Here is a 48522-nt window from a genome sequence, read left to right on the forward strand (position 1 = left end):
TCGAACTCGGCGAGGTCCAGTCCGTGGTCGCCGCGCACCCCGAGGTCGCGCAGGCAGTCGTCATAGCCCGCGAGGACGTGCCCGGCGACAAGCGCTTGGTCGCATACGTCGTCCCCGACGACGACGCGTCGCAGACTGAACTGCCCATTCGGGTCACCGAGTTCGCCGCTGACCGCCTGCCCTCCTACATGGTCCCCTCGGCCGTCGTCCCCGTGGACGCGCTGCCGCTGAACGTGAACGGCAAGCTGGACCGCAAGGCTCTGCCCGCCCCGGAGTACGCCACCGGCACCGGAAGCCGACGCCCGGCCACCCTTCGGGAAGAACTCCTGTGCAGCGTCTTCGCCCAGGTTCTGGGTGTTCCTGAGGTCGGCGTGGACGACGACTTCTTCGCTCTTGGCGGTCACTCCCTGCTCGCCGTCCGTCTCATCAGCCGGGTTCGCACGGTTCTGGGGGTCGAGGTCCCGCTGCGGGCGCTGTTCGACACCCCGACGGTGGCAGGGCTCGCGGCCGGCCTGGAGGGTGCCGGTCAAGCGCGGCCTGCCCTGACGGCAGGGCAGCGACCCGAGCGGACCCCGCTCTCCTTCGCCCAGCAGCGCCTGTGGTTCATCAGCCAGTTGGAAGGCCCCAGCGCCACCTACAACAGCCCGATCGCCCTGCGCCTGTCCGGCGAAGTCGACCGCCGGGCCCTGAACGCGGCCCTGCGCGATGTGATCGGCCGGCACGAGGTGCTGCGCACCGTCTTCGGTGTCGCGGACGGACAGCCGTACCAGCGCGTCATCGAGCTCAATTCGCTCGAATGGGAGTTGGACGTCGTCGAGATCGGTCGGGCCGAGCTTGAAGACGCGGTCACCGGGGCCGCGCGGTACGTCTTCGACCTCTCCGCCGAGGTGCCGATCCGTGCCACCCTCTTCGAGGCCGGTCCCGACGAGCGTGTGCTCGTCGTCCTCGTGCACCACATCGCGAGCGACGGCTGGTCACGGGCGCCCCTGGCCCGGGACTTCTCCACGGCCTACGCGGCCCGTGTCGAGGGCAGGGCGCCGGCGTGGGAGCCGCTGCCGGTGCAGTACGCGGACTACGCGCTGTGGCAACGTGAGCTGCTCGGCGACGAGAACGACCCCCACAGCGTCATCGCCCGCCAACTCGCCTACTGGCGCGAGACACTGACCGGTGCGCCGGAAGAGCTGGAACTGCCCTTCGACCGGCCGCGCCCGCCGGTGGCGTCCCACCTGGGGCACAGCGTCCCGCTCGACGTCCCCGCCGAAGTGCACGCACGCCTCGCGGAACTGGCCCGCTCCGAAGGCGTGACCGTGTTCATGGTCCTGCAGGCCGCCCTGGCCACCCTGCTCTCCAAGCTGGGCGCCGGCACCGACATCCCCATCGGCTCGGCGCACGCGGGCCGCGGCGACGAAGCTCTGGACGACCTGATCGGCTGCTTCGTCAACACCCAGGTGCTGCGCGCGGACCTGTCCGGCGACCTTGCCTTCACCGAACTGCTCGCCCGGGTGCGGGAAGCAGGCCTGTCCGGCTTCGCCCACCAGGACGTTCCGTTCGAGAAGCTGGTGGAGGAGCTGGCCCCGGCCCGCTCCATGGCACGTCACCCGATCTTCCAAGTCGTCCTGACGAAGCAGAACACCGTCAGCGCCGGCCTCGACTCCCTGGCCACGCCCGTCGTGTGGACCGGCGGCATGTCCACCGGCACCCGCGCGGCGAAGTTCGACCTCGATGTGATGGTGGGGGAGACCTACGACGCCGAAGGCGCCCCGGCGGGCCTGCGCGGCTCGGTGACGGTCGCGACCGACCTGTTCGACCCGGAGTGGGCCGAACGGATCGCCCGAGCCTGGGTGCGCGTGCTCGACCTGCTCGGCGACAGCCCGTGGACCCGCCTCAGCGACGTCCCCGCGCTCGACGAGGTGGAGCGGCACCGGGTGCTGGTCGGTTGGAACGACACGGTCGCCGAGGACCGGCCGGTCTTGGTGCATGAGCTGTTCGAGCGGCAGGTGGTGCGGACGCCGGATGCGGCGGCGATCGTCGCGGAGGGCGTCGAGGTCTCGTACGCGGTGCTCGACGCGCGGGCGAATCGGATCGCGCATTATCTGATCGGTCAGGGCATCGGCGTCGAGTCGGTGGTGGGTCTGTGTCTGCCGCGTGGCGTCGACATGATCGCGGCGATCCTGGGCGTGTGGAAGGCGGGGGCGGGTTATCTGCCGGTGGACCCGGCGCAGCCGACGGAGCGGATCGCGTTCATGCTGCGTGACAGTCGGGCGGCGCTGGCGCTGACGACCGAGGAGATCCTGGACGAGCTGCCGGCGGGGCGTTCGCGTCTGGTCGCTCTCGACGACGCGTTCGTGGAGATGCAGCTCGCGGCGGCCTCGACGGAACGCCCTGAACACCTCGTCCTCCCGCAGTCGCTGGCGTATGTGATCTACACGTCGGGTTCGACGGGCCGTCCCAAGGGTGTGGCGGTCACGCACGGCGGGCTCGCCAACTACTTCGCCTCGGTGCCGGAGCGTCTGGGCTTCGGTGGTGAGGGTGCGCGCTATGCGCTGTTGCAGGCGCAGGCCACGGACCTGGGCAACACGGTGGTGTTCGCCAGCCTGGCCAGCGGCGGTGAACTGCACATCCTCGACGAGGGCGCGGTCACCGACCCTCAGGCGGTCGCGGCGTACCTCTCCACGCACCGCATCGACCACTTCAAGGCGGTGCCCTCTCACCTGGCCGCTCTGTCGGCGGCCGGTGGGATCGAAGGCGTCCTTCCGAACCACTCCCTCGTCCTGGGCGGTGAGGCCGCTTCGCCGGCATGGCTGCGGGAGCTGGTCGCTGCCGCCGGGGAGCGTGAGGTGCACAATCACTACGGCCCCACGGAGACGACGATCGGTGTCGCCACCACCCGGCTCACCGCCGAGCGAGTCGCAGGCGAGACGGTCCCGGTCGGCACCCCGATCGCCAACACCCGCTTCTACCTGCTCGACTCCTGCCTTCAGCCGGTCCCGGTCGGCGTGGTCGCGGACCTGTACGTCTCCGGTGCCGGGCTCGCGCGCGGCTATGTGGGCCGCGAGGCCCTGACGGCCGAACGCTTCGTGGGGAACCCCTTCGAGTCGGGGCAGCGGATGTACCGCACCGGCGACCGGGCCAAGTGGACCGCCGACGGACAGGTGGTCTTCCTCGGAAGGGCGGACGACCAGGTGAAGATCCGCGGCTTCCGTGTCGAGCCCGGCGAGGTGCAGGGCGTCCTGACCGGGCATCCGCTGGTCGACCGGGCCGCCGTCATCGCCCGCGAGGACGCCCCCGGCGACCGCAGACTCGTCGCCTACGTCGTCCCGACGGACATCGGCGAACCCCACGACGAACTGCCCGCTCTCATCCGCGAGTTCGCCGGTCAGCGACTGCCGGAGCACATGGTCCCGTCCGCGGTCGTGGTCCTGGACGCGCTGCCGCTGACCGGCAACGGCAAGCTCGACCGCAAGGCCCTGCCCGCACCCGACTACTCCTCCTCGCTGTCCGCCGGCGGACGCCGGGCGGCCACGCTCCAGGAAGAGATCCTCTGCATGGCCTTCGCCGAAGTCCTCGGACTTCCCGAAGTCGGTGTCGACGACGACTTCTTCGAGCTCGGCGGCCACTCGCTCCTCGCGGTGCGCCTCGTCAGCCGGATCCGCTCCGTCCTCGGCGTCGAGGTCGAGATCCGGGCGCTCTTCGAGGCCCCGACGGTCGCGGGACTGGCCGAGCGGCTCGCAGGCGCCCGTACGGCAAGGGCCGCGCTGCAGGCCATGGAACGCCCCGAGCGGCTTCCGCTCTCGTACGGCCAGCGTCGGCTGTGGATCATCGACCAGATGGACGGGCCGAGCCCCACCTACAACATCCCGGTGACGGCCCGGCTTGCCGGAGCGGTGGACGCCGACGCCATGAGCGCGGCCTTCCGCGACCTGCTCGCGCGCCACGAGGTGCTGCGCACCGTCTTCGAGGTCGCCGACGGCGAGCCGTACCAGCGGATCGTCGACATCGACGCGCTCGACTGGCAGCTGACCGTCGCCGACGTCGCCCCGGAGGCCCTGGCCGACGCGGTCGCCGAGGCGAAGGCGCACACGTTCGATCTCGCTGCCGAAGTGCCCATCCACGCATGGCTGTTCAGGGCCGGGCCGGAGGAGCACGTCCTCGTCGTCGTGGTCCACCACATCGCCGGCGACGGATGGTCGTGGGCGCCACTCGCCCGCGACGTGTCCACGGCCTACGAGGCCCGCGGCGCCGGGCGCGCACCGCAGTGGGAACCGCTGCCGGTCCAGTACGCCGACTTCGCGCTGTGGCAGCGCGAGGTGCTCGGCGACAGCCAGGATCCGCAGAGCCTGATCTCCCAGCAGGTCGCCTACTGGCGCGAGACCCTGGAAGGTCTGCCGGAGGAACTGGAGCTGCCCTTCGACCGGACGCGCCCGCCGGTCGCCTCGCACCGAGGCCACCGGGTCCCGCTGGACATCCCCGCGGACGTCCACGCCAGGCTGGCCGAACTGGCCCGCGCCGAGGGCGTGACGATGTTCATGGTGCTGCACGGCGCCCTGTCCGTCCTGCTCTCCCGGATCGGCGCGGGCACCGACGTCCCGATCGGCTCGGCGATCGCCGGCCGCACGGACGAGGCCCTCGACGACCTGATCGGCTACTTCGTCAACACGTTCGTCCTGCGCACCGACCTGAGCGGCGATCCCACCTTCCGGGAGATCCTTGAGCGGGTGCGCGAAGCCGGGCTCGGAGCGTTCGCGCACCCGGACGTGCCCTTCGAGCGGTTGGTGGAGGAACTCGCCCCCGCCCGCTCGATGGCCCGCCACCCGCTCTTCCAGGTCATGCTGCTCCTGCAGAACAACGAGCAGGCGGTGCTCGACCTGGAGGGCGTGGACGCCCGACGCGGGGCCCCGGCGGCTCGGCCCGCGAGCGGCGCCCCCGCCGACGCGGTCGTCAAGTTCGACCTGGACGTCAGCGTCGCGGAGCTCCACGACGCCGACGGCGCCCCCGCCGGGATGCGCGGCTCCCTCGTCGCCGCGGCCGACCTGTTCGACCCCGAATCGGTCCAGCGGATCGCCGAGCGGTTGAGCCGGGTGCTCGCGGCGCTCGCCGCCGACCCGGGCGTCCGCCTCGGCGAGGTGGACGTCCTCGGCGAGGACGAGCGGGTGCGGATGCTCACCGAGTGGAACGCCACCGAGGCCGAGGTGCCGCACGCGACCGTCGTCGAGCTGTTCGAGGCGCAGGCCGCCCGTACGCCCGACGCCGTCGCCCTGGTCCACGGCGACGCGGAGCTGACGTACGCCGAACTGGACGCCCGCGCCAACCGGCTCGCGCGCCACTTGGCCGGCCGTGGCATCGGCCCGGAGACGGTCGTCGCGGCCGTCTTCGAACGCACCGTGGACCTGGTGGTGGCCCTGCTCGGCGTCATCAAGTCGGGTGCGGCGTACCTGCCGATCGACCCGGCCTACCCGGCCGACCGGATCGCGTACGTCATCGCCGACTCCCGCGCCGTGTGCGTGCTCACCAGCGAGGACCTCGACGCCCGCCCGGCGGCGGCCGAGCACCGGCCGCAGGTCCCCGTGATCCTGCTGGATGCGACGGAGGTCCGAGAGCGGCTCGCGGACCTCGCGGACGGGCCGCTGACCGACGGCGAACGCACGGCGGCGCTGCGGCCCGAGCACCCGATGTGGGTCATCTACACCTCGGGATCGACCGGCCGCCCCAAGGGAGTCCTCGTCGAGCACCGCGCGATCGTGAACTTCCTGAGCGCGATGCAGGACCGGTTCGCACTCGGCGCCGACGACCGGCTGCTCGCGGTCAGCACCCATGGCTGCGACATGGCGGGCTTCGAGTTCTACCTTCCACTCCTCAACGGCGCGCGCATGGTGCTCGCCGCGCAGGAACAGGTCCTCGACCCGTGGGCGCTGCGCTCACTGATCCGCACCACCGGCGCCAACCTCGTCCACGCGACGCCGAGTCTGTGGCGCGGTCTGATCGCCGACGCCGACGACCCGGTCGACTGGACCGGCGTACGCGCCATGATCGGCGCGGAGGCGCTCCCGGCCGACCTGGCACAGACGCTCCTGGCCCGGACCCCCACTCTGACCAATCTCTACGGCCCGACGGAGACCACCGTCTGGTCGACCGCCAAGGAACTGTCCGGGCGGGACGCCGACACCTCGTCGATCGGTGGCCCCGTCGGCAACACCCAGGTGTACGTGCTCGATCAGACCCTCTCCCCGGTGCCCCCCGGCGTGGCGGGTGAGCTGTACATCGGCGGCCACAGCGTGGCCCGCGGCTATCTGGGCCGCCCCGGCCTGACCGCCGTCCGCTTCGTCGCCAGCCCGTTCGGCCGCGCCGGTGAGCGGCTGTACCGCACCGGCGACGTGGTGCGCTGGACGCAGGACGGCGACCTGCGGTACGTGGGCCGCTCCGACGACCAGGTCAAGATCCGGGGATTCCGCGTCGAACTGGGGGAGATCGAGGCGCTCCTCGCCTCGCTCCCCGCGGTCGGCCAGGCCGTCGTCCTGGTCCGCGAGGACATCCCCGGTGACCAGCGTCTGGTGGCGTACGTGGTACCGAGCAGCGCCACCTCAGGGGACGCGGAGGAGGGCGGCGAAGCGGCGGAGCGGCTGGGCCGGGAGATCCGGGCCGTCGCCCAGGACCGGTTGCCCGGCTACATGGTGCCTTCCGCGGTGGTCGCCATCGAGCGGCTGCCGCTGATGCCGAACGGCAAGCTCGACCGCAAGGCCCTGCCGGTACCGGAGGCGACCGCGGGTGAGGAGACCGCGAACTGGGCGGTCACCTCCTTCGAGGACAGCATGTGCGAGGCGTTCGCCGAGGTCCTCGGGCTGCCCGAAGTCGGCGTGGACGACGACTTCTTCGCCCTGGGCGGCCACTCGCTGCTCGCGGTGAGACTCGTCGAGGCGCTGCGCGAACGAGGCGTGTCCATCGCGGTGCGCGACCTGTTCGCCGCGCCGAGCGTGACCGAGCTGATGAAGGGGATGAGCCTGTCCTCGATCCGGGACGCCCTCGGCGTGCTGCTGCCGATTCGCGAGCAGGGAGAGCAGCCCCCGTTCTTCTTCGTCCATCCCGCCGGCGGTCTGAGCTGGTGCTACATGCCGATGGCACGCCATGTCGAGGCCGACATCCCGCTGTACGGGCTGCAGTCACGCGGCCTGGACGGCACGGCGGAACTCGCGCGTTCCATCCCCGAGATGGCGGCGGACTACATCGAGCAGATCCGCTCGGTCCAGGCGAGCGGCCCCTACCGCCTGCTCGGCTGGTCCTACGGCGGCGCGGTCGCCCACGAGATGGCCGTCCAACTGCAGGCGGCGGGCGAGGAGATCTCGGCACTCGTGATCCTCGACCAGTACCCGTGGAGCCGCCGGGAGGACGGCGACGTCGAGGACCGGGCGCAGGAGACCGACGTCGACCTGGACGCCAAGGTCGACCGGCTCATCGAGGTCGTACGCCGAGAGGCGGGCGGCGCCCTCGGTGCGGCCACGGAAGAGGAGTACCGGACCTTCGCCCGGGTCCTGCAGAACCACCGCACGATCCGGACCGAGCACGAGCACGGCCGGTTCGACGGGGACGCCCTGCTGATCGTGGCCGAGGAGAGCATGCCCGAGGGCGAGACGCCCGGCGAACGCTGGAAGCCCTACATCACCGGCGGCATCACGCAGAGCGGCGTTCCCTGCACGCACTACGAGATGGCCGGACCGGAAAACCTGGCCGACGTCTGGAACGCCGTGTCGGCCTGGCTGGCCTCCCGCACCTGAACCCACAGACGCACCCACACCTGAGCCACACCCGAATCCGTATCCCGCACATCCGCAATTTCTGCGAAAAAACCCACAAAAAGAGCAGAAGAGAAGAATTCATATGTCTACTGTGAACCCTGCCTCGGCTCTGTCGGCTCCCGAGCCGGAGGGCGACTCCCAGACCCTGGCGCTGCACGACGGCGTCGGAACCTCCGAGCCCGCGCTCCCGCAGGCCGCCGCGCCGGCTGCCCGCCCGACGCCCCGCACCCTGCCGGTCGACAACCCGGGGGTCGACGTCATCGCCGTCGCCGAACTGCGGCGCAAGGCGATGCTCGACGCGCTCGACCCGGGCCCGCGCCCCGAGAGGGCCGCCCGTCTCAGTCGGCGCGGCCTCCTCGCGCGGATCAAGAGCTTCTACGCCCAGGAGCTCATCCACGACACCCCCACCACGACCGGTGCCGCCGACGCCGCATCCGCGACCGCTGTGCGCAAGAGCACGCGGAATTCGACGAGCAACGGCTGATGGCCGTACCCGGCGCCGCCCGAACCCGGGCGGCACACCTCGACAAGGGGAAACCCTTGGCAGCAGAAAGTGCAGATTCGACATGTCACTCGTGACGGCCACAGGAATTCTCCTGGCTTTCGAGCCGGACTACGAACAGATGCTCTCCGACATCAGGGGCGGCCCGGAACGGGGCACCCCCGAGCGGGTTCAAGCCTCCCGGCCCCCGGCCGCCCCACGCCGGACCACTGCGGGACGCCTCGCGATCGAGGCTCGACTCTCCGCTGCGACAAGGGATTTGCACCCCAGGCAGCCTCGCCGCGCGGTGCTGAGGGAGCGCGCGGTCCGCGGCGCGGAGGGACCCCACCCGCTGCTCGGTCGTCCACGGTCGTCCCGGTGGCCCGTCGTGGGCCGGCACAGATGGAAAACCTCGCGCCACCGCCTCGCGCGGCCCGCCACGGCCATCTCGTCCGCACTCAGCGGAGGAAATCCCCCCGACCGAACGACCACCGGACTGAAAGGTCTATTTCACCCCCAGGCAAGGAGTGTCCTCTATGGCTCTCATAGGTGGCCCGAATCTAAATTCCAGAAACGCTTTCGACGAAAAAGAAAAGATCCGCCAGAAGATAGATCCGGGAACACTGCGGCGCATCCTGCCGTACTTGGTCCGCTATCGAGGACAGCTCGCGATCCTGGTTCTCGCCAGCGTGACCTGCGGCGCGATCACCGCGGCGAGCCCGCTCATGCTCAAGCTCATGATCGACGACGGGATCCTCCCCCGGAAGTTCGAAGTCGTCCTGATGCTGGCCTTCGGCATCGTGCTGCTGGCCCTGCTCGAATCGTTCGTCCTCTACGTCGAGGCGCGCTGCTCGGGCAAGATCGGCGAGGGGCTCGTCTACGACCTGCGGACCGAGGTCTTCGAGCACGTGCAGCGCCAGCCGCTCGCCTTCTTCTCCAGGGTGCAGACGGGCGCGCTGGTGAGCCGGCTCAACACCGACATCGTCGGCACCCGGCAGGCGATCACCTCGCTGCTCACCCAGGCGGTCTCAGGACTGCTGACCCTGGTGATCGTCATCAGCACGATGATCTATCTGTCCTGGGAGATCACCCTCGTCGCCCTGGCGATGGTGCCGGCCTTCCTCTTCCCGGCCCGGATCATCGGGCGCAAGCTGCAGCGCATCACCCGGGAGCGGATGACGCTCGACGGCGAGATGGGCTCGATGATGAACGAGCGCTTCAACGTCTCGGGTGCGGAACTCGCCAAGCTCTACGGACGCCCGGAGTCGGAGGCCGCGCTCTTCGAGGAGAAGGCCGGCCGGGTACGGGACATCACCGCCCTCAACGTGGTCCACGGCCGCATGTTCTTCATCGTGGTCACGATGCTGACCTCGCTGACGACGGCTATCGTCTACGGATTCGGCGGCAACCTCGTGATCAGCGGCGCGCTGCAGATCGGCACGCTCGTCGCCATGGTGACGCTGCTGTTCCGGATGTACGGGCCCATCAACCAGCTGTCCAACCTCCAGATCCAGGTCCTGACGGTCCTCGTCAGCTTCGACCGCATCTTCGAGGTCCTCGACCTCAAGCCGCTGGTCGACCAGAAGCCCGGGGCGCATGACCTGCCCGGCAGCCGGCGGTCGGCGGTCGGCGCACAGCAGGTCGGCGCGGAGATCGAGTTCGACCATGTGTCGTTCCGCTATCCGAGCGCGCAGGAGGTCTCCCTCGCCTCTCTGGAGCCGCTCGCGCTCAAGGACAAGGACCGTGGGGACAGCGCCTGGATCCTCAAGGAGCTGAGCTTCACCGCTCCCGCGGGAAAGCTCACGGCCCTGGTCGGTCCGTCCGGCGCGGGCAAGACCACCATCACCCAGCTCGTCCCCAGGCTGTACGAGGCCACCACCGGCTCCGTCCGGGTGGGCGGCCACGACGTCCGGGACGTCACGCTGCAGTCGCTGAGCGAGACGGTGGGGGTGGTCAGCCAGGAGACCCACATGTTCCACGACACGATCCGCGCCAACCTGCTGTACGCACGCCCGGAAGCCACGGAGGAGGAACTGATCGAGGCGTGCGAGGCCGCCCTGATCTGGGATTCCGTCTCACGGCTGCCCAACGGCCTGGACACGGTGGTGGGCGACCGCGGCTACCGCCTCTCCGGCGGTGAGAGGCAGCGGATCGCCCTGGCGCGGCTGCTGCTGAAGTCGCCCCCGATCGTGGTTCTCGACGAGGCGACCGCGCATCTGGACTCGGAGTCGGAGGCCGCGATCCAGCGGGCGCTGAAGACCGCCCTCGCCGGCCGCACCTCCCTCGTGATCGCACACCGGCTCTCCACCATCCGCGAGGCCGACCAGATCCTGGTCGTCGATGCGGGCCGGATCCGTGAACGCGGCACGCACGAGGAGCTGTTGGCCAAGGGCGGAGCGTACGCGGCGCTGTATCAGACACAGTTCGCCGAGGGGGTGACGGACATGGACAGCAAGCGTTCCGCCTGACCGGACGGCCCGGATGACGACCACGCCGTCCGGCCCACGGTACGCCGGCCGGCACACCGGTCACGGGAAACGCTCCCGAGGAAACTCTCACCGTTGCACCGGGAGCGCAGCAGAGCCGGCACCCAGGGAGTGTCCAACTGCCGTGAGACCGCGGTTGGACACCCTTCGGGCCCCCGGCGGGACGCCGGTCGCGAGACGTCGGCGCGCACAACTCGGCGGCTATTGTTGCCGCGCCTCCTGCCGGGCCATAGTGGATCTCCGCGGACCCGCAGTGCTCTGCGAAATGGGAATGCTCGATCACGCAGGCCCAGGAAATCTCTGCTTGCTTTTCCCCAGCGGTTTCCGACGTGATCAGAACTGCTCGCCCGAGAGAGGAAAATGTGGTGACGAATCCGTTCGAAGATCCCGACGCCCAGTATCAGGTTCTGGTGAACGAGGAGGGGCAGCACTCTCTTTGGCCCGTCTTCGTCGACGTACCCGACGGATGGACTTCCGTCTACGGTGTGACCAGCCGAGAGGACTGCCTCGCCTACATCGAGAAGTCGTGGACCGACATGCGTCCCAAGAGCCTGATCGAGGCCATGGCGGGGAAGTAGCGCCTGGAGCAGAACACACACCTCGGCCCGGAGCGCGGTGAACACCGCGCTCCGGGCCGAGGTGTGCGGCGGGTGCGAAGAAGGCGGCCCGCAGGCCCCTCGTGAGCCGGGGCCTGCGGGCCGCCGGAAGACTACGCTCCTCACCGCCGATTGCGCCGGACCGCTTCCCGGTCGCCGGCGCCGACTTCGATCGGGTCAGCGCCTGCGAGCCGGACGCCCCGGGCTGCGCCGGCGATCGGCGAGAGCGCCCGGGATGCCTCGTCGGGCTCCGTCGGCCGGGCCCGCCGGGGCGCGGCCGGCGTCCACACGGAACCGCTGCCTGCGAGCGGGACGAGCGGCCGGGCAGCCCTCAGCCGGCCGGGGCACCCGGCCCGCCGGCCTGCGCCAACAGGCGTGCCACCAGGCTCGGTTCCACGTTCCCGCCGGACAGCAGCACTCCGATGTCGGTGCCCCGGCCGGCCTCACGGGCATACTCGAGCGCCCCTGCCAGGGCCGTCGCGGCCGCCGGCTCGATGAGCACACGGGCCTGCCACAGCGCGGACCGCAGCGCTTCGGCGATGGCCTCCTCCTCCACGGTCAGGACCCGGGCCGTGTCCAACTGCGCCAAGGAGAAAGGCAGATCCCCGATGCGGTCCGGACGCAGCCCGTCGGCGATCGTGTGCCGTGCCGGCACCGTCACGGGCTCACCCGCCTGCAGCGCGGCGGTGAACGCGGGCACACTCGCCGGCTCCGCGCCCACCACCTCCACGCCGTGCCGGGCGGCCGCCAGGCAGGCGCCCGCCAGCGCGCTTCCCCCACCGATCGGTACGACCACGGTGTCCAGGCGCACACCCTGCGCGGCGGCCTGGGAGAGGAGCTCGGCGGTGGCTGTGCCCTGACCGGCGACCACCTGCGGGTCGTCGTACGGATCGACGACGTCGTACCCGTGCAGTTCCCGCAGCTCCGCGACGGCGGCGATCCGGTCGGCCAGCGTCGTCCCGGCGAAGGTCACCTGCGCCCCGGCCTCCCGAATGCGACGCACCTTGGCCTGTGGGGCGTCACAAGGCAGGACGATCACGGTGGGCAGAGCGTGTGCCCGGGCGGCCAGCGCCACGGCGATGGCGTGGTTGCCCGTGCTCTGCGCGATCACACCACGGGCGGCGGCCGCGGCCAGACGCTCGACGGCAAGGAGCGCGCCGCGCACCTTGAACGAGCCGCCGCGCTGCAGATTCTCGGCCTTGAGCCACAGCCGCGCGCCGCACGCCGCGTCGAGTTGTTCGGAACGGATGACCGGAGTGCGCAGGACCCTTCCGGACAGCCGGAGCAGAGCATCGTCCACATCGGCGCCGGCGAGCCCCGCCACGGTGGCACCGGCGGACGTACCTCTCCCGTAGTCAGGCATGGGTGTCCCTCCAAGAAAAGCCATGGGAAATCATGGAATTCGCACAGGGCAGCCCGAAAAGGTGGCCGACGATCCGGTGATGTGATGCCGCGAAGAAACGTCCGACGCCAAGGAGCGCTCGTGTGCGGTGCGTCAGGACGTCAACGTACTGTGCTCATGGAGAAACGCGCACGTGTTCATGCCGCGAGGAATCCGGCGCGGTGGGCCCAGCGGGCATGGTCCGCACACCGGGGTGTGAGACTGCGGGAAGGACGCTGTTGAACGGCTGCGTCCGACCGCGGAACGGCTACTCCGGCTTGGCCGGCAGGTAGCCCTCCTGCACGGCGTGGACGCCGGCCTGGAAGCGGCTGCGGGCGTTGAGATGGGTGAGCAGGCTGGTGGCGACGCGTCTCGCGGTACGCGGGGAGACCCCGAGCTTCTTTGCGATCGACTCGTCCGTGGCTCCCTGAGTCAACAGCTGCAACGCCGTGAGCTGCTGCGGAGTCAGCTCGCCCGGCTGGTGCTTGGTGGGTTCGCCCAGGGGCTGGGCGTTGCGCCACTCACTCTCGAACAGCGCGCACAGGGAGGAGATCAGCCCCGGCAGGGTGATGGCGATGGCGCCCACACTGGTGTCGTCGCTGTCGTTGGCGATGATGGCGACGCGTCGGTCACAAATGATCATCCGGTTCGGCAGCGAAGGCACGGTGCGCACATGCGCGCCGTGCTGGGTCAGCCATTCTGCGTGTTCAACACTCGCCTGGTCGCGGCGAATGCTGTCCAGGTATACGGTGCGCATATTGATTCCGCGATCCAGCAGCCGCTTGTTGAGCGGTCTCGAAGCCTGCATATTGGCTTCGGTCTGTGCGCCGCCGGGAGCGAAAGTAAGGAATTCTTCCTCGACTTGGTTGTTCAGGGCCGCGAGATAGTCGCGAATGGAATCAACGCCGCGGAGGTACTGAACCGATTCGTTCGGATGGGAGGACTGCCCGTGAGTGAACTCGGCAATGAGACGCGCGGCGGCGGAGCGGGACGCCTCGACTCGCTGTTGCAGGGCAGCCAACTCGGCCTGCTGGCGGGCCAGAAGAATTTCCATGCCGAGGTGAGGACTCACCGCGTGTACCTGGCCGGGGTCCTGGGAAGAAGGGCGGACCAGGGCGAGTTCGCTGAGCCTGTCCAGGGCGCGCCGAATCTCCTCACCCGGCATCCCCAGCCGTTTTCCCAGGTCGGTCAGGGAGGCGTCCGGGTGCGTGAGCATGCCCCGGTAGACCACCTCAGCGGCAGCGTCGAGCCCGAGATCTGTCAGCATCAAGCCAGCTTTCCCATCTCCGTTGAGGTTCCGAGCGATGCGGTCCGCAACCGAGCACTTCCCGGTCCGGACATGTGTTCGGGGCGGTTGCTCGCAAGACTAACGGAGGGGTGAGTTCGAAGCGGATGAACACCCGGATCCACGCGCTCCGTAAGTCCGTTCAGAAGCAAGGGCGTTGGCCACACGGATCGTGCCCTCCGCATATGACCGGAGCCCGCTTCGTCCCCCTGAGGGCTGTATTGTGTTTCTTGTACATGTTCACCTCCTTCCTCACCCGCTGGGTGAACCTCTGCCCGAGAGCGTGGCCGCCCTCATGATCGACGAGGGTGCCGCTGATGTGAACCGTGTCGAGCACATCAGCCTTCACCCGCAGGCCCGGCCGGGCCCGGTCATCGGTGTCTATGTGCACGCACGGGACCTGGCGACGGCGGAATCGGTCGCCGAGCAGGCCTGGCAGCGCGCGACAGCACTTGATCCCACCCTCCTGGAATGGAGGCTGGTGTCGGCGGAGGTGCCTTTGATGCGCCCCGACCTCGACCTCTGAACAGCCCGATTTCCACACGGAAAAGGGAACTGAGCATTCCAGTCGGCGGACTTTGGACTGAATGCGCCAAGGCCGCTTTGCCCACCCTGCATCCCCTTCTGCTCCCCCTGACGGCGGACAAGACTCATCTTCGTCGCCACAACTCCTGAGCAGAAAAAAAAGGGGAACCCAATGATCCGTCAGCTTCTTCTCACCGCCGCCGCCGGTGCCGTCGTCGTCCTGGGCGCCCAGTCCGCTTGCGCCGCCGACACCACCACGCCCGCCGCCGGCGCGGTCGCCCGCAGCGTTCAGCTGACCACCGTCAACGACGACTCCGGCTGGCAGGCCCCGAACCCGGCCACGTCGGGTGAGGAAGACTCGGGCTGGCAGGGCCCGACCCCGAATCCGATCATCACGACCAACGGCGACTCCGGCTGGCAGTAGGGGTCAGGAGCAACACCCCTGATGACCCCCACACCCATTCACCAGGAGTTGTCGCTGTGACCGCCGAACCGATCGAAAGACCGCAGACGCGCAGCAGTTCCGACTACTTGCTCGCGCTGCGGGACAAGGGCCTCAACGAGGCGCCCGTAGAACTCGTCCACATCGAGGACCTGCACGTCTCCTCCTCCCCTCGCGCTGACGGCGTCGACCAGGAGTACGCCCGCACCCTCGCCGACACCGAATCCGAGCTCCCCCCGATCCTCGTCCACCGGCCCACCATGCGGGTCGTCGACGGACTGCACCGTCTGGCAGCCGCCCAGGCCAGGGGCGAGAGCCTGATCAATGTCCGCTACTTCGACGGTGACACCACCGACGCGGACCTCCTCGCGGTCGCCCTCAACGTCTCCCACGGCCGTCCGCTCTCCATGGAGGACCGCGTCGGCGCAGCGGAGAGGATCTTCGCCTCGCACCCCGAGTGGTCCGACCGCGCCGTGGCAGCAGTGGCCGGTCTGTCCGCCCGCAAGGTCGCGGAGATACGCCGCAACTCCTCCGGGACGTTCCTGAACTGCGCGCGCCGCATCGGACTCGACGGCCGGGCAAGGCCCGTGGACTCCACCTACGGCAGAGAGCTGGCCAGTCGTCTGATCAAGGAGAACCCCACCGCCTCACTGCGTACCATCGCCCGCCAGGCCGGCATCTCACCCGCCACCGTCGCGGACGTCCGCAGCAGGGTGATGCGAGGCGAGGATCCCGTACCGGCCCGCCAGCGAGGACATGCCTCCGCCGCAGCCCCGACCAACCTCGCAGGCCACCGCCCGTCCCCGCCCGTCCCCGCCAAAGCCCGGTCGGCAGCCGAACTCGGCTCCCTCTTCGACGCCCTGCGCCGGGACCCCTCACTGCGGTTCACCGAAGCGGGTCGCCACATGCTGCGCATGCTCGAAGCCGCCGCCCTCCTCGCTCGCGACCGGCAGCGCATCGTCGAGAACGTGCCCGCCCACTGCAAGATCCAGATGTCGGAGCTGGTCCACGGCTACGCCGAGATCTGGGAACTCTTCGCGCACGACCTGAAGAACCACTTCGAGGCCGAGAGCGCCTGACGACGGGTCCGGCTCGCGGCATCGTGCGTGCCCCCCGCAGGCGACGACGGTTTCGCACCCCACCGCGGTACACGCACCTTTCCTCTGCCCGGACGGTCAAGTCCGGCCCCCCGCTGAGCAGATGAGGCACCTCCATGCTGCGCACCGCCGTTGTCATCGGCGCCGGCCTGATCGGAACGTCGATCGCCCTGTCCCTGTCCGCAAAAGGCGTCACCGTCTATCTGGCCGACCGGGAACCCATGGCGGTCCTGACCGCGGCCGCGCTGGGCGCGGGACAGGCAGGGGAACCCCCCGGCCCCGTCGACCTGGCCATCCTCTCGGTGCCGCCCGGCGAGATCGCGCCGACCCTCAAGGACGCCCAACACCGTAACGTGGCCAGGGCGTACACCGACGTCGCCAGTGTCAAGTCCCAGGCGTTCGAGGCGATCGAAGACGCCGGCTGCGACACCCGCACGTATCTCGGCGGCCACCCCATGGCGGGCGGTGAGCGCTCAGGGCCCCTCGCCGCGCGCGCGGACCTGTTCGAAGGCAGAGTCTGGGCGCTGGTGCCCACCGCGTCCACCTCCGACGACACCTGGCACACGGTGCGCACCCTGGTCGAGCTGTGCGGCGCGGTCCCTCTGGTCATGGACCCGCACGGGCACGACAGAGCCGTCGCCCTCGTCTCGCACACCCCGCACCTGGTCGCCAGCCTGATGGCGGCCCGGCTGGAGCACGCCGCCGAAAACGAGGTGAGCATGGCCGGACAGGGCGTGCGCGACGTCACCCGCATCGCCGCCGGCGACCCCGACCTGTGGCTCGACATCCTGTCGGCCAACGCCGGCACGGTCGCGGACATCCTGAGCGAACTGGCGCACGACCTCGACGAGGCGATCTCGGCCCTGCGGGGACTGACGGACGAGGATGGGACGAGACGCGGCAAGGATGCTCAGGCGCTCACCGGGCTGCTGACCAGAGGCTGCGCCGGCCACGGCCGGATCCCGCACAAGCGCGACGCTCTGCAGGGCAGCTACGTCACCGTCTCGGTCCTCATCGGAGACCAGCCGGGCGAACTGGCCCGGCTGTTCACGGACGTGGGCGCGGCGGGCGTCAACATCGAGGACGTGTTCATCGACCACGCCCCCGGACAGGTCACCGGGCTGGTGGAGATGCTGGTGACCGCCGAGGCGGCGGAACGGCTCACCCGGACGCTGCGGATGCCGAGCACGATCATGGCGCGGTGACCCGGCTGAGACGACGACCCCGCCCCCGTAACCGCTGTCAACTGCGGTCCTACGCAGTCGAACAGGACGACGGACCCGTTCGACTGGCCACGGTCGACGCACCCGGCGAGAAACTCCAAGCTTGGGCAAGCCTGTCCGGCCTCAGCTGCGGAGGACCTCATGACCCAGCCACCCCCACGACGACCACAGGCACGGTCCGCCCACGTGGTACACGTGCGACAACTCACCCCGCGCAGAAGACGCGTCGTGCTCGGTGTGGACGATCCGGCAGACCTCCGGATCGGACCGTACACCGACCAGTACATCAGACTGCTCATCGCACCGAGAGGCATGACCTATACCCAGCCCTTCGACCTGGAGCACATCAAGGCCACCCAGCCGGGAGAGCTTTGGCCCCGATTACGCTCCTACACCATCCGGGCCTGGGACCCGGACAGCGGCGAGATCACCGTCGACTTCACCATGCACGGCCACAACGGCTTGGCCACCGAATGGGCCCGACGGGTCGAGCCGGGCGAGATCGTCCACTTCATGGAACCCCGTGGCGCCTACTACCCTCAGCCGAGCGCCGACTGGCACCTCCTGGTGGGAGACGAGAGCGCGCTCTCCGCTGTCGCCGCCGGTGTCGAAGCGCTGCCGAAGGGCGCGCGGGCCACAGTCCTGCTCGAAGTGGACGACCCCCTCGAAGAACAGCGCATCGACGCGCCCGCGGGAGCCGACATCGCCTGGCTCCACCGAGGCGCCGACCGCGTGGGCGCCCGCCTCCTCGACGCCGTGCACAACCTGCGCCTCCCCTCCGACGGCCTCCAGGCCTTCGTCCACGGCGAAGCGAGCTTCGTCCGTGAGATACGCCGCCACCTGCTGCTCGACCGCGACGTCCCGCGCGAGGACGTGTCAGCCTCCGGCTACTGGCGTCTGGACCACACCGACGAGCACTGGCGGGCCTCCAAACCCGCGTGGAACGCACAGATCGCGGCCGAGGAGGAGCGACTGGTGGAGACCGCGCTCAGCCCCCAGCGGTAACCCGCCACCCCTCTCAGTCACGCACCGCGCAGGCGGCCGCGGCGGCCCTTGGCCACCCCGACGTCGGTGAGCGACCAGGCGGGCACGGGCAGCGGACAGCGCATGACCGATCCACACACCATGAGGAAGGAAGCACATGCGTCTGGGAACGCATCAGGAGAGCCGATCAGCGGTCATGACCGCACCGGTCACGAAGCCACGCACAGCGGACGTGGTGGTCAAGGCAGGCGGGGCGCTCCTGGCGGACCCCGTGGCCTCGGCCGCTCTGGCGGCGGACGTGGTCGCCCTCCACCGCAGAGGACTGCGCCCGATCGTCGTGCACGGCGGGGGTCTTCAGATCACCGAGGTCATGCAGCGCCTGGGCGTCGAAGCACAGTTCGTGCACGGCCAACGGGTGACTTCGCCGGACGTCCTGGACGTCGTGCGCATGGTGCTCACAGGCCGGTTGCAACGCGAGCTGATCGGCACGCTCAACCGCTACGGGCCGTACGCGGTGGGACTCTCCGGAGAGGACGCCCACCTCATGTCCGCACGCCGGCGAGACGCGGCGAACCTCGGCCAGGTGGGCGATGTCACCGGTGTGGACGTCAGCCTCCTGACCACGCTCCTGGACGACAACCGTATCCCGGTCATCTCCTCCCTGGCCGTGGCCGACGACGGAGCCGCTCTCAACGTCAACGCGGACGCCGCGGCGGCGGCGGTGGCCGTGGCGGTGGGAGCCCGAAGTCTGGTCATGCTCATCGCCGCGCCCGGCTTCTGCGTCGACTGGCCCGAACAGAGCACCCCCGTGCCGGAACTGACGGATCGCCAACTGGAGTCGATGAACGATCGGTTCACAGGCGGGATGCTCCCCAAGGCCGAGGCGTGCTTGAGCGCGCTGCGCGGCGGGGTGACCCGCGTACACATCACCGACGGACGTCGACCGCAGGCCACCCTGGACGCCGTGACATCACGGCGACCCGCCGGGACCACGGTGGTCGCCGCGCAGCTCGGTGACCCGCCGTCCGCAGTGACCCACACGACGCGCACGGGGTGAGTCGCGTCTCACCGCGGCAGCGTTGCTATGCAACTAGGTGCATAGCAGGATGGGGTGCATGGCACTCGAGCACGCGATCCTCGTTTCCCTGCTGGAGAAGGCGGGCTCCGGCTATGAGCTGGCCCGGCGGTTCGAGCGGTCCATCGGCTACTTCTGGACCGCCACGCACCAGCAGATCTACCGCGTGCTCAAGCGCATGGAGAACGACGGCTGGATCGACGTCCGGGAGGTCCCCCAGTACGGGCGTCCGGACAAGAAGGAGTACTCCGTCGCCGAGCCCGGTCGCGCCGTGCTCTCCGCGTGGCTCCACGAACCCACCGAACCCGAGAGCGTCCGGCACGACCTGGCCGTGAAGGTGCGCGGGGCGGCCTTCGACGATCCTGCCACCCTGATCGGCGAAGTCGAGCGGCATCGGCAGGCGCACACGGACCGCCTCGCCCACTACCTCGCGGGCGAGGCCCGCGACTTCGGTGAGCCCCCCGCTCACGGCCCCTTGGAAGCCGAACGGGAGCTCCAGCACGTCGTGCTGCGCGGCGGCATCGCGTACGAGCGGATGATGATCGCCTGGCTCGACGACGTCCTCGCCACACTGGCCGGACTCGACGCCGGCCGCTGACCGGCCGAGCAGCCCCGAGGCCCGACCCGCACCCACCCACACCCCTCCCAGACGAAAGGCGGCACCATGGCCGACGCCCTGCTCTTCAACCCGCGGACGTACGACCCCGCGCACTTCGACCCGGAGACCCGCAGGCTGCTGCGCGCCACCGTCGACTGGTTCGAGGAGCGTGGCAAGCGACAGCTGATCGAGGACTACCGGACCCGCGCCTGGCTCGGCGACTTCCTCGCCTTCGCCGCCGAGGAGGGGCTCTTCGCGACCTTCCTCACCCCGGCCTCCGCCGCCGGAGAAGCAGAGGGCGACAAGCGCTGGGACACCGCCCGCATCGCGGCCCTCAACGAGATACTCGGCTTCTACGGCCTCGACTACTGGTACGCCTGGCAGGTCACCATCCTCGGCCTCGGCCCCGTCTGGCAGAGCGACAACGCCGACGCGCGAGCCCGCGCCGCGCAACTCCTCACCCAGGGCGAGGTGTTCGCCTTCGGACTGTCCGAGAAGTCCCACGGCGCCGACATCTACTCCACCGACATGCTCCTGGAGCCCGACGGCGCGGGCGGCTTCCGGGCCACCGGCTCCAAGTACTACATCGGCAACGGCAACGCGGCCGGGCTCGTCTCCGTCTTCGGCCGCCGCACCGACGTCGAGGGCCCCGACGGCTACGTCTTCTTCGCCGCCGACAGCCGCCACCCGGCGTACCGCCTCGTCAAGAACGTCGTCGACTCCTCGAAGTACGTCAGCGAGTTCCGCCTCGAGGACTACCCCGTCGCGCCCCAGGACGTCCTGCACACCGGCCGCGCCGCCTTCGACGCCGCCCTCAACACCGTCAACGTCGGCAAGTTCAACCTGTGCACCGCCTCGATCGGCATCTGCGAGCACGCGATGTACGAGGCCGTCACCCACGCGCAGAACCGCATCCTCTACGGCCGCCCCGTCACCGCCTTCCCGCACGTGCGACGGGAGTTGACCGACGCCTACGTCCGCCTCGTCGGCATGAAGCTGTTCAGCGACCGAGCCGTCGACTACTTCCGCACCGCGGGCCCCGACGACCGCCGCTACCTCCTCTTCAACCCGATGACGAAGATGAAGGTGACCACCGAGGGCGAGAAGGTCATCGACCTGATGTGGGACGTCATCGCCGCCAAGGGCTTCGAGAAGGACAACTACTTCGCCCAGGCCGCCGTCGAGATCCGCGGCCTGCCGAAGCTCGAGGGCACCGTCCACGTCAACCTGGCGCTGATCCTCAAGTTCATGCGCAACCACCTCCTCGACCCCGCCGCCTACGAACCCGTCCCGACCCGTCTCGACGCGGCCGACGACGACTTCCTCTTCCGGCAGGGCCCGGCCCGCGGCCTCGGCTCGGTGCGCTTCCACGACTGGCGGCCGGCGTTCGACGCGTACGCCCACCTGTCCAACGTAGCCCGTTTCCGTGAACAGGCCGACGCGCTGTGCGAGTTCGTCCGCACGGCCGCTCCTGACGAGGAGCAGAGCCGGGACCTCGACCTGCTCCTCGCCGTCGGGCAGCTCTTCGCGCTCGTCGTCCACGGGCAGCTGGTCCTGGAACAGGCGGCCCTGACGGGCCTGGACGAGGACGTGCTCGACGAACTGTTCGCCGTCCTCGTGCGGGACTTCTCCGCGCACGCCGTCGAGCTGCACGGCAAGGACTCCGCGACCGAGGTCCAGCAGCACTGGGCGCTCGGCGCGGTCCGGCGCCCGGTCGTCGACGCGGCGCGCTCGCAGCGCGTCTGGCAGCGCGTCGAAGCCCTGTCCGGGGCGTACGAGATGAAGGACTGAGGCCTCGGCACGGCAGGGCGGGAGACAAGGCGGGGTGGGGCGCATGCGCCCCGCCCCGCCTGCGTCGCCCCCCATGGAAGCCTCAGTCGGCGAGTAGCCCGGGCCGGCAGCGCCAGGACTGCAGAACCGTTCCATCGGACATCCGACCGACGGTCAGTCGACGGAGGCCATGAAGTCCAGCATTCTGCGGTTGGTCTCCTCCGCATGGTCGATCTGCGGCCCGTGGCCCGTGCTGGAGACGATCTCGGCTCGTGCACCGGGGATCAGCCGCGGCACACGCTCCACCTGCCGCTGCGGGTGCAGGAGGAGGCTTCGCTTGCCGAGCACCAGATAGAGCGGAGTCCGGATGGTGGACAGCTCCTCCTCGGACAGGGGAAGCGGCGACGGGCGGCGTATGCGGTAGGCGCGCATCGACGCTCTGATCATCGCGCGCAGTTCGGGTACGACGAGGACCGGTTGTTCGAGCCAGGCCGCCAGTCGCGGGCGGAGCGCCTTGGGCGCGAAGGTCGCGAAGAGGCTCGCGAAGATCCAGACGAAGAAGCGCAACCCCACCTTCTCCAGGCCGCCGGGGTCGAGCAAGGTGACCGAGGCGAGGCGGCCGGGCCTGCGGTGCACCTGGTTCAGGGCGAGCCAGCCACCGTAGGAGGAGCCGACGAGGTGCACGCGGTCGAGTCCTAGCCCGGCGAGCGTCTCGTCCAGCCACTGCGCCGCACGTTCTGGCTGGTGAATGGGTTCGCGCTGCACGCTGCGACCGGGATCGCCCGGGGTGTCGATCGCGTAGACCGGCCGGTCCGAGCTGAGGGCCGCGGTGTTCGGATACCACATGGCGGAGCAGGAGCCCGCCCCGTGCACCAGGACGACGGGAGTGCGGGACGGGACAGCCTCGTTCGCGGAGCCGTAGCGGTAGACGTGCGTCGTACCGAAGGACGTCTCCACATCCTCTTCCGCGACCGCGGGCGCCCCCAGCGCGTAGACCGCGTCACAGGCGGTGAAGTAGCGATCCCGCAAGGCGTCGCTCGTATAACGGCCGACATCGGCCTGGGGTCGGGCAGCGGTCTCGGGCATGGCCACCTCCGGTATTCGCGGTTCGTGATACGAACGTACCATGAACTTGATACGGCTGTATCATCAAGAGGCCCGTGAGAGCCGCAGCGGGAACGACGAGTGGAGACCGGCCGATGCCCAAGCGCGTGGACCACGCAGAACGCCGAACCGAGATCGCCGAAGCCCTCGTCCGGGTCGCCGGCCGACGAGGGCTGCACGCCGTGACGATGCGCGACGTGGCAGCGGAGGCGGGCGTATCACTGCGGCTTGTGCAGTACTACTTCCAGACCAAGGAGAAGTTGCTGTTCTTCGGGCTCGAGCTACTGGCGCAGAGGTTCGGGGAGCGGGTCTCGGCCCGGGTACGGGCGGCCGGGGAGAACCCCGGTCCGCGCGCGATGGTCGAGGCGCTGCTGATGGCGGCGCTGCCGGCCGACGACGAGAGCCGCACCTTCCACCACCTCTACACGTCATACGCGGTTCTGGCCGTGAACGACCCGGCCCTCGCGGCCCAGCCCTTCATCAAGAACCCGGAAGCCGCCGAAGACACGCTGACCGAACTCCTCCGGCAGGCGCAAGAAGCGGCACTGCTCGAGCCCGGTGTGGACGCGCGGTCGGAGGCGGCCGGCCTGCTCGCCATGTCCGCGGGACTCGGCACCAGCATCCTCGTCGGCCAGCGCAGCCCCGAGTCCGCGACCGAAGTCCTGGACCACCGCCTGAACCGAGTCTTTCGCACCAGTGAAGGGCCCTGACATGAGCGACCGCAGCCCGGCAGCCATGGAACTGCGGACCGCCAGGCTCTCGTTGAGCCGCCCGACCGCAGCGGATGTCGACGCGATCCTCGCCGTCCACCGCGATCCCGAGACCTGCACCCACAACCCGTCCGATGCCCTCGCCGGGTTCGAGGAAGCAGAGGCGCTCTACCGGCGCTGGGACGACCAGTGGCGGCGGTACGGATACGGGTACTGGGTCGTCCGACGCCACGGCTCCGCTCAACCCCTCGGATTCTGCGGAATCAAGCCCATGGAACTGCACGGAGTCGCGATCCTGAACCTCTTCTACCGTTTCGCCGCTTCAGCCTGGGGCCAGGGCTTCGCCTCCGAAGCCGCGGCCGCGGTCGCCGCCTGGGCGTCCCACCACCAGCCCGACCTCCCGCTGATCGCCCGCGTCCGCCCGGCCAACCTCGCTTCCCAGCGCGTGGCGATACGCGCCGGACTCAACCGAGCCCGGCATCTCGACACCGAGGGATACGACGGCTTCGACTGGATCTACATCGCTCGACCGGCGAACAGGGCCACGCCCCCTGCCGAACCGATCTCATAGCGACGACACCCGTCTCCAAGGCCCACCCTCACCCGAAACGGAGACATGGACGTGGCTCCGGCCGCCGGCACTGCTGTGCGCCTGGGCGAGGTGCAGGGTCGGCATGCGGAACAGCCAGTCCCCACTTTCGGGGATCGTTCCATCGCGTACACGACGAGGGCCAGTGGTTCATCACGTCACGGACTTCTGATCAGGTGTGGGAGGCCAGCGGCTGTGCCAGACGCCTGGCATGATCGTCCATCCGGCTGGCACCCGTTCGAGAAGGGCGTAGCCCGCATGGCTGGTGGCTCTTGCGGTTCCTAGCCTCGGGTCATGATCTCTCCTCGTTCACGGTTGTCAGCTGTGGTGCTGGTGCTGGTGCTGGTGCTGGTGCTGGTGCTGGCGCTGGCCGTGTCGTCCCCGCTGTCCGCCGCGGCGTCGGCCACACCGCACCCCTCAGGCACGAGTTGGTCCGTGCAGCGTGACGCCGACGCGCTGCGGGACACCGGGGTCACTGGAGTGGCCGTCCGCCTGGAGACTCCGCGCGGGACAGTCACGGCCCGCTCCGGAGTGGGGGACCTGGTCACTCACCGCCCGGTTCCCAAGGACGGCTACCTGCGGCTGGGCAGTACCACCAAAACGTTCGTCGCCACCGTCGTGCTGCAGCTGGTGGGCGAAAAGCGGCTGTCCCTCGACCAGACGGTGGAGCAACTGCTGCCCGGGGTCGTGTCAGGAGCCGGAAACGACGGACGGACCATCACCGTCCGCGACCTGCTGCAGCACACCAGCGGCCTGTCCGACTACATCTCCGAAGTCTTCCCTGAGCCCAGTGCGCAGACCTACTTCACCCACCGGTGGCGGGCCTACAAACCCCAGGAGCTGGTCGCCCTGGCCATGCGCCATGAGCCGGCCTTCCCGGCAGGAACCCGCTGGGTGTACTCCAACACCAACTACGTACTCGCCGGGATGATCATCGAAAAGATCACCGGCCGCACTTGGGAACAGCAGGTCCACGACCGCATCCTGCGCCCGCTCGGCCTGGAACACACCGACACCCCCGGCACCCGGCCCTTCCTGCCGCATCCGCACACGGCCGACTACCAACAGTTCGCTGCCGACGGCCCGATGACCGACACCACCATCCCCTACCGTCCCTTCGACAGCGGCGCCGACGGCTCGATGACCGGCACGGCCCGCGACCTCAACCGCTTCCTCACCGCCCTGGTCGACGGACGGCTGCTGAAGCCCGCCGAGTTCGCTGCCATGCGGACCACGGTCCCGATGCCGCAGGACAGCGGCCATCCCGCAGGCACCCGGGACGGCCTGGGACTGTTCTCCACACCGCTGTCCTGCGGCGGCGGCTACCTGGGACACGGAGGAAGCGGCTTCGGATACGTGGTTCATGCGGCGACCACCACGGACGGCCGGCGCACCGTCACCGTCTCCGCGCACAGCCGCCCGGCGGACCCGCAGACCGCGGACCGTCAGGAAGACGCCCTGCGCAACCTCATCGACCACGCCCTGTGCCGCACCACTTGAGAGCACGCCCTTCAGGCTGCCTGTCCGTCGCCCGTTCGCTCAGGCGCCAGTCGGACGCCTGAGCGAACGGTTCTCCCCGGTGGCGCCGAGCCCGCTGCGGCAGCCGGGCGAGGGTGGGCGGCATCCGGCCCCAGCCGTACACCGCGCCCGGGGACCCTGCCTCCGCGCACGATCACCGGGTCACGTTCGAGGCGCCTCCTCCCGGGGCGATCAGTCCCGTCTCGTAGGCGAAAACGACGGCCTGGACCCGATCGCGCAGATCCAGCTTGGACAGGACGCGGCCGACGTGGCTCTTGATCGTGGTCTGGCTGAGATGGAGCCGGGAGGCGAGTTCGGCGTTGCTGAGGCCCGTCGCGAGGAGACGAAGCACCTCCAGTTCACGCGGAGTCAGGGTGGCCAGATCACGGTGGGGGGCGATGGCCTGTGGTTCGTCGGGCTTGGCGAAGCGTTCGATCAGACGGCGGGTGATCGTGGGTGCGAGGAGAGCATCGCCGGACTGCACCAGACGCAGAGCGGCCACCAGGTGCTCCGGGGAGACGTCCTTGAGCAGGAAGCCGCTGGCGCCGGACGTGAGGGCGGCGTAGACATAGTGGTCGAGGTCGTACGTGGTGAGGATGATGACGCGGGTCTCCGGCAGGCCGTCACTGCCGAGGATGCGTCGGGTGGCCTGGATACCGTCCATCTGCGGCATCCGGATGTCCATGAGAACGACGTCGGGCCGCGTGCGACGGACCGCTGCGACGGCCTCGGCCCCATCAGCGGCCTCAGCGGCCACCTCGATGCCGTCCGCGGCCAGAATCATCCTGAAGCCGGTGCGCACGAGGGCCTGGTCGTCCGCGATGACCACGCGCAGCGGCGGCATGTCCGCCGTCATGCCGCGCTCCGCGGGATACGGGCCGTGACCCTGTAGCCGCCGTCGTCCGTCGGCCCGACCGTCAGCTCGCCTTCGTAGACGGCAAGTCGCTCGCGCAGCCCCAGGTGGCCACGGCCGTTGCTCTCCACCGGTGAGCAGCCCTTCTCCCCGCCCGTGTCCGTGACCTCGATCTGCAGACCGGTGTCGGTGTAGCCGATGGAAAGGGACGCCTCCGCGCCGCGTGCGTGCTTGACGGTGTTGGTCAGCGCCTCCTGCACGACGCGGTACGCCGCGAGGTCCACGCCCGGTGGCAGTGGTTCCGGTGGCAGCGACAGCCCGACGCTCACGGGCGTCCCGGCAGCGCGTACCCGCGCGACCAGCGCGTCGAGCTGCGCGAGCCCCGGCTGGGGCTCCAGACCGTCGGGCTTGTCCTGATCGGGAGCCGTCAACAGGCCCATGACGTGCCGGAGTTCTGCCATGGCGGCCCGGCCGCCCGCCTCGACGGCCAGCAGCGCCTCCTTCGACTGCTCCGGCATCACGTCCATCACCTTGCGTGCCGCACCCGCCTGGATCACCATCACGCTCACATTGTGGGTGACGACGTCATGCAGCTCGGCGGCGATGCGGGCACGTTCCTCCTCGACGGCCCGGCGCGTAGCCTGCTCCTGAGCCTCCTGCAGTTCGACGACCCGGTGTCTGCTGGACGCCAGACGCAGGTGCAGAAAGCGGACGAGGCTGGCCAGCATCCCGGCCACCAGCAGCACGAAGCCCGGGCTGGACCATCCCGGGACCACCGGATCCGCATGGCGGAAAGCGACACCGGACAGGACAGCGGCGATCACCAGGACGGCGATCGACAGAATCCGGTATCGGCTGTACACGACGGCGCTGTAAGCGGCGATGACACAGGCCAGGACGGTGATCCAAGAGGCCGAGCCGCCGATGGACAGACTCGCGCCGAGCACCGCCACGAAGACCGCCAGCGGGTAGCGGCGCCGCAGGACGAGCGGCAGCGTCGACGCGAGGACCAGGGCCCAGGGCACAGGAGGAAGGTCTGCCTCCCCGGGCGCCTGATCGGGGCCGGGCGGCGGCGGGACCGGGATCCCGGTGCCGACGTCGATCTTGGGCGGGTCGATGGACACCGGTCCGTCGCCGGGGTAGCGCATCGCGACGAACACACCGATCGCACTCAGGACGATCGCCAGCACCACATCGGCGCGCACCGCTCTTCGGGACAGCGGGGCGGCCTTCGCCTCGGGGCGTAGCGCGTCCACGAGCTGTCGCTGCCTGCCGCGCCAGTGATCCGTCTCCATCCGACACATTGTGCTGGGTTCCGCACTCGTCCCACGTCCGTCCGGCTGACCACGGCACCCTCCTGGGGTCCTCGTCCTCAAGGATGAGTCCGCGGCCGGATCCTCCGAGGGAACGGGCGGACATGGCTTCTGCGGCCGACGCGCAGCGCTCTCGTCGGCCCCTAGGTTCACAGGGCCGGTGACGGCATGCGCCTCTCGCGACCGTAAGGACGGGCCTCTCACATGAATCAAGTGATCGAACTGAAGGGCGTGGCCAAGCGCTACGACAGCGCCGGCGCGCCCGCGCTCGGACCGCTCACGCTCAGCGTCGCCAGGGGCGAGGCCCTTGCCGTGACAGGTCCGTCCGGCAGCGGCAAGTCCACGCTGCTGAACCTCGTCGCCGGCCTGGACAAGCCGACGGACGGCGCTGTGATCGTGGCGGGCCGACGGATCGACCAGCTGAGCGAGCACGCCCTCGCCAGGTTCCGGCGGGCGCACGTAGGCATGGCCTTCCAGTTCTTCAACCTCCTCGACGACCTCACCGTCACCGACAACATCCAACTCCCGGCCCAGCTGACCGGCGCCAGCCGTCGCGAAGCGGCGTCCCGCGCGGGCGAACTCATGGAGATGCTGGGCATCCAGAAGCACGCCCGGGCCTACCCGGGCCGGCTGTCCGGAGGCGAACGCCAGCGAGTCGGTGTCGCCAGGGCGTTGATCAACCGGCCCGAGCTGCTGCTCGCCGACGAGCCGACCGGTGCGCTCGACACCGCCTCGGGCCACGACGTCCGCGACCTGCTGACGGAACTGCACCGCGGGGGCCAGACCATCGTGCTGGTGACACACGACCTGTCACTGGCGGAGGCGGTCGCGAGCCGCACGATCCACCTCGTCGACGGTCACCTCGCCCTCGACACGTATGCGCGGGCCGTCCGATGAGCCTGTTCGGCAACGGCGCGCTGAGCCGGGTCGTTCGCTCCGGAGTGAGCCGGCGGCGCGTGCAGACCGTGGTGATCGCCATCGCCACCATGATGGCCGTGGCTTCGGCCGTGGTCGCCGGGTCGCTGATGGTCGCCGCGGCCGCGCCCTTCGACCATGCCTTCGACAAGCAGCGGGGCGCTCACATCACCGCTCAGTTCGACCCGGCCAGGGTGAGCACGGCGAAGCTGGCGCAGACCGGGAAGCTGGACGGCGTCGCCGCGAGCGCGGGGCCGTACTCCGCCACGGCGTTCCGCCCGGTGGACCGGACGGGCTTCCGGCTTCCGACTCTGACCCTGGTCGGGCGGTCCGGTACGGACGACGCGGTGGACCGGGTGGAGCTGAAATCCGGTCAGTGGGTGCGGAGACAGGGCGAGATCGTGCTCAGCACGTCCTTCGAGGGGCCAGGCGTCGAGATCGGCTCCACTCTCAGGACGTCGGGCGCCGCGAACGCCCCGGCCCTCACGGTGGTCGGCTTCGCCCTGTCGGCCAGCAAGACCGCAGACTCCTGGGCGACCCCGGCGCAGGTCGACGCGGTGGCGTCGCAGGGGCACCCCGTCATGCGTCAGATGCTCTACCGCTTCGACTCCGCGGCCACGAAGGCGCAGATCCTCGCCGACCGGGCGATCCTCGCCTCCGCCACGGGCTCCGCAGCGCTGCTGGGGACGCAGTCCTGGCTGGACACCAAGCACGCCGCTGACCAGGGTGCGGCGGCGACCGTTCCGTTCGTGACGGCTTTCGGTGTGCTCGGCACAGTGATGTCGGTGATCATCGTGAGCAGCGTGATCAGCGGTGCGGTCGGCACCGGTCTGCGCAGGATCGGAATCCTCAAGGCCATCGGCTTCACTCCGCGCGAGGTCGTCCGCGCCTACATGGCTCAAGCGATGATCCCGGCCGTCGTCGGCATCGTTGCGGGTGTCCTGACGGGCAACCTCCTGGCCGTGCCGATGCTCGCGGACGCGGAATCGGTGTACGGCACCGTCTCGCTCTCGGTGGCCTGGTGGGTGGACGTCACGGTGCCGGCCGCCGCCCTGCTCGTCGTGGGGCTCGCGGCAATGGTTCCCGCACGGCGAGCCGGGAAGCTGCACACGGTCGAAGCCATCGCGGTCGGCCGGGCGCCGCGCACGGGGCGAGGGCAGCGGGCGCACCGGGCGCTGGGCCGGCTGCCGCTGCCGCGACCGGTGACCTACGGTCTCGCAACCCCCTTCACGCATCCGGTTCGTGCCCTCGCGATGCTGCTCGCGGTGGCGTTCGGCACGATCGCGGTGACCTTCGCGGTGGGGCTGACCTCGTCCCTGGGCGCGATCGGCACGTCGCAGGATCCCGAGAGCCGTGCCTCGGTCACGGTGACGACGGTCAGGATGAACACCCTCGAGCCGCCGCCGCCCCCCGCCGCGGGCGACGAGGCGAGCCCGCCTCCCGTGGCCAGAAGCATGCCGGACCCGTCCCGGAGCAAGGCCGCTGACCCGGCGAAGGTGCGATCCGCCATCACGTCCCAGACCGGCCTGGTCTCGTACTACGGCAAGCTCCAGACCGAGGTCGTCGTGGCCGGCGTCTCCGGGTCCATCCAGGCCGGCCTCTACGAAGGCGACTCACACGACGGCAGCTACGAGATGCTCTCCGGGCACTGGCTCACCGGTAAGGGGCAACTCGTGGTGCCCACCCGCTTCCTGGAGCGGACCAGCACCAAGATCGGCGACATCGTGCGGGTGACCCACGAGCGGCAGAGCGCCGACCTGAGAATCGTGGGCGAGTCCTTCGACACCTCGGGCAACCAAGTGGAGATCCACGCGGACCTGTCGGACTTCCCGGCGGCCGAGCCCAGCATGTTCCTCGTCAAGGTGCGGGCCGATGTCTCGGCGGACGCATACGCCCGCAAGCTCGCGTCGGCGGTGCGGCCACTGGGCGGCGACGCCACGACCGTCCCCCCGGCCGAGCAGAAGGGGGTCATCCTCATCATGAAAGCGATGGCCGTGCTGCTCACCCTCATGCTGGTCGCCGTAGCCGGCCTCGGCGTGCTCAACTCCGTCATCCTCGACACTCGGGAACGCGTCCACGACCTGGGCGTCTGCAAGGCGACAGGTATGACGCCGCGGCAGACCGTGAGCCTCGTGCTCGCCTCGGTGACCGCGATCGGCGTACTCGGCGGGCTGCTGGGCGTGCCTGTGGGGTACGTCCTGCACGGACTCGTCATGCCGATGACGGCACGCGCCGTGGGAACCACCCTGCCGTCGTCCGTGCTCGATGTGTACGGGCCGGCTCGGCTGCTCATGCTGGGACTCGGCGGCGTCGTGCTCGCCGGGCTCGGTGCGCTGATCCCGGCGGGCTGGGCCGCCAGAACCCCGACGGCCACCGCACTGCGCACCGAGTAGCACCGCGGTGCCGCCGTGGAAGCGGCCGGCAGCTCCTGCCCCGCCCCGCCGCGGCGGCACTTGTTTGCGACGGTGCGCGTGAGGGCGAGGATCACGCGGCGCGGTGTGGGCGCCAGGGGAGCGGAGCAGGGCCTCGCCGACGCGCAGGAGGATACCGATCCAGGCCTCCTGGACGGAGGGACGCCGTACTCGAAAGACCTTCCCGGCGCATCGATCAGGGTCGGATGACGGCGACGGTGTCCCCGACGCCGATGGTGCCCGGCTCGGTCACGGTGCCCAGCGCGTCCAGACGCATGGCGTGCGCGTGGGCGATGGTCTTCAGTACGAGCGCGGAGCCCGGCAGGTCCTGCTGGGACTCGTTGACCATGACGCAGCGCTCGCTGGAGCGCACGAACGTCACGCAGACCGTGGTGCCGATGCGGACGCTGGATCCGAGCCACTGGTCCTCGACGAACGCGGGTGTTTCCGGTGGCGTGCGGATGAGGAGGTCGGGCCGGAAACGGCGCTCGTCGACCGGAATGCCCGCGAGGGCAGTGCGCATCCAGTCGAGGGTGGCGGTGCTCAGCACGGCTCGCAGGAAGCTGGTCGAAGTGCGAGACGGCCCCCGCACGGGTCACCTCGACGTCGTGACGCCACAGGTAGCGGCGCAGGTAGGCGGTGGCGTCGGCCACTGGTACCCCGTCCGGGTCGAGCAGTTCGGGCTCAGCCGGGGGTCCCGCCTCCGGGTAGCGGGAGCGCAGCCGCAGCAGACCGGGCATCCTTCGGAACCGGCGGGTGTTCTTGCCCGAGCCGAACCTGCCCTCAGCGTCCCGCACCGCATACAGCCGGTCGCCCACCAGGCCTCGCTCGTCCACGTCGGCCGACACCAGCCGTTCTCCCCCCGTGGACTTGATCGGGTAGCGCCAGATCCGCTCGACGGTGCCCACCCTCATCCCTGCCCCCTCCCGGCCGACGGCCGGCTCGCCATGCCATGAAACTCATTTGGCCTCCGCGATCACGCGCAGGCCGAAGCCGCTCAGTACGACGCCGGTCGCGCGCTCCAGCAGCCCGAGGCAGAGCAGGTACGCCGCCACGCCGTCACCTAGGTGATCGCTCCTCGGTGGCGTCAGGCCCGGCGCCGGCACTGGCCGTGGCCAGTCGCAGGGCCTCCGTCACAGCGGCGGGGATGTCTTCCACGGGGAACAGCACATGCCGGGCAGTCCCTTCCGGGCCGACGACGAGAATCAGCCGCTTCAGGCGCAGTCGGCCCGCGCCCCGGAACGTCGGCAGCCGCAGGGCCGCTGCCAACCGTTGCCCGGCATCGGAGAGCAGGGGAAACGGCACTGCTTCGGCGCGCGCGAATTCGGCCTGCTCATGGGGAAGCCGGGTGCCCACCCCACGCACCTCCACCCCAGCTCGCCGGAAGTCGGGCCAGGCATCGGTGAACAGCCGGTTCTCCAGCGTGCAGCCGACGGCCCCGGGGATCGGCTCGTCCCACTCGATCCCTGTGCCGGGATACGTGAGCAGGACGGTCCCCCCCCACAGTCGGGCGCGACGACGGGCAGGACGGCACCGTGCGTACTCGGCAGCACGAGCCCTTCCGGCACGCGCGTGCCGACCTGGGCGTGTATGCGCGCGTGTTCCGCTCCGTCCCGTGCCGCCGTCCCGGTGACCGTTCCGTCGCCGAGCATCCACCGGTCACCCCAGTCCTGCATTCCGACCAGCAGCGGCGACAGCGCCGACCCGGCGTCGGCCAGCAGGCACTCGTAACGCTCCGGCGGCAGACACCTTCGTGCGAAGGGGCCGGCGCTTGATCTAGCTTGCTAGGATGCTAGCATTCAGTCGTGAGCGATGAGGAAGTCAAGCAATTCAACGTGTATCTGCCGATCGGACTGATCAAGCAGGTCAAGTACCGCGCCATCGAGTCGGGCATGTCGTTGTCGGCGCTCGTCGCTGACGCGCTGCGCACCTACCTCGGCGACGCCCACGGGAACGAACAGCACTCGCCCAAGAAGGAGACGTGACATGACGACCGAAGGCATCGAGGCCGTGTTCCTGACGACGCACAACTGGGGAAAGGCGGCGAAGTTCTTCCAGGAGCTCGGATTCAAGCTGGAGTTCGCTACGGACCACAGCTCCGGCCAGCTGCGCAACGGCGACGGTCCCTACGTGTTCATCGCCGAGGTTCCCGAGGACCAGGAGCCCCAGACGCGGATGGTGCTGAAGGCGCCGGACGCGGACGAGTGGCGTCCCGATCCTGTCGTCGAGGTGGTCACGCCGTTCGAGGACACCCACTACGGGACCAAGGAGATGACCGTCCGCGACCCCGACGGGCGTCTGTGGAGCCTGCAGGCTCCCGCCGAGAGCTGACCGCGACAAAAAACCAACAGGGGGAACACCATGGCGCACGAGCAGACAGAGGCACCGGACAACACCGCGGTGCGCACAGCCCTCTGGAGGGCGATGCACCTCCAGGTCGACCCGCCGCCGCATGTGGTCGAGGACGAGATCGGCCTGCACCTGGCGGCTCCCGGCGACGACTGGCGCGACCGCCCGGACATGGACCCGGAGACCACCAGCGGGTTCCGGGCGGCCATCGTCGCCCGCGCCCGTTTCATCGAGGACCTGATCGCTGAGCAGGCCGACGGCGGCGTGACCCAGTACGTCATCCTGGGAGCCGGCCTGGACACCTTCGCCCAGCGCAGGAAGGAGCTCGCCTCCCGGCTACGGGTCTTCGAGATCGACCAGCCCGACACCCAGGCCTGGAAGCGCCACCGCCTGGTCGAACTCGGCTACGGCATTCCCGACGGGCTGCACCTGGTGCCGGTCGACTTCGAGGCCGGCGCGTCCTGGCTCGAGCAACTCTGCACCGCCGGCTTCGATCCCGGCCGACCGGCGGTCATCGTCTCCACCGGCGTCAGCATGTACCTCACCGAAGACGCCACCGCTGCCACCCTGCGCCGGATCGCCGGGCTTGCGCCCGGCACAACGCTCGCCATGACCTTCCTGCTGCCGACCGAACTCGCCGACGAAGCCGACCGCCCCGGCCTTCGGGCGAGTGAGGAAGGCGCTCGAGCATCCGGAACCCCGTTCATCAGCTTCTACACCCCGCAGGAGATGCTGGCCCTGGCGCGCGAGGCCGGCCTCAAGGACGCCCGGCACGTTCCGATGAGTTCGCTCGCCGCGCGCTACTTCACCGACCGGACCGACGGCCTTCGCCCGTCAAGTGGGGAGAACCTCCTGCTGGCCACCACCTGATCCGGCCTGCGGCCCCTCCGGTTCACAAACGGCGGCGGGGTGTGAGGGTGGCGGCGCGGGGCTCCAGTGAGCGGCCGGTGCTGCCCATTCAGGGTGGCGAGTGCACGAAGCACCTCGGCCTCGTCCACCCGGCCGCCCTGCGGCACCCGGGGAAGGGTCGCGCGACGCTCCCCGTAGGGTGGCCGGGGCGGCTCGGGTGGCGGGGAAAAGGCCGGCGCAGGGCCATCCGGGCAGTCCACGCCACGGGGCTGCTCCCTGGTCCGAAGCGGGAGACACTCGCACCGGGAAACAGCGCCGCACGCCGACCTCCTCAAGGTCGAGCCGCCCGCAGTGCCTCCACCCCGCTGCCGCCGTGCAGGTGATCGTACTCGGAGTGCGACAGCCCTCCGGGTGCGTGACCTGCAAGATCACGCCGTGCGGTCGACGCCCTTCGAGGCCCCTCGGACGGGCCAGGGATCAGCGCAAGCCGGCGAAGAGATCGCTTTCGGGTACGGCCGCGCCGGTGGCGTCCTGCACACGGAGGAAGGTCTCCACGCCCATCAGCTCGCCGAACCTCTCCTTGCCCATCCTGAGGAAGAAGATGTTCTCGCCCTGGCTGGCGTGCGCGGCCAGCGCGTCGAACTTCTGACCGCTGAACGCGGTGGTGTCCACCCACGTGGTGATCTCGTCGTCGGGCAAGCCGATCTCGGCCATCGCGGCGACCTCGGCAGGGTCCGGCTCCGGCATGTCCTCACCGAACTCGCGCATGACCTCGCCGAAGCGCTGCATCATCGAGCGGGGCATCGTGGTCCAGTACACCTTCGGTGTCAGATCGGTCATCTCCAGCGCCGCCATCGTGATGCGGTGGGCCTGGATGTGGTCGGGGTGGCCGTAGAAGCCGTTCTCGTCGTAGGTGACGACCACATCAGGCCGGTACTGCCGCATAAGGTGCGCGAGTCGGGCCGCGCCATCCGCCACCGGGGTCTGCCAGAAGGATCCGGGAGCGTCGTTGCTCGGCCAGCCCATCATCCCGGAGTCGGCATAGTCCAGCATCTCCAGATCGCTGACCTTCAGCACGTCACAGCTCGCCTCGAGTTCCCGACGGCGCATCGAGGCGACGGCCGCCGGATCGTGCCCGGGGTCGCCGGGCTTGACACCTCCCGGTCCGTCACCGCAACCGCCGTCGGTACACGTCACGAGAACCGTGCGGATGCCTTCCGCCGCGTACCGCGCGAGGACCCCTCCGGTTCCGGTTGCTTCGTCGTCGGGGTGGGCATGTACCGCCATGAGCGTCAAGGGCCGGTGAGTCATGAAACAGTCCTCCTGCACAAATACGTATCGCACCGAGTGCGCGGCGGGCGTGCCGCGACCCTGAGGCCCGGATCCTGGCGGGTCGGACGACCTCGTGCTCTCCGTCCCACCTCGCCTGTGCGGCGCCGGTCCCTCGGTCGATGCAACCGCGCCACCCGGACCGGCTGTTCCCGGCGCGCCCCTTGAACCGAGATCTCGTGCCACATGACATGCCCGTTCCGCACTCACGAGCGCCACCCCTTGCAGACGACAGCGGCCCGTGAGAGTTGTTCCCGCCCGGTGCGGTTCGTCGTCCCTCAAGCCCTCCCTGTCCCGATCTGCGAGGATGACGGCATGTTGCAGGTCTGCCTCAACGGCCCGCGCGACCGCGCCGAATGCCCCACTCTGCCGGTCACCCCCGAACAACTGGCGGCGGCGGCCCGCGCCGCCGTCGCCGCCGGTGCCGAGAACATCCATCTGCACGCCAAGGACAGCGAAGGCCGGGACACGCTGGAGGCGGCCGCCGTCGCGGCCGCTGTCAACGCCGTGCGGGCCGCCGTCCCGGACATCCCCGTCGGCGTCACCACCGGCGCGTGGGCCGCCTCCGGCCCGCAGGACCGCGTTGCGCGGGTCGCGGCATGGACCGTGCTTCCCGACCACGCCTCCGTCAACTGGCACGAGGACGGCGCCCGCGAGGTCGCCGCGGTGCTGCTGGACCGCGGGGTCGGCATCGAGGCCGGCATCTTCTCCGGCACACCGGCGGCGCGGCAGTTCCTGGACTGGCCGCAGGCCCACCGTGTGCTGCGCGTCCTTGCGGAGGTCACCGAGACCGGCCCGCGGGAGGCTTTGGACGCCGCGGACCGTCTGCTGGGCGAGCTGGAAGCCGCCCCCGCGCCGCTCCTCCTGCACGGCCAGGACGGCGCCGCCTGGTCCGTCCTGCGGCTCGCGGCAGCCCGTCGCCTGGACACCCGCGTCGGCTTCGAGGACGTGCTCCACCTCCCCGACGGCACACCCGCGCGGGACAACGCCGCCCTCGTCCGCGAGGCCCGTACGGCCCTCGGGCACCCGGACCGCGGCCCTGCCGGCGAAGCCACCCGATCCTGACGCGCCCGAAGCGTTCCGCAGACATCGTCACGCGATCAATGGCCACACTGAAAGAGCGGTTGCGGGCCTCTCGCCTTCGTCCTGACCGGCGGACGGCCCTTACTCAGGCGGGAGTTGAGTATGGGCGCTCATGCCTGAGGCCCCTTGCGCGGCCAGGATCGGTGCAGCGGCGCAGCCAAATGGCGCCGGTCTGATCCAGCTGATCCTTTGGGGGGCTTCTCATGTCGCGTCGCATCGTTTTGTCCATGCCGAGGCGTCCCCGCGCGGCCTGTGGCACGTCGCCGTCCTGGCCACCGCGGAAAACGGTGACACGACGCTGAACACCAAGGCGGCGGAATTCACCGTGACGTGATCCACGCGCACGCCGCTCGTGGTACCTGCGCAGTTCAGATCATGTCCTTGAACTGTCCCGGGTCGAGGAAAGCAGGACCTGACGCCGGCGGACGCTTCATGGCGGACGAGGGTCGGTCGCGGGGAGTTCGAGGCCCGCCGACCGAACGGCAAGCCGACCGGACCCGCATACGGGTTGGGCTGACCCTCACACTCCGGCGCGGTCCAGCAGCGCACGACTCAAGGAGGCCGGTGGGGAGTCCCGCTCAAAGGCGGGCCCCGACACAGGGCCGCGCCCTTGAGTCTGCCTGCGTGACGTGCTTCGGCTCAACGAGCAGCTGCCGGGGTCAGTAGTCGAGGTCGAGGTAGTCGATGTCGTTGAGGGTGACGTCGGAGAGTCCCATGGCGCGGTTTCCGCCGTCCTGGAAGTACACGTCTTTGAAGCCTTCGGCGATGATCTGGCGCATCTGCTGGTCGCCGGCTCCGGCCTCTCGGGCGTCGAAGAGGCGCTGCGCGTAGGCGGGGGGGAGGTGGACGGTGAGCCGTCGCAAGCGTCCGTCGTCGGTGGTGCCAATCGGCGCGGTGTAGCCGAACCGGGCCCTCGTCTCCACCGTGATCCCGCCCGTGGCGGCGGCCTGCTTGCGGCGGCGTCTGCGGACCTGGGGCTGCCACCGCGCCCGTACGGCGGCGTCGATCCGTTCGGCGATGGCCCGGGGCGGGTGCTTGCGTTCGCCCTTGCGGTAGCGCTCCACCGACCGTTGGCTGACCCCGATCTCCTCAGCGACGGCTCTGGTCGTCTTGACCTGCTTGATCAAGAAGTTGACGCGGGCCTGGAGGCTCTTGGGGGGCTGGCGGGTGAAGGCTTCCCGGTCGGCCCGCTCGATCGCGTCGTCGATCTCTCCCACGGTCTACTCGCCTTCGTCCAGGACGGCGTCGCCGCCCTTGATGTGGCGGGCCGGATTCAGCCCCTTCTCCATCAGGTCGACGGCCCACAGCATCGACTGGACGCCCTCCAGCTTCGCCAGACCCGGCGTGGGCCCGAGGCGGAACCCGCCCGGCTGCGCCTTGCCCGACGCGGCGTACGGCAGAAAGTCCAGCGGGCTCGCCCCCGGTGAGGGGTAGACGACGCAGTCGGACAGGACGGCGAGCGGATAGAGGCCGGTCATCGTGGCCATGTTGCGCATCTTGCGGTGCATGTTGACCCGCGCTCTGGAGATCACGGCGGCGCGGATGTCGGGGCGCCAGGTCGGCCGCTGCAGGGCCGGCCACCGCTCGCCCTCCTTGTACCGCTTGCCCTGCGGGCGCTCGCGGAGCTTGCCGATGCCGCCCTTGACGGTGGCCTTGATAGCGGTGAGGACGGCCGCCATGGCCGGGTCGACGTCCTTGTGCCGCTCCATCGCCGCCAGGAACTCCCCATCCGTGAGCTCCTTGACGACGCCGAGGTCGGCGAGGGTGTCGACGTACGCCTCCTTGAGGCGGTCGTGCCACGGGTCGAGGTAGGCACCGGTCTCACGGCGCAGATACCCCTCGAGGGGAGCCACGTTGTAGCCGAGTTCCTGGGCGTAGGCGACGGTGTGCGTCTGGTACCAGGCAGGTCCCGTCGGCCGGGTGCCGTCCGCGGTGAACGGCGAGGGCAGACGCGGGTCCACCTCGACGTGGGACAGGTCGACCAGCCAGGAACCGGGAATCTTCGGATTGAACGTCGGGTGGCGGAAGTGATCGGGGGCGGACAGGCCCACGACCAGGCGGGCCGCGGCGGCGAGGAACGCGGTGTTGAGATCCAGGCCGACCGCGAAGGGCAGCGTGCACTCCTCATCGCTGAGCAGGTCCACCGGCCGCACCCACTGGTACGCCTCCTCGTCGAGGAAGCCGCCGGTCCAGCCGGAGTTCACGACGACCGGGTGCTCAGGGGTGGCCTCCGGCGGCGCCGGGTCCATCGGCTCCGTGCCCAGCGAGCCGGGGTTGTGGCCGCTCACCCAGTTCCCGGTCGCTTCGTCGCGCACCGCGCGGGTGGGCGGCCGCAGCGCCGTCATCAGCTCCAGCCCGGAGACGGCCGTGCTGCCGCGCGGGGTGATGACCCGCCGGGCGTACACGCCGAGGACGCGCGCGACGTCGGCCGGCTCCATCTCCGCCACCCCGGGCCACGCCCGCTCGTCGAGGGCGTCCCAGGACAGGATCGCGAGCTGCACGCACTGCCGTTGCGTGCCTTGCGCCTTGCGGTAGATCCGTGCCCACGGGCCGAACCCGCGCTGGGTGAGCCGCCACTTCGCCTTCACCACCTGCCGAACCACCGGATGATCCTCCGGCAGGCGCAGGGACCGGCGCTGCTCATGACCCTCGAGACGCTCCGGCAACCCGAGCTTCACGGCGGCCGCCGCGGTGAGCACGATCAGCGGGTCGCTGTCCTTGCCGTTGCGATGCAGACGCGGCGTACCGAGTCCGGACTCGCCCAGAGCCCAGTCCACCAGCTCCACCACCGTGGTCGCCGGGCAGTCGAGCATGATCCCACCGACGCCGTACGCGCAGCCGTCGCCGTCCAGGACCGCGAGGGGCCCGTGCGGGAAGCGAGGGTCGGCTGCGCGCTGCGCCGACTTCTGCGTGGCCGGACGCCGCGATGTCGCAGCGGGTCGGACGGCGGGGCGCGCCGGCGCCGCAGCCGCAACGGCGGGGGACGCACCCGCTTCGGTAGACGCCGCGGGCGCGGTTGCGGCAGCCGAGGTTGTCGGAGCCGCGCCGGGGGAGGGGTACTTCGCCGCCCACCCCTTCAGCAGCCGCTGATAGGCGTCCAGGCGCGGCGACTTCGGCTCGCTGCGCCCGTTCTCCCAGTTCTTCACCGACTGGGTCGTCGTCTTCAAGGCGGTGGCGAGGCGGGCCTGGGTGATACCGGCGGCCTCACGCAGCCGGGCACGCTCCGCCGGCGGCGGGAGGTGCGGCTCCTCGTTCAACAGAGCGTCGACGGACGCGAACAGCTCTTCCTCAGATGCCATGACCCTGCACCCTTACTCCAGACAAGATTGCTTAACCACAAACTTATCCCGTTCCTTAGCCTAGCCTGGTGAGTGTTACGCACGAACGACTGAGCGCATGGTGCGTGGGCGGGGGTGCCCTCGCTGATGCGGCCGCAATGGATCACGCATCACCCGGGCTCGGCCCGACCTCGAACAACGACCGTCAGCTACGGCCGACGGTACTGCTCGCGGGTTCACCCCATCAGTCACCTGAGGACGGCGGCAAGGGCTGTGGTGACGGCGGCGGCGAGGGTGAGCACACCGGCGAACGCGGTTGCCGCGCGGAAGAGGGAAGCGGGGTAGGTCGCGCCACCGAGACGAGCGAGCTTGCCGGCGACCGCTGCGGCAAGGAGAGCGGCGATCAGGACGAGGGCGATGGTGAACAGGACGACGGTGAGACCGGACACTTCAGGCTCCCAAGGGCGTTGGAATTGGTCTTCTCGAAGGTCGCGGAACCGGTGTGCGGCATGGTTCGGGTGGCTGAAGATGAACAATGCTGAACAGCAGCGTGCACGGCAGGCCGGGGGGACGAGTTGGGCAGCGCGGAAGACAGGCGAGGCGAGGCGAATGGACAGATGGCGGCTCTGGCCAGACTGCAGGCTTGCCTGTCTGACGGCCTAGCGACGTCCGGACTGAGCGTGACGCGGTTGGCCAGGCAGGCCGGGCTGGGGCGCACGACGGTGAACAACGCCCTGCACCGGCAGGTGACCCCGTCAGCGCAAACCATCGCCAGGATGGCCAAGGCGCTGCGGCTGAACCAGGAGGAGCTCCTGGCGCTGCGCCGTCAGGCGGCCGCTGAACAGGACGAGCCCGACGAGCCCCGGCTGCCGGTGCCGGAGGAGACGGACGGGACTCCGGCCCCCGCGGTCGAGGACGGGACCATGCCGGTGCCGCCGGCGAATAACGGGCGCACCGGGCCGGTGACGCTGCCCCCGCTGGTGAAGGAATTCACCGGACGCGCAGGCGAACTGCGGGACATCCTCGACCGGCTCGCCCCCGCGGCGACGCACTCCCGGTCGGCCGAGGACCCCAGCGACACGGCCGCTCCGGCGACGGTCGTGGTCTCGGCGGTGATGGGCATGGGCGGGGTCGGCAAGACCGCCCTCGCCCTGCAGGCCGCCCACCGGGCCCGTCTGCGCGGCTGGTTCCCCGGCGGCATCCTCTTCGCCAACCTGTACGGCTACAGTCCCCGCGAGGAGCGGAGACCGGGCGAGGTGGTGGACCAGTTCCTGGGCGCCCTGGGCGTCAGGAGCGCGGACATCCCGGTCACTTTCCAGGGCAAGCTGGACACCTGGCGGATCGTCCTCGACCGCCTGACGGCCGAAGGCCGCCCCTTGCTCGTGGTCTTGGACAACGTGCGCAGCGCCGGACAGGTCTCCGCGCTGCTTCCGCAGCCCCCGCACCGCGGGGTGGTGACCTCGCGGCAGTTGCTCGCCGCCCTTCAGGGCCACCGTGTGGATCTGGCGCCCCTCACCCCCCAGGAGGCCGTGGATCTCATCCAGCAGGTCCTGTGCGCCGGCGGCATCCGCGATGACCGGGTCTCCGCCGAGCCGGAGGCAGCAGCGCTTCTCGCTGAACTGTGCGGCTACCTCCCGCTGGCCCTGGAGATCATCGCCGCCCTGTTACGCAGCGAACCGAGCCGGAGTCTGGAGAGCCAGGCAGCGGAGCTGACCGCCGCTCGGACTCGCCTCAGCGTCATCGAGATCAAGGAGACCGACGCGGAGAGCCGTCCCATGGCGGTACGGGCCTCCTTCGACTTGTCCTACCGGCATCTGACAGAGTCCCAGGCCACCGCCTTCCGGCTGCTGGCTGCCGCTCCAGGGCCGGACATCTCCAGCGCCGCCGCCGCGGCCCTGCTCGGCGATCCCGGCAGTCGGCGACTGCTGGCCGAACTGTTCCGCGCCCACCTCCTGACAGGATCGGGCGATCGCTGGTCGATGCACGACCTCATCCGCCTGTACGCCAAGGAGCAGGGCGACGCGCCCTCGGACGACGGCCGGCGGGACGCCGCCCTCACCCGCCTGCTGGAGCACTACAGGACAACCTCCGCGGAGGCGGACACCCACCTGATCGGCATCCCGGCCAACCAGTCCCCACGCTTCAGCGGGCGCCGCCACGCTCTGGAATGGCTGGACGCCGAACACACGAACCTGGTGGCCGCTGCCACAGCCGCCCCGCAGCTCGGCCGTCCCGCCGTGGCGGTCGCCCTTGCCCGGTCCCTGGCCGGCTACCTCGAACACCGTCGGTACTTCGACGACTGGATCGCCTTGAGCACCATCGCCCGCGACGTCAGCCGCGAAGACGGCGATCGCTCCGCCGAAGGCACGGCGCTCGACGACATCGGGCTCGGCCTGCGCCACTTGCGTAAGTTCGACAAGGCTGCCGCCGCGCACACCGAGGCCGCTGGGATTTTTCAGCAGCTGGGCGACCGAGGCCGGGAAGCACTCGCGCTGAACCACATCGGCATCGCGCTGAGCGGGGCGGGCAGGCACGAGGAGGCCATCGTCGTCTATACCCGGGCAAGTCGGATGCTCGCTCTCTTGCATGATCAGCCGCACTTGACGGCCTCGGTCGTCGGCAACCTCGGCGCGGCACTGCGGGAAGCGGGCAGATACGAGGAAGCGATCACGGCCCACACTCAGGCCGCTGAGACGTTCCGCCGGCTCCGCGACGAAGGCGAGGAAGGTTCGGCCCTGAACAGCCTCGGGGGGGTCCTGCAGTATGTCGGCAGGCACGAGGAGGCCATCGCGGCCCACAGCCGGGCCGTTCGTATCCACGCGCGCCTCGGTGATCCGCTCCGCGAAGCCGCGGCGCTGTCCAACCTCGGGGGAGCCCAGCAGTTGACGGGGCAGACGGAGGAGGCCATCAGCGCCCTCACCCGGGCCGCCGAGATCTTCCGGGCACTCGGCGACCAGTACGACGAGGCCTCGGCCCTGATCAACCTCGGGAATGCGCTGAAGCAGACGGACCGTAGGGACGAGGCCGTCACCGCTCTCACTCGGGCCACCCTGATCTTCCGGGAGTTCGGCGCCGATGGCTACGAGGCGCGGGCATCCTATGCCCTCGGGGAGGTGTTGAGGGCGCTCGGCAGGGCTCAGGAGGCTGTCACCGTCTTCTCCCGGGCGGCTTTGCTCTGCCGCGAGTTGAGGGATCACGGCAATGAGGGCTCGAGCCTGCTGGGTTTGGCCGAAGCCCTGGAGGCGACGGACCGGCCGGACGAGTCCGCCGACAGGTACGCGCAGGCCGCCACGGCCTTCGAACGGGCCGGCGACGACCCTGCCAAGGGCTGGGCGCTGACCAACCTCGCGGCTGCGCTGCTCCAGGCAGGCAGGACCGGGGAGGCACTCTCGGCGGCGGATTCGGCACTGGAGCACAATCGGCGCGTGGCCGCAGCCGAACACGTCGAGTACACGCATGTCTTGGCGCATACCCTCATGCTCCTGGCATGGCTGCGTGAGGAAGAGCAACAGAACCTGCCCGGAAGTCTTGATGCGGCGACGGAAGCGGCGGACCTCTTGACCCCGCTGGCCACAACACAGCCCGAGCCGTACGCCGCCTTCCTACGGGCGACGCTGGAACAGCGGGCGCACATCCTGGACCTCCTCCACCGCACGCAAGAAGCCGAGGAGGTACGCAGCCGACTCGAGGAGTAAGGGATCTCCGCGATTGAGTGTTCCGCTCCCTGGAATGCACCATGCCAGTGACGAGGTGTACCTCGCTGCGACGGGACGGCCGGCGGTGATGACTGCGTCTGTATGCCTCGGCCGGCACTTGGTCAGGCGGTCGCGGTGGTCCCCAAGCACTGGCATGGAGAGGAGACCCTCTACCCGTTGATGGCCGCCGCCGAGCAGTGGCCCGACCCGTGGTTCGAGCCCTGGGAGCCCGCCGCGCCCGCCGACTGAGGGCTACGGGTCGTCAGAAGTCGTGCCCCATCGGCCCGGATACGGTCGAGGCGACCTTGCGTACCGGTCCTACGCTGGAGGCATGGCCACCGATCCCTTACTGAGACAAGGCCCCGACTCGACGGATCTGGTCCTGCGCGCCGGCCCGGACGGGCCGGCGTGGAACGCGCTGACCTCGGCGGGGCCGGCGCTGTTCACGCCGCTCGCCCTGGGCGTGCCGACCCTGCTCGTCGCCTTCTGGATGGCGCTGGCCGGAGCGCGGGCGTCGACCGTGTTCGTGGTGGTGGGGGTGATCGCCGGGCTGGAGTACCTGATCGGCTGGCTGGCGCTGGCCTTTTCCCGGGCCCGGGACATCCTGCGGGTGGAGTTCGCGCCGGCCGGGGTGCCCGCGTCCCTGCGGTTGGTCCGGGCCGCCGGGCCGGACGACTGGCTGCCCGTCAAGACCCTGCGCGAGGTGCGGCTGACGCACAAGGTGGTGGAGCCGTACCAGGGGGACTCCAAGCCGGCCGTCTCCACGCTCGCACTGGAACTCGGCCTGCGGGGCGTCCGGGAGCGGCTCGCGCTCCCGTTCGGCGGCGACTCGGAGCGGCTCGCCGACGCGCTGGAGGCCCTGCTCGGCCCGGCTGGGGTCCTGGTGGAGCTGCGCACCGAGCGCAGCACACGCGACCGGCCGCAGCCCAACTCCGGCTGGACCTCCGGCGGTTCGGCCTCGGCAGGCTCGGGTGGCGGCTGACTCCGGGCTGCCCGTGGCGCTCCCCGGCCGGGGAGCGCCCGTCGATGCAGCCGGCGGCAGGCGGTGCGGGGCAACCTGCCGCTACTCGGGCGCGTTGAGCCGCCGGGCTCGGCCGCAGCCGGGCCCTGCGGCCACGGGGGGCGGGGGTAGCGGCCGCGGAGCTCGGCCCGCACCGCGCGGTAGCCCTCGCGCCAGAACGACGCGAGGTCGCCGGTGACGGCGGCCGGGTGCCCAGCCGGGGAGAGCAGGTGGACGGTCAGCGGGGCCCGCCCGTCCGCCAGCGCGGGGGAGGATACCGTTTGCCCAGTTCAGAGGCTGTCCACTTTTTTCGTACCTCTTCAACGGACCGGCAAAGCCTGGATTGGGACCGCGGTCGGGCGCAAGAGTGTTGCCCAAACGCTGGCGTCGCATTCGGCGGGACCACCACACTGGGCCTGCTGCTGAGCACCGCGCTCAAGGACAACCCCGGCCAGGGGGTTCAGTGACCCCTTACTGGAGCAAGGGCATGTATGTGGAGCCCACCTCAGACCACCCCGGTGACGAGGAGTGGTTCAAGGAGCCCATGATCAAGGTGGCCGGCCACCTCTTCCCTCCGCGCTTCCGGATCTACATGAAGTGCCGCGCGTCGGACATCGCAATGTGCATCGCCCTGGAGGTCGATCGCGGGGGCTTCGTCGAGCAGGAGAACGCCATCACGATCCAGGGTGTTGCCTCCGGCCGAGAACGGGACCAGGTGCGGGTGGCCGCACGGAAGCTCGCGCTCCCCCTGGCTCTAGCCGCCCTACCCTTCGGCTCTGCCAAGAAGACGGAAGAGGGCTGGGAGTGGGTGGCCATGGGCTGGTCCCCGCCGGCCGTCCACAAGGTCGGCGACCTGCCCAGCCCGCAGCGGGCCTTGCTCAAGGAGCTTCGGCGCCGGACAGGGCCGAAGTGGTGGAACGTCTATCTGCCGCGAATCGAACAGACAGCCTTCACCGTCGCTTGCGCCTCGCCTGAGAAATCAACACGCAAAGTGATCGTGAAGGACGTGTGCCCCCAGACCCATGTCAGCCCTACGCAGGCGTACCAAGACCTGCAGACCGCACGTGAGCTTGGCCTGATCCCCCCTGAGCGATGCGACTCAGCCGGGAATCCCCTTGCTTCCTGACCGAGCGTCACTTCGATTACAAGGAGCTACTTGTCACTTCGCCGTAGCTTTCGGGAGAACAGGGCCGGCTCCCAGAGTGCGCCGCGGGGCCGGGGCCGTCGCTGTAGGGCCTGCGAGTACTCCCCGAGCACGCATCGCGGCAACGTCGGGGAGGTGGATGCCGGGCAGGCCCGGCGATCAGGTCGGCTTGGGTGGCTTGGGTGGGGGGCGCGGCCTCGGGGCCGGAGCGCCGCTGCACCGGGGACGGGGGCACCGGCAGCGGATGATCAGGCGGATCCCGGCCGGCCCGCGGAGCGGGTATGTGCGGCGCTGATGTGTCCTCAGGCGCCCGCTTCCACCAGGTCGTCGGTATGGAAGGTGCGGCGGTAGGAGGCGGGTGAGACACCGAAGGCGGTGCGCATGTGGGCGCGCAGGGAGTTGGCGGAGCCGAAGCCACAGCGGTGGGCGACCAAGTCGATGGACAGGTCGGTGGTCTCCAGCAACTGCTTGGCCAGTTCCAGGCGTTGCGCGGTGAGCCACTGCACGGGGGTCATGCCGACCTCGTCGCGGAAGCGGCGGGTGAAGGAGCGCAGGCTCATCCGGGCGTGTTCGGCCAGGCGGGTCAGGGAGAGGGGTTCGCCGAGGTGTTCCAGCGCCCAGGCACGGGTGGCGGTGGTGGTGGCGACGGTGGGTTCGGGCACCGGGCGGTCGATGTACTGGGCCTGGCCGCCGTCCCGCCAGGGCGGGACGACGCACATGCGGGCGGCGCGGTTGGCGGCGGCGGCGCCGTGGTCGCGGCGGATCATGTGCAGGCACAGGTCGACGCCGGCGGCGACGCCCGCGGAGGTCAGGACGTCGCCGTCGTCGACGAAGAGGACCTCCTCGTCGACCTTGACACGGGGGTAGGCGCGGCGGAACTCGGGGGCGAGGTTCCAGTGGGTGGTGGCAGGCCGGCCGTCGAGGAGGCCCGCGGCGGCCAGGACGTAGGAGCCGGTGCAGATGGACACCAGGCGGGTGCCAGGCCGGATGCCGGCGATGGCCGCGGTGACCTCGGGCGGCAGCGGGCCGCCGCGGCCCAGCTCGGGCATGGCGTGCGTCGGCGGGACGATCACGGTGTCCGCGGCGGCCAGAGCCTCGGGACCGGCCGCGGGCTGCACGGTGAACCCGGCGTCGCTGAGGACCGGGGCGCCGTCGGCGGTGCAGACGGTGACCTCGTACAACGGGCGTGAGCCGGCGTCCAGGACGCTGCCGAAGACGCGGGAGGGGATGCCGAGTTCGAAGGGCGGGACGCCGGGCAGGGCGAGGACGGCGATGCGGTGCCGCCCGGCCGCGTCGGCGCTCGGGTCGGGGCGGAGGTCGGTGCACGGCCACTGCATCTCACTCATGGCCAGATCCTGTCACATAGTGGCCAGACGGCCAACACCATGGTGGGGGCGGGTGCCGGAACGTGGACTGCGTCGCGCCGGGAAGGGCCCGGGCGGCCGGCATCCGATCAAGACGGAAAGAGTGAGGCGGACAGCATGCGTGCGGTGGTCGTGGAGCAGTGGGGCGGACCGGAAGTGCTCGTGGAGCGTGAGGTCGCCCGGCCCGAGCCGGGACTGAACGAGGTCCTGGTGCGGGTCCACGCGGCCGGTGTGAACCCGGTGGACTTCAAGACCCGGGCCAGCGGGGCCCTGATCGAGTGGGGCGAGGTCCCGGCGGTCGGCTGGGACGTCTCCGGCACCGTGGAGGCCGTCGGACCGGGCGTGGGGATGTTCCGCCCCGGGGACGAGGTGTACGGCATGCCGCTGTTCCCGCGGCAGGCCGGCGCCTACGCCGAGTACATCGTTGCCCCGGCCCGCCACCTAGCGCCCAAGCCGGCGAACCTCACCCACGTGCAGGCGGCGGCGCTGCCACTTGCCGCGCTGACCGCCTGGCAGGCCCTGGTGGACACCGCCGGGGTGCGCGCCGGTGAGCGGGTGCTGGTGCACGCGGCGGCCGGCGGGGTCGGCCACCTGGCCGTGCAGATCGCCAAGGCCCGCGGTGCGTACGTCATCGGCACGGCCAGCGCCGGCAAGCACGACCTGCTGCGTGAGCTGGGCGCGGACGAGGTGATCGACTACCGCACGGTCCGCTTCGAGGACGCCGTCGAGGACGTGGACGTGGTGCTGGACGGGCTCGGCGGCCAGAACGCCGAGCGGTCCCTGACGGTTCTGCGCCCGGGCGGCCGGCTGATCACGCTGCCCGGACCCGACGACGTCCCCGACGACGTCCCCGGCCACGTGCGGGCGGTGTGGATGCTGGTCGAGCCCGACCACCTGGGTCTGCGCGAGATCGCCGCCCTGGCCGAGCGGGGCGCGCTCACGCCCGTGGTCGAGACCGTCGTCCCGCTGGCCGAGGCCGCGAAGGCGCACGAGATCGGCGAGCAGGGCCGCACCACCGGGAAGATCGTCCTGAGCGTTGCCTGACGCCGGCCGCCCCGGCCGGGGCGGCTGCGGGCAGGTGAAGCGGGACTGGAGCCCCGGAACCGACCGGTCCCGGGGCTCCGGGGTTTAGGTCTCGCGTTCCTGGTCGGCGAGTCGGTCGCGGAACCTGTCTATCAGGCCGCCCTCCGCGGCTAGGAGTTGTCTTCAAAAGTCACGCCCACATCAGGAGCGAGGCGAGGGTGACAGCTGCCTGGTAGGACTCGGCGGTCTTGTCGTAGCGGGTCGC

38 protein-coding genes and 2 pseudogenes are annotated in these 48522 nt (G+C 70.3%); 26 read left to right on the forward strand and 14 right to left on the reverse strand.

Annotated elements, in window-relative coordinates:
- From ACIRS4_RS34370 to ACIRS4_RS34385, 4 genes are all read left to right on the forward strand, one after another.
- Positions 1 to 7766 (forward strand): amino acid adenylation domain-containing protein (locus tag ACIRS4_RS34370; RefSeq protein WP_404203532.1); only part of this gene is annotated, 7766 nt, incomplete at its 5' end.
- A gap of 103 nt (positions 7767 to 7869) precedes the next feature.
- On the forward strand, positions 7870 to 8271 hold the full coding sequence (locus ACIRS4_RS34375) for a hypothetical protein (RefSeq protein WP_404203534.1): 402 nt from the start codon (positions 7870 to 7872) through the stop codon (positions 8269 to 8271).
- A gap of 641 nt (positions 8272 to 8912) precedes the next feature.
- Positions 8913 to 10736 carry an ABC transporter ATP-binding protein gene (locus ACIRS4_RS34380; protein WP_404203536.1) on the forward strand — a complete coding sequence of 608 codons (1824 nt, stop codon included), beginning with the start codon at positions 8913 to 8915 and terminating at the stop codon, positions 10734 to 10736.
- Between the two features lie 383 nt (positions 10737 to 11119).
- Positions 11120 to 11332, forward strand: coding sequence for an MbtH family protein (locus ACIRS4_RS34385; RefSeq protein ID WP_404203538.1), 213 nt, complete (start codon positions 11120 to 11122; stop codon positions 11330 to 11332).
- A 349-nt stretch (positions 11333 to 11681) separates the two neighbouring features.
- Here the strand turns inward: ACIRS4_RS34385 and ACIRS4_RS34390 are convergent, their stop codons facing one another.
- The gene (locus ACIRS4_RS34390) at positions 11682 to 12713 is read right to left on the reverse strand and encodes a threonine/serine dehydratase (RefSeq protein ID WP_404203540.1); all 1032 of its coding nucleotides are present in this window, start codon (positions 12711 to 12713) and stop codon (positions 11682 to 11684) included.
- Positions 12714 to 12999: 286 nt separating this feature from the next.
- On the reverse strand, positions 13000 to 13998 hold the full coding sequence (locus ACIRS4_RS34395; protein WP_404203542.1) for a LuxR C-terminal-related transcriptional regulator: 999 nt from the start codon (positions 13996 to 13998) through the stop codon (positions 13000 to 13002).
- Between the two features lie 337 nt (positions 13999 to 14335).
- Here ACIRS4_RS34395 and ACIRS4_RS34400 point away from each other — a divergent pair, with 337 nt between their 5' ends.
- From ACIRS4_RS34400 to ACIRS4_RS34435, 8 genes are all read left to right on the forward strand, one after another.
- Positions 14336 to 14542 carry a hypothetical protein gene (locus ACIRS4_RS34400; protein WP_404203544.1) on the forward strand — a complete coding sequence of 69 codons (207 nt, stop codon included), beginning with the start codon at positions 14336 to 14338 and terminating at the stop codon, positions 14540 to 14542.
- A 171-nt stretch (positions 14543 to 14713) separates the two neighbouring features.
- Entirely contained in the window at positions 14714 to 14965 is a 252-nt protein-coding gene (locus tag ACIRS4_RS34405; RefSeq protein WP_404203546.1) for a hypothetical protein, read from the forward strand.
- A gap of 56 nt (positions 14966 to 15021) precedes the next feature.
- Positions 15022 to 16062, forward strand: a complete 1041-nt coding sequence (locus ACIRS4_RS34410) for a transcriptional regulator (protein WP_404203548.1) — start codon at positions 15022 to 15024, stop codon at positions 16060 to 16062.
- 137 nt (positions 16063 to 16199) lie between these two features.
- On the forward strand, positions 16200 to 17285 hold the full coding sequence (locus ACIRS4_RS34415) for a prephenate dehydrogenase (protein WP_404203607.1): 1086 nt from the start codon (positions 16200 to 16202) through the stop codon (positions 17283 to 17285).
- Between the two features lie 159 nt (positions 17286 to 17444).
- Complete coding sequence (locus tag ACIRS4_RS34420) at positions 17445 to 18308, forward strand: siderophore-interacting protein (protein ID WP_404203550.1); 864 nt, start codon at positions 17445 to 17447, stop codon at positions 18306 to 18308.
- A 175-nt stretch (positions 18309 to 18483) separates the two neighbouring features.
- Positions 18484 to 19344, forward strand: coding sequence for an acetylglutamate kinase (gene argB / locus ACIRS4_RS34425; protein WP_404203552.1), 861 nt, complete (start codon positions 18484 to 18486; stop codon positions 19342 to 19344).
- Positions 19345 to 19402: 58 nt separating this feature from the next.
- Positions 19403 to 19960, forward strand: a complete 558-nt coding sequence (locus ACIRS4_RS34430) for a PadR family transcriptional regulator (RefSeq protein WP_404203554.1) — start codon at positions 19403 to 19405, stop codon at positions 19958 to 19960.
- A 66-nt stretch (positions 19961 to 20026) separates the two neighbouring features.
- Entirely contained in the window at positions 20027 to 21751 is a 1725-nt protein-coding gene (locus tag ACIRS4_RS34435; RefSeq protein ID WP_404203556.1) for an acyl-CoA dehydrogenase family protein, read from the forward strand.
- Between the two features lie 153 nt (positions 21752 to 21904).
- On the opposite strand, the gene ACIRS4_RS34440 is transcribed toward ACIRS4_RS34435, so the two are convergent.
- The gene (locus ACIRS4_RS34440; RefSeq protein WP_404203558.1) at positions 21905 to 22816 is read right to left on the reverse strand and encodes an alpha/beta fold hydrolase; all 912 of its coding nucleotides are present in this window, start codon (positions 22814 to 22816) and stop codon (positions 21905 to 21907) included.
- A gap of 113 nt (positions 22817 to 22929) precedes the next feature.
- Between ACIRS4_RS34440 and ACIRS4_RS34445 the strand changes: the two genes are divergently transcribed.
- The 3 genes from ACIRS4_RS34445 to ACIRS4_RS34455 all read left to right on the forward strand — a co-directional run bounded on the left by ACIRS4_RS34445 (position 22930) and on the right by ACIRS4_RS34455 (position 25633).
- Complete coding sequence (locus ACIRS4_RS34445) at positions 22930 to 23544, forward strand: TetR/AcrR family transcriptional regulator (protein WP_404203560.1); 615 nt, start codon at positions 22930 to 22932, stop codon at positions 23542 to 23544.
- Between the two features lies 1 nt (position 23545).
- The gene (locus tag ACIRS4_RS34450; RefSeq protein WP_404203562.1) at positions 23546 to 24115 is read left to right on the forward strand and encodes a GNAT family N-acetyltransferase; all 570 of its coding nucleotides are present in this window, start codon (positions 23546 to 23548) and stop codon (positions 24113 to 24115) included.
- Between the two features lie 312 nt (positions 24116 to 24427).
- Positions 24428 to 25633: a serine hydrolase domain-containing protein gene (locus ACIRS4_RS34455; RefSeq protein ID WP_404203564.1), complete on the forward strand. Its 1206-nt coding sequence runs from the start codon at positions 24428 to 24430 to the stop codon at positions 25631 to 25633.
- Positions 25634 to 25805: 172 nt separating this feature from the next.
- Here the strand turns inward: ACIRS4_RS34455 and ACIRS4_RS34460 are convergent, their stop codons facing one another.
- Complete coding sequence (locus ACIRS4_RS34460) at positions 25806 to 26507, reverse strand: response regulator (protein ID WP_404203566.1); 702 nt, start codon at positions 26505 to 26507, stop codon at positions 25806 to 25808.
- Entirely contained in the window at positions 26504 to 27799 is a 1296-nt protein-coding gene (locus tag ACIRS4_RS34465; RefSeq protein WP_404203568.1) for a sensor histidine kinase, read from the reverse strand. Before ACIRS4_RS34465 ends, ACIRS4_RS34460 begins: the two co-directional genes overlap by 4 nt.
- Positions 27800 to 28021: 222 nt before the next feature.
- On the opposite strand from ACIRS4_RS34465, the gene ACIRS4_RS34470 reads away from it, so the two are divergent.
- Both ACIRS4_RS34470 and ACIRS4_RS34475 read left to right on the forward strand, forming a co-directional pair.
- Positions 28022 to 28714, forward strand: coding sequence for an ABC transporter ATP-binding protein (locus tag ACIRS4_RS34470; protein WP_404203570.1), 693 nt, complete (start codon positions 28022 to 28024; stop codon positions 28712 to 28714).
- Complete coding sequence (locus ACIRS4_RS34475; protein ID WP_404203572.1) at positions 28711 to 31125, forward strand: ABC transporter permease; 2415 nt, start codon at positions 28711 to 28713, stop codon at positions 31123 to 31125. The genes ACIRS4_RS34470 and ACIRS4_RS34475 overlap by 4 nt, the downstream gene beginning before the upstream one ends.
- A 214-nt stretch (positions 31126 to 31339) precedes the next feature.
- Here ACIRS4_RS34475 and ACIRS4_RS34480 read toward each other — a convergent pair whose 3' ends face one another.
- The 3 genes and pseudogenes from ACIRS4_RS34480 to ACIRS4_RS34490 all read right to left on the reverse strand — a co-directional run bounded on the left by ACIRS4_RS34480 (position 31340) and on the right by ACIRS4_RS34490 (position 32799).
- Positions 31340 to 31693: an MOSC domain-containing protein gene (locus tag ACIRS4_RS34480; protein WP_404203574.1), complete on the reverse strand. Its 354-nt coding sequence runs from the start codon at positions 31691 to 31693 to the stop codon at positions 31340 to 31342.
- Positions 31694 to 31907: 214 nt separating this feature from the next.
- Positions 31908 to 32057 (reverse strand): annotated as a pseudogene (locus ACIRS4_RS34485) (MOSC N-terminal beta barrel domain-containing protein); the annotation flags it as partial.
- A 145-nt stretch (positions 32058 to 32202) separates the two neighbouring features.
- Positions 32203 to 32799, reverse strand: a complete 597-nt coding sequence (locus ACIRS4_RS34490; RefSeq protein ID WP_404203576.1) for a redoxin domain-containing protein — start codon at positions 32797 to 32799, stop codon at positions 32203 to 32205.
- Between the two features lie 149 nt (positions 32800 to 32948).
- Between ACIRS4_RS34490 and ACIRS4_RS34495 the strand changes: the two genes are divergently transcribed.
- The 3 genes from ACIRS4_RS34495 to ACIRS4_RS34505 are packed head-to-tail and all read left to right on the forward strand — an operon-like array spanning position 32949 to position 34362.
- Positions 32949 to 33128, forward strand: coding sequence for a CopG family transcriptional regulator (locus ACIRS4_RS34495; protein WP_404203578.1), 180 nt, complete (start codon positions 32949 to 32951; stop codon positions 33126 to 33128).
- 1 nt (position 33129) lies between these two features.
- Positions 33130 to 33474 (forward strand): VOC family protein, encoded by a 345-nt coding sequence (locus tag ACIRS4_RS34500; protein ID WP_404203580.1) that lies wholly within the window; start codon positions 33130 to 33132, stop codon positions 33472 to 33474.
- A 30-nt stretch (positions 33475 to 33504) separates the two neighbouring features.
- On the forward strand, positions 33505 to 34362 hold the full coding sequence (locus ACIRS4_RS34505; protein ID WP_404203582.1) for a class I SAM-dependent methyltransferase: 858 nt from the start codon (positions 33505 to 33507) through the stop codon (positions 34360 to 34362).
- 456 nt (positions 34363 to 34818) lie between these two features.
- Here the strand turns inward: ACIRS4_RS34505 and ACIRS4_RS34510 are convergent, their stop codons facing one another.
- Positions 34819 to 35652: a PIG-L family deacetylase gene (locus ACIRS4_RS34510; RefSeq protein WP_404203584.1), complete on the reverse strand. Its 834-nt coding sequence runs from the start codon at positions 35650 to 35652 to the stop codon at positions 34819 to 34821.
- 333 nt (positions 35653 to 35985) lie between these two features.
- Here ACIRS4_RS34510 and ACIRS4_RS34515 point away from each other — a divergent pair, with 333 nt between their 5' ends.
- Together ACIRS4_RS34515 and ACIRS4_RS34520 are read left to right on the forward strand one after the other, a co-directional pair.
- Positions 35986 to 36735, forward strand: a complete 750-nt coding sequence (locus ACIRS4_RS34515; RefSeq protein ID WP_404203586.1) for a 3-keto-5-aminohexanoate cleavage protein — start codon at positions 35986 to 35988, stop codon at positions 36733 to 36735.
- Between the two features lie 130 nt (positions 36736 to 36865).
- The gene (locus tag ACIRS4_RS34520) at positions 36866 to 37087 is read left to right on the forward strand and encodes a hypothetical protein (protein WP_404203588.1); all 222 of its coding nucleotides are present in this window, start codon (positions 36866 to 36868) and stop codon (positions 37085 to 37087) included.
- Between the two features lie 325 nt (positions 37088 to 37412).
- Here ACIRS4_RS34520 and tpg read toward each other — a convergent pair whose 3' ends face one another.
- The 3 genes from tpg to ACIRS4_RS34535 all read right to left on the reverse strand — a co-directional run bounded on the left by tpg (position 37413) and on the right by ACIRS4_RS34535 (position 40480).
- Positions 37413 to 37970 (reverse strand): telomere-protecting terminal protein Tpg, encoded by a 558-nt coding sequence (gene tpg, locus ACIRS4_RS34525; RefSeq protein ID WP_404203590.1) that lies wholly within the window; start codon positions 37968 to 37970, stop codon positions 37413 to 37415.
- Positions 37971 to 37973: 3 nt separating this feature from the next.
- Positions 37974 to 40052, reverse strand: a complete 2079-nt coding sequence (gene tap, locus ACIRS4_RS34530; RefSeq protein ID WP_404203592.1) for a telomere-associated protein Tap — start codon at positions 40050 to 40052, stop codon at positions 37974 to 37976.
- Positions 40053 to 40279: 227 nt separating this feature from the next.
- The gene (locus ACIRS4_RS34535; RefSeq protein ID WP_404203594.1) at positions 40280 to 40480 is read right to left on the reverse strand and encodes a hypothetical protein; all 201 of its coding nucleotides are present in this window, start codon (positions 40478 to 40480) and stop codon (positions 40280 to 40282) included.
- A 168-nt stretch (positions 40481 to 40648) separates the two neighbouring features.
- Here ACIRS4_RS34535 and ACIRS4_RS34540 point away from each other — a divergent pair, with 168 nt between their 5' ends.
- Together ACIRS4_RS34540 and ACIRS4_RS34545 are read left to right on the forward strand one after the other, a co-directional pair.
- Positions 40649 to 43726 (forward strand): tetratricopeptide repeat protein, encoded by a 3078-nt coding sequence (locus ACIRS4_RS34540; RefSeq protein WP_404203596.1) that lies wholly within the window; start codon positions 40649 to 40651, stop codon positions 43724 to 43726.
- Positions 43727 to 44057: 331 nt separating this feature from the next.
- Positions 44058 to 44708 carry a hypothetical protein gene (locus ACIRS4_RS34545; protein ID WP_404203598.1) on the forward strand — a complete coding sequence of 217 codons (651 nt, stop codon included), beginning with the start codon at positions 44058 to 44060 and terminating at the stop codon, positions 44706 to 44708.
- Between the two features lie 86 nt (positions 44709 to 44794).
- On the opposite strand, the pseudogene ACIRS4_RS34550 reads toward ACIRS4_RS34545, so the two are convergent.
- Positions 44795 to 45001: pseudogene (locus ACIRS4_RS34550) on the reverse strand (ATP-dependent helicase C-terminal domain-containing protein); the annotation flags it as partial.
- 269 nt (positions 45002 to 45270) lie between these two features.
- Between ACIRS4_RS34550 and ACIRS4_RS34555 the strand changes: the two are divergent.
- Positions 45271 to 45852: a hypothetical protein gene (locus ACIRS4_RS34555; RefSeq protein ID WP_404203600.1), complete on the forward strand. Its 582-nt coding sequence runs from the start codon at positions 45271 to 45273 to the stop codon at positions 45850 to 45852.
- A gap of 320 nt (positions 45853 to 46172) precedes the next feature.
- Here ACIRS4_RS34555 and ACIRS4_RS34560 read toward each other — a convergent pair whose 3' ends face one another.
- Complete coding sequence (locus tag ACIRS4_RS34560) at positions 46173 to 47216, reverse strand: GlxA family transcriptional regulator (RefSeq protein ID WP_404203602.1); 1044 nt, start codon at positions 47214 to 47216, stop codon at positions 46173 to 46175.
- 135 nt (positions 47217 to 47351) lie between these two features.
- On the opposite strand from ACIRS4_RS34560, the gene ACIRS4_RS34565 reads away from it, so the two are divergent.
- On the forward strand, positions 47352 to 48278 hold the full coding sequence (locus ACIRS4_RS34565) for an NADP-dependent oxidoreductase (protein WP_404203604.1): 927 nt from the start codon (positions 47352 to 47354) through the stop codon (positions 48276 to 48278).
- Positions 48279 to 48522 lie beyond the last annotated feature (244 nt).

This window comes from Streptomyces sp. NPDC101166, assembly GCF_044768125.1.
GTDB lineage: Bacteria > Actinomycetota > Actinomycetes > Streptomycetales > Streptomycetaceae > Streptomyces.

Coding starts and splice junctions, on each gene's coding strand:
- ACIRS4_RS34460 (WP_404203566.1), bottom strand. CDS start 26,507: ATGACGGCGGACATGCCGCCGCTGCGCGTGGTCATCGCGGACGACCAG.
- ACIRS4_RS34450 (WP_404203562.1), top strand. CDS start 23,546: ATGAGCGACCGCAGCCCGGCAGCCATGGAACTGCGGACCGCCAGGCTC.
- ACIRS4_RS34435 (WP_404203556.1), top strand. CDS start 20,027: ATGGCCGACGCCCTGCTCTTCAACCCGCGGACGTACGACCCCGCGCAC.
- ACIRS4_RS34465 (WP_404203568.1), bottom strand. CDS start 27,799: ATGGAGACGGATCACTGGCGCGGCAGGCAGCGACAGCTCGTGGACGCG.
- ACIRS4_RS34440 (WP_404203558.1), bottom strand. CDS start 22,816: ATGCCCGAGACCGCTGCCCGACCCCAGGCCGATGTCGGCCGTTATACG.
- ACIRS4_RS34515 (WP_404203586.1), top strand. CDS start 35,986: ATGTTGCAGGTCTGCCTCAACGGCCCGCGCGACCGCGCCGAATGCCCC.
- ACIRS4_RS34545 (WP_404203598.1), top strand. CDS start 44,058: ATGGCCACCGATCCCTTACTGAGACAAGGCCCCGACTCGACGGATCTG.
- ACIRS4_RS34555 (WP_404203600.1), top strand. CDS start 45,271: ATGATCAAGGTGGCCGGCCACCTCTTCCCTCCGCGCTTCCGGATCTAC.
- tap (WP_404203592.1), bottom strand. CDS start 40,052: ATGGCATCTGAGGAAGAGCTGTTCGCGTCCGTCGACGCTCTGTTGAAC.
- ACIRS4_RS34565 (WP_404203604.1), top strand. CDS start 47,352: ATGCGTGCGGTGGTCGTGGAGCAGTGGGGCGGACCGGAAGTGCTCGTG.
- ACIRS4_RS34510 (WP_404203584.1), bottom strand. CDS start 35,652: ATGACTCACCGGCCCTTGACGCTCATGGCGGTACATGCCCACCCCGAC.
- ACIRS4_RS34505 (WP_404203582.1), top strand. CDS start 33,505: ATGGCGCACGAGCAGACAGAGGCACCGGACAACACCGCGGTGCGCACA.
- ACIRS4_RS34455 (WP_404203564.1), top strand. CDS start 24,428: ATGATCTCTCCTCGTTCACGGTTGTCAGCTGTGGTGCTGGTGCTGGTG.
- ACIRS4_RS34405 (WP_404203546.1), top strand. CDS start 14,714: ATGATCCGTCAGCTTCTTCTCACCGCCGCCGCCGGTGCCGTCGTCGTC.
- ACIRS4_RS34420 (WP_404203550.1), top strand. CDS start 17,445: ATGACCCAGCCACCCCCACGACGACCACAGGCACGGTCCGCCCACGTG.
- ACIRS4_RS34560 (WP_404203602.1), bottom strand. CDS start 47,216: ATGAGTGAGATGCAGTGGCCGTGCACCGACCTCCGCCCCGACCCGAGC.
- ACIRS4_RS34540 (WP_404203596.1), top strand. CDS start 40,649: ATGGCGGCTCTGGCCAGACTGCAGGCTTGCCTGTCTGACGGCCTAGCG.
- ACIRS4_RS34390 (WP_404203540.1), bottom strand. CDS start 12,713: ATGCCTGACTACGGGAGAGGTACGTCCGCCGGTGCCACCGTGGCGGGG.
- argB (WP_404203552.1), top strand. CDS start 18,484: ATGACCGCACCGGTCACGAAGCCACGCACAGCGGACGTGGTGGTCAAG.
- ACIRS4_RS34520 (WP_404203588.1), top strand. CDS start 36,866: ATGCCTGAGGCCCCTTGCGCGGCCAGGATCGGTGCAGCGGCGCAGCCA.
- ACIRS4_RS34445 (WP_404203560.1), top strand. CDS start 22,930: ATGCCCAAGCGCGTGGACCACGCAGAACGCCGAACCGAGATCGCCGAA.
- ACIRS4_RS34470 (WP_404203570.1), top strand. CDS start 28,022: ATGAATCAAGTGATCGAACTGAAGGGCGTGGCCAAGCGCTACGACAGC.
- ACIRS4_RS34500 (WP_404203580.1), top strand. CDS start 33,130: ATGACGACCGAAGGCATCGAGGCCGTGTTCCTGACGACGCACAACTGG.
- ACIRS4_RS34395 (WP_404203542.1), bottom strand. CDS start 13,998: ATGCTGACAGATCTCGGGCTCGACGCTGCCGCTGAGGTGGTCTACCGG.
- ACIRS4_RS34375 (WP_404203534.1), top strand. CDS start 7,870: ATGTCTACTGTGAACCCTGCCTCGGCTCTGTCGGCTCCCGAGCCGGAG.
- ACIRS4_RS34430 (WP_404203554.1), top strand. CDS start 19,403: ATGGCACTCGAGCACGCGATCCTCGTTTCCCTGCTGGAGAAGGCGGGC.
- ACIRS4_RS34475 (WP_404203572.1), top strand. CDS start 28,711: ATGAGCCTGTTCGGCAACGGCGCGCTGAGCCGGGTCGTTCGCTCCGGA.